The 55,419-nt window shown below is 64.1% G+C and carries 56 protein-coding genes (2 of these 56 only partly in view); 19 read left to right on the top strand and 37 right to left on the bottom strand.

Annotated elements, in window-relative coordinates:
* Positions 1 to 114, bottom strand: partial view of a tagatose-bisphosphate aldolase gene (locus FJ867_RS06520; protein ID WP_140624447.1) — the 5' end (the start) only. The gene continues 795 nt to the left of window position 1, outside the view; 114 of the gene's 909 nt are visible here — the first part of the coding sequence; it begins with the start codon at positions 112 to 114; its stop codon lies off the left edge, out of view.
* A gap of 285 nt (positions 115 to 399) precedes the next feature.
* Here FJ867_RS06520 and FJ867_RS06515 point away from each other — a divergent pair, with 285 nt between their 5' ends.
* From FJ867_RS06515 to FJ867_RS06500, 4 genes are all read left to right on the top strand, one after another.
* On the top strand, positions 400 to 1,305 hold the full coding sequence (locus FJ867_RS06515) for a sugar-binding domain-containing protein (RefSeq protein ID WP_140624446.1): 906 nt from the start codon (positions 400 to 402) through the stop codon (positions 1,303 to 1,305).
* Positions 1,306 to 1,732: 427 nt separating this feature from the next.
* On the top strand, positions 1,733 to 2,710 hold the full coding sequence (locus tag FJ867_RS06510; protein WP_140500438.1) for an ABC transporter substrate-binding protein: 978 nt from the start codon (positions 1,733 to 1,735) through the stop codon (positions 2,708 to 2,710).
* Between the two features lie 99 nt (positions 2,711 to 2,809).
* On the top strand, positions 2,810 to 3,871 hold the full coding sequence (locus FJ867_RS06505) for a ribose ABC transporter (RefSeq protein ID WP_140500436.1): 1,062 nt from the start codon (positions 2,810 to 2,812) through the stop codon (positions 3,869 to 3,871).
* A complete protein-coding gene (locus tag FJ867_RS06500) occupies positions 3,864 to 4,610 on the top strand; it encodes an ATP-binding cassette domain-containing protein (RefSeq protein WP_140500435.1) in 747 nt (248 codons plus the stop codon). Before FJ867_RS06505 ends, FJ867_RS06500 begins: the two co-directional genes overlap by 8 nt.
* Positions 4,611 to 4,622: 12 nt before the next feature.
* Here the strand turns inward: FJ867_RS06500 and FJ867_RS06495 are convergent, their stop codons facing one another.
* The 6 genes from FJ867_RS06495 to FJ867_RS06465 form a co-directional block, all read right to left on the bottom strand.
* Complete coding sequence (locus FJ867_RS06495; protein WP_140513819.1) at positions 4,623 to 5,129, bottom strand: L-2-amino-thiazoline-4-carboxylic acid hydrolase; 507 nt, start codon at positions 5,127 to 5,129, stop codon at positions 4,623 to 4,625.
* Complete coding sequence (locus FJ867_RS06490) at positions 5,126 to 5,917, bottom strand: ATP-binding cassette domain-containing protein (protein ID WP_140685835.1); 792 nt, start codon at positions 5,915 to 5,917, stop codon at positions 5,126 to 5,128. The genes FJ867_RS06495 and FJ867_RS06490 overlap by 4 nt, the downstream gene beginning before the upstream one ends.
* Positions 5,914 to 6,915, bottom strand: coding sequence for an ABC transporter ATP-binding protein (locus FJ867_RS06485; protein WP_181168323.1), 1,002 nt, complete (start codon positions 6,913 to 6,915; stop codon positions 5,914 to 5,916). The genes FJ867_RS06490 and FJ867_RS06485 overlap by 4 nt, the downstream gene beginning before the upstream one ends.
* Complete coding sequence (locus FJ867_RS06480) at positions 6,912 to 7,742, bottom strand: ABC transporter permease (protein ID WP_140816830.1); 831 nt, start codon at positions 7,740 to 7,742, stop codon at positions 6,912 to 6,914. Before FJ867_RS06480 ends, FJ867_RS06485 begins: the two co-directional genes overlap by 4 nt.
* Positions 7,739 to 8,725 carry an ABC transporter permease gene (locus tag FJ867_RS06475; protein ID WP_140685834.1) on the bottom strand — a complete coding sequence of 329 codons (987 nt, stop codon included), beginning with the start codon at positions 8,723 to 8,725 and terminating at the stop codon, positions 7,739 to 7,741. Before FJ867_RS06475 ends, FJ867_RS06480 begins: the two co-directional genes overlap by 4 nt.
* A 258-nt stretch (positions 8,726 to 8,983) precedes the next feature.
* On the bottom strand, positions 8,984 to 10,594 hold the full coding sequence (locus FJ867_RS06465) for an ABC transporter substrate-binding protein (protein ID WP_140685833.1): 1,611 nt from the start codon (positions 10,592 to 10,594) through the stop codon (positions 8,984 to 8,986).
* 367 nt (positions 10,595 to 10,961) lie between these two features.
* Here FJ867_RS06465 and FJ867_RS06460 point away from each other — a divergent pair, with 367 nt between their 5' ends.
* Positions 10,962 to 12,149 (top strand): Xaa-Pro peptidase family protein, encoded by a 1,188-nt coding sequence (locus FJ867_RS06460; RefSeq protein ID WP_140632862.1) that lies wholly within the window; start codon positions 10,962 to 10,964, stop codon positions 12,147 to 12,149.
* Positions 12,150 to 12,272: 123 nt separating this feature from the next.
* Here the strand turns inward: FJ867_RS06460 and FJ867_RS06455 are convergent, their stop codons facing one another.
* Genes FJ867_RS06455 through FJ867_RS06440 form a run of 4 tightly spaced genes read right to left on the bottom strand, consistent with a single transcriptional unit; the run spans position 12,273 to position 15,311 of the window.
* Positions 12,273 to 12,746, bottom strand: a complete 474-nt coding sequence (locus FJ867_RS06455) for a hypothetical protein (RefSeq protein ID WP_140500419.1) — start codon at positions 12,744 to 12,746, stop codon at positions 12,273 to 12,275.
* A gap of 51 nt (positions 12,747 to 12,797) precedes the next feature.
* A complete protein-coding gene (locus FJ867_RS06450) occupies positions 12,798 to 13,232 on the bottom strand; it encodes a cupin domain-containing protein (RefSeq protein ID WP_140500417.1) in 435 nt (144 codons plus the stop codon).
* Positions 13,233 to 13,234: 2 nt separating this feature from the next.
* Positions 13,235 to 14,104, bottom strand: a complete 870-nt coding sequence (locus FJ867_RS06445) for a phosphoenolpyruvate hydrolase family protein (protein ID WP_140500416.1) — start codon at positions 14,102 to 14,104, stop codon at positions 13,235 to 13,237.
* Between the two features lie 10 nt (positions 14,105 to 14,114).
* Complete coding sequence (locus tag FJ867_RS06440; protein WP_140816829.1) at positions 14,115 to 15,311, bottom strand: Tm-1-like ATP-binding domain-containing protein; 1,197 nt, start codon at positions 15,309 to 15,311, stop codon at positions 14,115 to 14,117.
* Positions 15,312 to 15,432: 121 nt separating this feature from the next.
* On the opposite strand from FJ867_RS06440, the gene FJ867_RS06435 reads away from it, so the two are divergent.
* The 7 genes from FJ867_RS06435 (at position 15,433) to FJ867_RS06405 (ending at position 22,141) form a co-directional block, all read left to right on the top strand.
* Positions 15,433 to 16,116, top strand: a complete 684-nt coding sequence (locus FJ867_RS06435; protein ID WP_140565998.1) for a TetR/AcrR family transcriptional regulator — start codon at positions 15,433 to 15,435, stop codon at positions 16,114 to 16,116.
* 357 nt (positions 16,117 to 16,473) lie between these two features.
* The gene (locus FJ867_RS06430; protein WP_140500410.1) at positions 16,474 to 17,790 is read left to right on the top strand and encodes an ABC transporter substrate-binding protein; all 1,317 of its coding nucleotides are present in this window, start codon (positions 16,474 to 16,476) and stop codon (positions 17,788 to 17,790) included.
* Positions 17,791 to 17,859: 69 nt separating this feature from the next.
* Positions 17,860 to 18,765 (top strand): sugar ABC transporter permease, encoded by a 906-nt coding sequence (locus FJ867_RS06425; RefSeq protein ID WP_140500408.1) that lies wholly within the window; start codon positions 17,860 to 17,862, stop codon positions 18,763 to 18,765.
* A gap of 1 nt (position 18,766) precedes the next feature.
* Positions 18,767 to 19,726 carry a carbohydrate ABC transporter permease gene (locus FJ867_RS06420; protein ID WP_140500406.1) on the top strand — a complete coding sequence of 320 codons (960 nt, stop codon included), beginning with the start codon at positions 18,767 to 18,769 and terminating at the stop codon, positions 19,724 to 19,726.
* Positions 19,723 to 19,956, top strand: coding sequence for a hypothetical protein (locus tag FJ867_RS06415; protein ID WP_140513808.1), 234 nt, complete (start codon positions 19,723 to 19,725; stop codon positions 19,954 to 19,956). The genes FJ867_RS06420 and FJ867_RS06415 overlap by 4 nt, the downstream gene beginning before the upstream one ends.
* Entirely contained in the window at positions 19,953 to 21,056 is a 1,104-nt protein-coding gene (locus FJ867_RS06410) for an ABC transporter ATP-binding protein (protein WP_140558332.1), read from the top strand. The genes FJ867_RS06415 and FJ867_RS06410 overlap by 4 nt, the downstream gene beginning before the upstream one ends.
* The gene (locus FJ867_RS06405; protein ID WP_140513807.1) at positions 21,056 to 22,141 is read left to right on the top strand and encodes an ABC transporter ATP-binding protein; all 1,086 of its coding nucleotides are present in this window, start codon (positions 21,056 to 21,058) and stop codon (positions 22,139 to 22,141) included. Before FJ867_RS06410 ends, FJ867_RS06405 begins: the two co-directional genes overlap by 1 nt.
* A 328-nt stretch (positions 22,142 to 22,469) precedes the next feature.
* Here FJ867_RS06405 and FJ867_RS06400 read toward each other — a convergent pair whose 3' ends face one another.
* The 3 genes from FJ867_RS06400 to FJ867_RS06390 all read right to left on the bottom strand — a co-directional run bounded on the left by FJ867_RS06400 (position 22,470) and on the right by FJ867_RS06390 (position 25,109).
* Entirely contained in the window at positions 22,470 to 22,901 is a 432-nt protein-coding gene (locus tag FJ867_RS06400) for a DUF4437 domain-containing protein (RefSeq protein WP_140816827.1), read from the bottom strand.
* Positions 22,902 to 23,047: 146 nt separating this feature from the next.
* Positions 23,048 to 24,019: an AraC family transcriptional regulator gene (locus FJ867_RS06395; protein ID WP_140816825.1), complete on the bottom strand. Its 972-nt coding sequence runs from the start codon at positions 24,017 to 24,019 to the stop codon at positions 23,048 to 23,050.
* 103 nt (positions 24,020 to 24,122) lie between these two features.
* Complete coding sequence (locus tag FJ867_RS06390; RefSeq protein ID WP_140522593.1) at positions 24,123 to 25,109, bottom strand: AraC family transcriptional regulator; 987 nt, start codon at positions 25,107 to 25,109, stop codon at positions 24,123 to 24,125.
* Positions 25,110 to 25,200: 91 nt separating this feature from the next.
* On the opposite strand from FJ867_RS06390, the gene FJ867_RS06385 reads away from it, so the two are divergent.
* Positions 25,201 to 26,415 carry an MFS transporter gene (locus FJ867_RS06385; protein WP_140816824.1) on the top strand — a complete coding sequence of 405 codons (1,215 nt, stop codon included), beginning with the start codon at positions 25,201 to 25,203 and terminating at the stop codon, positions 26,413 to 26,415.
* Positions 26,416 to 26,535: 120 nt separating this feature from the next.
* Here the strand turns inward: FJ867_RS06385 and FJ867_RS06380 are convergent, their stop codons facing one another.
* Positions 26,536 to 26,883 carry a GFA family protein gene (locus FJ867_RS06380; protein WP_140547393.1) on the bottom strand — a complete coding sequence of 116 codons (348 nt, stop codon included), beginning with the start codon at positions 26,881 to 26,883 and terminating at the stop codon, positions 26,536 to 26,538.
* Between the two features lie 120 nt (positions 26,884 to 27,003).
* Here FJ867_RS06380 and FJ867_RS06375 point away from each other — a divergent pair, with 120 nt between their 5' ends.
* The gene (locus tag FJ867_RS06375; protein WP_140816822.1) at positions 27,004 to 28,299 is read left to right on the top strand and encodes an amidase; all 1,296 of its coding nucleotides are present in this window, start codon (positions 27,004 to 27,006) and stop codon (positions 28,297 to 28,299) included.
* Positions 28,300 to 28,317: 18 nt separating this feature from the next.
* Here FJ867_RS06375 and FJ867_RS06370 read toward each other — a convergent pair whose 3' ends face one another.
* The 5 genes from FJ867_RS06370 to FJ867_RS06350 are packed head-to-tail and all read right to left on the bottom strand — an operon-like array spanning position 28,318 to position 32,567.
* Entirely contained in the window at positions 28,318 to 28,707 is a 390-nt protein-coding gene (locus FJ867_RS06370) for a hypothetical protein (protein ID WP_140522584.1), read from the bottom strand.
* Between the two features lie 41 nt (positions 28,708 to 28,748).
* The gene (locus tag FJ867_RS06365; RefSeq protein ID WP_140500385.1) at positions 28,749 to 29,729 is read right to left on the bottom strand and encodes a hydroxyacid dehydrogenase; all 981 of its coding nucleotides are present in this window, start codon (positions 29,727 to 29,729) and stop codon (positions 28,749 to 28,751) included.
* A 5-nt stretch (positions 29,730 to 29,734) separates the two neighbouring features.
* Complete coding sequence (locus FJ867_RS06360) at positions 29,735 to 30,451, bottom strand: FadR/GntR family transcriptional regulator (RefSeq protein ID WP_140513801.1); 717 nt, start codon at positions 30,449 to 30,451, stop codon at positions 29,735 to 29,737.
* Positions 30,452 to 30,453: 2 nt separating this feature from the next.
* Positions 30,454 to 31,623 (bottom strand): mandelate racemase/muconate lactonizing enzyme family protein, encoded by a 1,170-nt coding sequence (locus tag FJ867_RS06355; protein WP_140500381.1) that lies wholly within the window; start codon positions 31,621 to 31,623, stop codon positions 30,454 to 30,456.
* A gap of 56 nt (positions 31,624 to 31,679) precedes the next feature.
* Positions 31,680 to 32,567, bottom strand: coding sequence for a sugar phosphate isomerase/epimerase (locus FJ867_RS06350; protein ID WP_140500380.1), 888 nt, complete (start codon positions 32,565 to 32,567; stop codon positions 31,680 to 31,682).
* A gap of 399 nt (positions 32,568 to 32,966) precedes the next feature.
* On the opposite strand from FJ867_RS06350, the gene FJ867_RS06345 reads away from it, so the two are divergent.
* From FJ867_RS06345 to FJ867_RS06335, 3 genes are read left to right on the top strand one after another with little or no spacing between them, the layout of a single operon-like run.
* Entirely contained in the window at positions 32,967 to 34,022 is a 1,056-nt protein-coding gene (locus FJ867_RS06345; RefSeq protein WP_140522580.1) for a sugar phosphate isomerase/epimerase, read from the top strand.
* A gap of 55 nt (positions 34,023 to 34,077) precedes the next feature.
* Entirely contained in the window at positions 34,078 to 35,265 is a 1,188-nt protein-coding gene (locus FJ867_RS06340) for a Gfo/Idh/MocA family oxidoreductase (RefSeq protein ID WP_140500376.1), read from the top strand.
* Between the two features lie 38 nt (positions 35,266 to 35,303).
* On the top strand, positions 35,304 to 36,155 hold the full coding sequence (locus tag FJ867_RS06335) for a sugar phosphate isomerase/epimerase (RefSeq protein WP_140676621.1): 852 nt from the start codon (positions 35,304 to 35,306) through the stop codon (positions 36,153 to 36,155).
* 220 nt (positions 36,156 to 36,375) lie between these two features.
* Here the strand turns inward: FJ867_RS06335 and phnE (FJ867_RS06330) are convergent, their stop codons facing one another.
* The 11 genes from phnE (FJ867_RS06330) to phnG form a co-directional block, all read right to left on the bottom strand.
* The gene (phnE, locus tag FJ867_RS06330) at positions 36,376 to 37,734 is read right to left on the bottom strand and encodes a phosphonate ABC transporter, permease protein PhnE (RefSeq protein ID WP_140664938.1); all 1,359 of its coding nucleotides are present in this window, start codon (positions 37,732 to 37,734) and stop codon (positions 36,376 to 36,378) included.
* A 2-nt stretch (positions 37,735 to 37,736) separates the two neighbouring features.
* Positions 37,737 to 38,693 carry a phosphonate ABC transporter, permease protein PhnE gene (gene phnE / locus FJ867_RS06325; RefSeq protein WP_140558348.1) on the bottom strand — a complete coding sequence of 319 codons (957 nt, stop codon included), beginning with the start codon at positions 38,691 to 38,693 and terminating at the stop codon, positions 37,737 to 37,739.
* 58 nt (positions 38,694 to 38,751) lie between these two features.
* Positions 38,752 to 39,660, bottom strand: coding sequence for a phosphonate ABC transporter substrate-binding protein (gene phnD, locus FJ867_RS06320; RefSeq protein WP_140500369.1), 909 nt, complete (start codon positions 39,658 to 39,660; stop codon positions 38,752 to 38,754).
* A gap of 92 nt (positions 39,661 to 39,752) precedes the next feature.
* Positions 39,753 to 40,601, bottom strand: a complete 849-nt coding sequence (gene phnC, locus FJ867_RS06315) for a phosphonate ABC transporter ATP-binding protein (protein WP_140500368.1) — start codon at positions 40,599 to 40,601, stop codon at positions 39,753 to 39,755.
* A gap of 259 nt (positions 40,602 to 40,860) precedes the next feature.
* Entirely contained in the window at positions 40,861 to 41,478 is a 618-nt protein-coding gene (locus FJ867_RS06310) for a DapH/DapD/GlmU-related protein (protein WP_140816820.1), read from the bottom strand.
* Complete coding sequence (phnL, locus tag FJ867_RS06305) at positions 41,475 to 42,182, bottom strand: phosphonate C-P lyase system protein PhnL (protein WP_140816818.1); 708 nt, start codon at positions 42,180 to 42,182, stop codon at positions 41,475 to 41,477. Before phnL ends, FJ867_RS06310 begins: the two co-directional genes overlap by 4 nt.
* A 64-nt stretch (positions 42,183 to 42,246) precedes the next feature.
* Positions 42,247 to 43,023, bottom strand: a complete 777-nt coding sequence (gene phnK, locus FJ867_RS06300; RefSeq protein ID WP_140816816.1) for a phosphonate C-P lyase system protein PhnK — start codon at positions 43,021 to 43,023, stop codon at positions 42,247 to 42,249.
* Positions 43,020 to 43,985, bottom strand: coding sequence for an alpha-D-ribose 1-methylphosphonate 5-phosphate C-P-lyase PhnJ (locus tag FJ867_RS06295; protein WP_246675020.1), 966 nt, complete (start codon positions 43,983 to 43,985; stop codon positions 43,020 to 43,022). Before FJ867_RS06295 ends, phnK begins: the two co-directional genes overlap by 4 nt.
* Entirely contained in the window at positions 43,982 to 45,094 is a 1,113-nt protein-coding gene (locus FJ867_RS06290) for a carbon-phosphorus lyase complex subunit PhnI (protein ID WP_140816814.1), read from the bottom strand. The genes FJ867_RS06295 and FJ867_RS06290 overlap by 4 nt, the downstream gene beginning before the upstream one ends.
* Positions 45,095 to 45,096: 2 nt before the next feature.
* Complete coding sequence (gene phnH, locus FJ867_RS06285) at positions 45,097 to 45,708, bottom strand: phosphonate C-P lyase system protein PhnH (RefSeq protein WP_140816812.1); 612 nt, start codon at positions 45,706 to 45,708, stop codon at positions 45,097 to 45,099.
* On the bottom strand, positions 45,708 to 46,169 hold the full coding sequence (gene phnG / locus FJ867_RS06280; RefSeq protein ID WP_140816810.1) for a phosphonate C-P lyase system protein PhnG: 462 nt from the start codon (positions 46,167 to 46,169) through the stop codon (positions 45,708 to 45,710). The genes phnH and phnG overlap by 1 nt, the downstream gene beginning before the upstream one ends.
* Positions 46,170 to 46,285: 116 nt before the next feature.
* Between phnG and phnF the strand changes: the two genes are divergently transcribed.
* Positions 46,286 to 47,035 (top strand): phosphonate metabolism transcriptional regulator PhnF, encoded by a 750-nt coding sequence (gene phnF, locus FJ867_RS06275; protein ID WP_140513789.1) that lies wholly within the window; start codon positions 46,286 to 46,288, stop codon positions 47,033 to 47,035.
* Positions 47,036 to 47,154: 119 nt separating this feature from the next.
* On the opposite strand, the gene FJ867_RS06270 is transcribed toward phnF, so the two are convergent.
* From FJ867_RS06270 to FJ867_RS06245, 6 genes are all read right to left on the bottom strand, one after another.
* Complete coding sequence (locus FJ867_RS06270) at positions 47,155 to 48,174, bottom strand: zinc-binding alcohol dehydrogenase family protein (protein WP_140816809.1); 1,020 nt, start codon at positions 48,172 to 48,174, stop codon at positions 47,155 to 47,157.
* A 61-nt stretch (positions 48,175 to 48,235) separates the two neighbouring features.
* Positions 48,236 to 49,204: an ABC transporter permease gene (locus tag FJ867_RS06265; RefSeq protein WP_140500307.1), complete on the bottom strand. Its 969-nt coding sequence runs from the start codon at positions 49,202 to 49,204 to the stop codon at positions 48,236 to 48,238.
* Positions 49,201 to 50,754, bottom strand: a complete 1,554-nt coding sequence (locus tag FJ867_RS06260) for a sugar ABC transporter ATP-binding protein (protein ID WP_140816807.1) — start codon at positions 50,752 to 50,754, stop codon at positions 49,201 to 49,203. The genes FJ867_RS06265 and FJ867_RS06260 overlap by 4 nt, the downstream gene beginning before the upstream one ends.
* A gap of 61 nt (positions 50,755 to 50,815) precedes the next feature.
* Positions 50,816 to 51,811 (bottom strand): ABC transporter substrate-binding protein, encoded by a 996-nt coding sequence (locus tag FJ867_RS06255; protein ID WP_140513786.1) that lies wholly within the window; start codon positions 51,809 to 51,811, stop codon positions 50,816 to 50,818.
* Between the two features lie 327 nt (positions 51,812 to 52,138).
* Complete coding sequence (locus FJ867_RS06250; protein ID WP_140500301.1) at positions 52,139 to 53,137, bottom strand: aldo/keto reductase; 999 nt, start codon at positions 53,135 to 53,137, stop codon at positions 52,139 to 52,141.
* 112 nt (positions 53,138 to 53,249) lie between these two features.
* Positions 53,250 to 54,755, bottom strand: coding sequence for an altronate dehydratase family protein (locus tag FJ867_RS06245; RefSeq protein WP_140500299.1), 1,506 nt, complete (start codon positions 54,753 to 54,755; stop codon positions 53,250 to 53,252).
* Between the two features lie 251 nt (positions 54,756 to 55,006).
* Between FJ867_RS06245 and FJ867_RS06240 the strand changes: the two genes are divergently transcribed.
* A protein-coding gene (locus FJ867_RS06240) for a GntR family transcriptional regulator (protein ID WP_140500297.1) crosses the window boundary here: on the top strand, positions 55,007 to 55,419 show its 5' portion. It continues 490 nt past the right edge of the window; the window shows 413 of its 903 coding nt (coding positions 1–413); the start codon lies at positions 55,007 to 55,009; its stop codon lies off the right edge, out of view.

Raw genomic sequence — 55,419 nt, 5'->3', positions numbered from 1 at the left:
CGCCAGCAAGGTGCGCATGCCGCCGCGCTGGTCGCAGGCGATGGCCAGCATGGCCCCGTCCTTGCCGCATATCTGCTGATAGCCGCGCAGCTCCGCGGTGGTCATCTTTGTCATGGTCTCTGTCCGATGTTGGCGCTCTCTGGCCGAGGGCGCGGATCCCGTGGAAACAAGAATGTTCAGTTTTTGCCCGCCTGCCGGCAGGGGAGAATTGCCGTCTTGATGCGCCGTCCATTGCCCGGAAAAGCACACCTTGCCGGCGCCTGGGCAGGACGGCCTCAAGTTGCGAGTTCGTCGGATTTGCGCGATAACTCCCATCGGCGTATACGTGTGTAACACGTTGCTGAAAGGAATTGCAAGCTGGCTGTCCCTCCCATTCAGGATGCGACCGCATCGCGCACGATGCTGCACACGGTCGCCAAACTGCATTACGAGGCGGAGATGTCGCAGGTCGATATCGCGCGGCAGCTTGGCGTCTCCACCGCGACCATATCGCGCCTCTTGCAGCGGGCGCGGGCGGAAGGGATCGTCCGTATCGAGGTTCTCGATCTGGCGGCACCTGAGGAGATCACCGGACAGCTAATCGATAGGCTAGGCCTGCGTGACGCAGCGGTGGTCGAGACGCCGGCCGCAGGCGCGCTGACGGCGCTGGCCGGCCCGCTCGGCGGCCTTCTCAAGCAGGCGCAATTGGTGGCCGGCTCCGTGGTCGCCATCGGCTGGGGGCGCGCGGTGCGCGAGGTGATCCGCGCCGGCCTGCCGCGCATTCCGGGCGTGCTGACCGTTGCCGCCACCGGCGGCATGCAGCAGCACGCGGCGCATTTTCAGGTCAACGAATTCGTCCGCCTCGCCGCCGAGGAGTTCGGCGGGACACCGCACTTCATTCATGCGCCCTATCTGCCTTCCAGTGAATTGCGTGAAGTCTTCCTTGGTGATGCCGCCATCAGCGATGCCGTCGCGCTGTGGGACAGGACCGATGTGGCGATCGTCGGCATCGGCCTGCCGCATGCCATCAATGCACCCGAGGCGAGCGCCGCCACGCCGAGCGAGCAGGCGCTGGTCCATGCGGCCGGCGATGTCCTTCGGCATTATTTCGATGCCGATGGCGCGCTGATCGCCTGGGAAGGAGAGGGCCGGATGATCGCTATGTCGCCGGCGCAGCTCCGCGCCGTGCCGCTGGTGATCGGTGTCGCGGCGTCGCCGGAAAAGGCGACGGCCATCATCGGCGCCGCTCGCGCCCGGCTGATCAACGCCGTGATAACGGATACGAAGACGGCGCAAGCCATCCTCGCTACCCTGCCGCCGCGATAGTGCCGCCCGCCGCCCCGCCGCCGCATTCCAGTTCGCGAGGGCGATTTTACGAAATCGGTTGTGCCGCCGAGAAGTCGAGGCAATAGTTCGGCGGGACTTTGTGGAGCAGTCGGATGTTGCGTGAAAAATCCGGCGTTGCGACCCGGAAAACCGAGTTGCAATTTATTTCTGCAAAGTGTTACAAGTTTGTGAACTTGGCGTGCAATGCATGCCGGGTGCCGTGGTTCTCTGACCTCGCGGAGGCGAGGAAGTGACCGTGGCTATCGTGCCGGTCGGCTGGACCGGCTGACATATCGACTGGAGGGCGCTTGGGAGGAGCTGCCCGCGAAAAGCAAACAGGCGTTCCCGGCCGTCTTGTCCCAAGCGGACGACGGCCATTCGATGTCACTTGCAACGGCAGATCTGCCAACACAATGAGGAGGATGTCATGAAGAAGATCGTTGCCGCGCTCGCGGCTCTCGCCGTCAGCGCGACGGTGCTTATCGCGCCCGCGCAGGCGCAGGACAAGAAATACACCATCGCGCTCGTTCCGGGCCTGACCACCGACGGTTTCTACATCACCATGCGCAAGGGCGCCCAGGCCGCGGCCGACGCCCTTGGCGTGAACCTGGTCTTCCAGGGCGCTCCTGAGTTCAATCCGGTCACCCAGGTGCCGGTGCTCGACGCGGTCATCGCCAAGAAGCCGGACGCGATCCTGATCGCGCCTACCGACAAGGTCCAGCTGGTCGAGCCGCTGCGCAAGGCCAATGACGCAGGCATTCCGGTCATCACCGTGGATACGTTCATCGGCACCGGCGCCTATCAGACCGGAGCGGGTGACGCCGATTTCCCGCTGGCCTACATCGCTTCGGACAATGTGCTGGGCGGCGAAATCGCGGCGCGGGCGCTTGCCAAGGCCGTCGGCGACAAGGGCAAGGTCTACGTCTCCAACGTCAAGCCCGGCATCTCGACCACCGACCAGCGCGAGGAAGGCTTCAAGAAGGAGATGGCCAACCATCCCGGCATCACCGTTCTCGAGACCCAGTTCAATGACGACGACGCCAACAAGGCGGCCTCGCAGCTGCAGGCGGTGTTCGCGCGCAACCCCGACCTCGTCGGCGTGTTCGGCGCCAATCTGTTCTCGGCGCTGGGCGCCGCCAATGGCGTCAAGCAGGCAGGGCAGACGGGCACCGTCAAAGTGGTTGCCTTCGATGCTCCGACCAGCATCGTCGACAACATCAACACCGGCCTTGTGGATGTGGCGATCGCCCAGCATCCCGCAGAGATCGGCTATTTCGGCGTCGTCTCGGCCTATGCCCACCTGACCGGCCAATCCATCCCGGTCACGATCGGCACCGGCTTCACGATCATGGACAAGTCCAACATCGCCGATCCGAACATCTCGAAGTATCTCTACTCCGAGTAAGTCCGGACCAGCTTGGCTCTTCCCGGTGCGCCGGGAGGAGCCTGTGCCGGTCCCGCCAGGGCGGGACCTGTTTGAAGGCAGCCGCGCCGCGGAGTACTCATGACCTCGACATCACCAGCACAGCCAGCCGAGAAGCATGTCGCCCCCCAGGCTGACCACGGCGATCCCGCCAGGAGCTGGATCGCACGCATCGCCGAGGGGCGCGCCTGGCTGTTTCTCGCCGGCCTGATCATCTGTTTCGAGATCTGGTCGCGGAGCGCCTTCGGCGCCACTTTCGTGCTCAATCCGTTCAATCTGCAATCCATCGCGATTTTCGCCGTGGCGCCGCTGCTTTTGGCGACCGGGCAGACCTTCGTCATCATATCAGGCGGCATCGACCTTTCGCTCGGCTTCATCATGGGCCTTGCCGCGGTCATCGCCGCGCATGCCACCAACATGGCGGGCGCCGCCATTCCGTTGCCGTTGGCCATGCTGGCCGGCATCCTTGCCGCGGTGATCGTGGCCGGCGTGCCCGGCGTCATCAACGGCTTGCTGATCTCGCGGCTCAGGGTTCCGCCCTTCATCGGCACGCTCGGCATGTTCGGCGTCGCCCGCGGTGTCGCCTTCCTGCTTGCCGGCGGCACGACAGTGCCGGTACAGAATTCCTGGTTCGCACTGCTCGGCAACGGCAAGTTCCATGGCGTGCCCTATCTGGTGATGATCGCTGCTGTCTTCGTCGTCGTGATGCACTATCTGCTCAGCCAGACCCGTTTCGGCCAGCACAATTACGCCATCGGCGCCAATGTGCAGGCGGCGCGCCGCGCCGGCATCGACATCAGGGGCCACATCCTGCGGCTCTACGTGCTGTCGGCAATGTGCGCCGGCCTTGGCGGCGCGCTTTATGCCGCGCGCTTCACGGCGGGGGCAGCGCAGGCCGGCGAACCGCTGCTGCTCGACAGCGTCGCGGCGGTGGTGATCGGCGGCGCCAGCCTGTTCGGCGGCTCCGGCACCATCTTCGGCACCGTCGCCGGCGCGCTGGTGATCGCGGTCATCCAATACGGGCTGGTCTTCGTCAATGTGGAGCCGTTCTGGCAGTTCATCGCCGTCGGCGTCGTCATCATCATTTCCGTTCTCATCGACCAGGCGCAGCGCCGGTTCAGTGGAGCCCGTCAGGATGAATAGCACCGAGCCCCTCCTCGAAGTCCGGAACCTTTCCAAGCACTTCGGTGCGGTACGGGCGCTCAACGATTTCTCCATGGCCGTGCGGCCGGGCGAAGTGGTGGCGCTTGCCGGCGACAATGGCGCCGGCAAGACGACCCTGATCAAGGCAATATCGGGCGTGTTCCAGCCGACGGGCGGAGAAATCCTGCTCAGAGGTCAGCCGGTGGCTTTCGCCACGCCGCAGGAGGCGCGCGAAAAGGGCATCGAGACGATCTACCAGGATCTCGCGCTGGCCGACAATCTGTCGATCGGTGCCAACATCTTCCTCGGCCGCGAACCGATGCGCAAGGCGTTCGGCTTCCTGCCGGTGCTCGACCGCAAGGCCATGGCCGAGGCCGCCAGGGAGACGATGAAGCGGCTGGACTTTCACGTCAGCCGGTTGAACGCGCCGGTCAGCAATTTCTCCGGCGGCCAGCGGCAGGCCGTGGCCATCGGCCGCGCCGTCTACTGGGACGCGCAGATCCTGATCATGGATGAACCGACGGCCGCGCTCGGCGTGCCGGAGCAGCGCAAGGTGATTTCGCTCATCCATCAGCTCAAGGCGCAAGGGCGCGGCGTGATCTTCATCTCGCATAATCTCCAGGACATCTTCGCCGTTTCCGATCGCATCGTCGTGCTGCGGCGTGGGATCCAGGCCGGCGAGCGCAAGATTTCCGAGACCAACCATGACGAGGTCGTCAGGCTGATGGTCGGCGGCTAAGGCCGTCGATTGCTAGCCGGCATCGCGGTTGGTCAGCGCGATGTGGCAGCAGCCGCTGCCGTGGCCGGGCGTCCAGGTGACATTGTCGAAACGCACGCCGGTCGCCTCGAACAGGCCACGGTCGAAGGCGCCGGCGATGCGGCAGAGCGTCGCGAGTTTTTCCTCGCCGACGCCGGCCTCGACCCAAGCATCCTTGAGGGGGCAGCGTTTCACCTTGAAGGCGATGCGGTCGGGCCCGCGTTCGACATCGGTCGGATACATCCGGCCGTCATCCGGGCTGACCGACAGGAAAGCTTCGCCGATTGAGCGCGCGTCGTTGGGACCGAATCCGGCGAAGGCGGCTGCTGCCACTTCCTTGCCGCGCTGCTCGATGGTCCGGGTCATTATCGCCTCGGCTCTTTCGGCGCCCAGCTCTCCGGTCAACTCATCCAGGAACAGGCGATAGAGGTCGGCCCGGTTGCGGAATGCGGAATCGAGTTCGCGCGACAGTTTCTCGGCTCTGGCTTCGGGGTCGATCATGATGCTTCCTGCGTGGTTCTTCTGAGCTTTGGTGCGGCTGCCACGAGCGCCTTGCCGATAGCCGATCGCGGCGCATCGATGACGGCGCGGGCATCGCCGCTCTCGGCAATCCGCCCGCCGTCGAGAAGGATGACGCGGTGGGCGACGGCCCTGACGACGCCGAGATCATGCGAAATGAAGAGATAAGCGATCCGTTCCTGGCGTTGCAGGTCGAGCAAAAGATCGAGGATCTGTCCGCGCACCGAAACATCGAGTGCCGACACCGCTTCGTCGAGCACGATCAGCGAGGGTTTCGTGGCCATGGCGCGGGCAATCGCCACCCGCTGCCGCTGGCCGCCCGAGATTTCGTGGATGGCGCGAGAGGCGAGCTCCGCCGTAAGCCCGACGCGCTCCAGCAGGGCGGCGATACGGCGCGGGCGCTCGGAACGGGAGGCGACGCCGTGGATGCGCAAAGGGTCGTCAAGCACGCGCGCCACCGTGGCGCGCGGATTGAAGGCGGCAAGCGGATCCTGGAACACCATCTGCAAGCGAGCGCGACGCGCACGCAAGCCGGCGCCGCCCAGAGCCAGGAAATCATGGCCTTCAAACTCGATCCGGCCGGCATCCGGCTCGATCAGCCGCAACACCAGCCGGGCGATCGTCGACTTGCCGCTGCCGGAGGGTCCGGCCAGCGCCAGCGTCTCGCCGGGCCCGATTTCGAAAGAAACGTCGTCGGCCGCGGTAACTGTCTTGCCGCCACGGCGGTAATGCCTGGTAAGGTTGGAAACCGCCAGCACAGGGGCGCTCATGCCATCACACCGTGGTGCAGCGGTTCGGCGTCGAGGCCGATATGGGCCTCGAGCAGCGCGCGCGTGTAGGCTTCAGTTGGCGCACTGACGATCTGTTGCGTGGCGCCAAGTTCGATCAATTCGCCATGCCGGAACACCGCAATGCGGTCCGCCAGCTCGGCGGCCAGCGCAATGTCGTGACTGATGAACAGCAGCGTCATGCCGTCTTCTTCCACCAGCCGCCGGATCAGTGCGACGATCTCGGCCTGCACGATGGTGTCGAGCGCGCTGGTCGCCTCATCGGCGATCAAAAGTCTTGGGCCGGCTGCGATCGCGGCTGCAATCGCCACACGCTGCTTCTGGCCGCCGGACAGCTGATGCGGATAGGCGCGCAGGGCGGAGTCCGGGTCGGCCAGGCGGACGCGTTCGAGCAGGTCCTTCGCCCTGGCGTATGCCTGAGGCCATGTGAGACCGAGATGGGTGCGGGAGACTTCGGCGATCTGTTTGCCGACAATCATGACAGGATCGAGGCTGGCGGACGGGTCTTGAAAGATGAAGCCGATATCGCGGCCGAGGAGGGGTGTGGGGCTTGGTTTGGAAGTGGTCTTTTGGACGCTGCGTTCTATGAGGCCCCCCTCTGTCCTGCCGGACATCTCCCCCTCAAGGGGGGAGATTGCACCTTCATCTCGGCCTTCGCCAATCCCCAATGGTGTAGGGGAGCCATCGGCGAAGCTGCCAATCTCCCCCGTTGAGGGGGAGATGTCCGGCAGGACAGAGGGGGGTGCCTTCGCACCCAACGCTGGCAAAACCCAATCGATACGTCCGTCAATCCTGGCGCTCGCCGGCAACAACCCCGCAATCGCCAAAGCCAGCGTACTTTTGCCCGAACCGCTTTCGCCGATGACGGCCAGCCGCTCGCCAGCCTTGATGTCGAGGCTGATGTCCCTCAGCGCCACCACCTCGCCGTCGTCACGGCGGTAGGTCACCGCGAGGTTGCGGATCGAAGCCAGCGCGGTCACGACAGGCCTCTTCTGATCGCCGTGGTTTCAACGATGCCTTCACCGGCGAGATAGACGCCGAGCACCGTCAGGACCAGCGCTATGCCGGGCGCGATCGACAGGAAGGGCGCGGTGCGCAGCACCGCGCGGCCCTCCGCTATCATGCCGCCCCAGGTGACCCGATTGGGGTCGCCAAGGCCGAGGAAGGACAAAGCCGCCTCGGTGAGGATCGCCGCTGCCACGATCACCGAGGACAGCGCCAGCACCGGCGGCAAGGCATTGGGCAGCACCTCGCGAAAGGCGATTTCCAGCGGATGCATGCCGATGACGCGCGCGCCGGCGACGTAGTCGCGCTCGCGGATCGACAGCACTTCCGCGCGGGCCACGCGCGCGGGCCCGGTCCAGGTGCCGAGCGCTATTGCCGCCACGACGACGCCGATCGAAGGGCCGACCACGCTGACGAAGGCCAGAGCCAGCAAAAAGCCCGGCACGGTCTGGAAGGCATCGGTGACGCGCATCAGCACCTCGTCGGTGAGGCCGCCGGCAAACCCGGCCACCGTGCCCACCACGGAGCCGATGGCCAGTGCGGCGGCCGCTGCCGCAAGGCCGACGGCAAGCGACGTGCGAGCGCCGTGGAAAAGCTCGGCCAGCACGTCGCGGCCGAGGCGATCCGTGCCGAGCGGCAGCGACCAGTCCTGGAAGGGCGGCAGCAGCGCCGGGCCGGCGATGGCTTGCGGGTCGCCCGGAAACAGCAGCGGCGCCGACAGGGCCATGGCGCACAATGCCGCCAGGAGTATGGCGCCGGCGACCGCCTCCGGCGTGCGCAGAAAGCGGCGGAGCGTGCTCATGTGCCGGCCTCGCTGGCGCCGACGCGCGGGTCGAGAAAGGCATAGGCGACATCGACGAGAAGATTGATGACGATGACCAGGACGGCGCTGACGAGAATGATGCCGAGCAGCAAGGGCGTGTCGCGCGCGGCCACTGCCTCCTGCGCCAGCCGACCCAGACCGGGCACGGCAAAGACACTCTCGATGACGACGCTACCGCCCAGCATCTGCGCCGACTGCAGGCCGAGCATCGTGACCAATGGCAGCAGCGCATTGCGGGCGACATGGGCAAGCACGATGCGGGGGCGCGACAAGCCCCTGGCGCGGGCGGCCAGCACAAAATCCTGCCGCCAGACCTCGGTCATGCCGGCACGCATCATCCGCAAATAGAGCGCCAGGTAGATGAAGCCGAGGGCTGAGACCGGCAGGACGAGATGGATGGCGATGTCGGCGGCGCGGTCGAGGCCGGCCTTGCCGGAGGCGATGGTCTCGATGCCGCCGATCGGCAGCCAGCGCAGGTCGACAGCGAAGACGACGATCAGCACCAGGCCGAGCCAGAAACCCGGCACCGCGTAGAGCGCCAGCGAACCGATGGAGAGAAAACGGTCGCGAAAACTGCCCGGCCTGGCGCCGGCATAGATGCCCAGCGCCGAGCCGAGGCCGAAGGAAAGCGCGGTGGCGCTGCCCATCAACCACAGCGTGGTCGGCAGGCGCTCGAGGATCACGTCGCGGATCGGCCGCGAAAAGGTGACGGACTGGCCGAGATCGAGATGCAGCAGCGCCCAGAGATAGTTGGCGAGCCGCGTCAGCTCCGACTGGTCGAGGCCCCAGCGATGGCGCAACAGCTCGATCATGCCGGCATCGCCGCCGGTAGAGACGATATAGGCATCGACCGCGTCGCCCGGGGCGGCCTCGAGCAGCAGGAACGTGCCGATGACGACGATCAAAAGCACGAAGACGCTGCCGACGAGGCGACGGCGGAGGAGCGTGAGGGCGCGGTTCATGCGGCCCTCGATGGGTTGGCGATACGTTGGTTAGGACCGCGCCTGGGCACCCCCCTCTGTCCTGCCGGACATCTCCCCCGCAAGGGGGGAGATTGGCTGTCATTTTTGGCTTCGCCAATCCCCAACATCGGAAAATTCGCGGGACAGACAAGTTGCCAATCTCCCCCCTTGAGGGGGAGATGTCCGGCAGGACAGAGGGGGGCCTCGTAGAACTCAACGCCTACGATGATTTCGCGAACGTTCATCCGCGAAATACTGTCACGATTCCAGATATGTGTCCGCCCAGTTCGATACCGCCCAGCGCGGATTGTTGGCGATGTTGCCCACAGTGTCGCGGGCGACGCTGATGAAGCTCCATTCGGCGACGTTGATCAGCGGCAGGTCGGCGGCCACCTCTTTCTGGAACTCCTTGTAAAGATTGGTGCGGGCCGATGTATCGAGCGTCTCGGACGCCTTGGCGATGAGCGCGTCCAGCGCATCGTTCTTGTAGCCGCCCTGGTTGGAGAACGGCACGCCGTCCGGAATGCCGCTTTGCACCAGGATGGTGGTCGAGATCGCCGGGTCGCCGCGGAACACCGGCGGGCCGACGGCGAGGTCGAAAGCGTGGTCGGTGTAGACGGCCTTGATATGCGCGGCGGAATCGTTGTTGACGAGCTGGGCGTCGATGCCGATCGCGGCGAGCGCCTGGCGCAGATAGTCGCCGAACTGCTTGGTTTCGTTGAAATAGGGAGCCGGCAACAGTTTCAGCGAAAAGCGCTTGCCGTCGGCGCCCTTCTTGTAACCCGCCTCGTCGAGCAGCGCATTGGCCTTGGCGACGTCGAAGGCATAGGTCGGGACGTCGGCGGTATAGAACTGCGGGTCGTTCTTCGGCACCGGGCCGGTGGCGGTGGCGGCATAGCCGAGGAACACCGTCTTGACGACGAAATCCTTGTCGATGGCATGCGCGATCGCCTGGCGCACCTTCAGGTCGGCGAGCTCCTTGCGACGATGATTGATCTCGACGACGAGCTGGTAGGTCAGTCCCTCATAGCCCTTGGTGATCACTTTCAGGCCTGGCACTTTCGAGATGCGGTCAAGATCGGCTAGCGGCACGGCGGAGAAGGCGGCGAGCTGGATCTCTCCGGCCTCCAGTGCGCTCGCCGCCGAAGTGCGATCGGGCAGCACCTGGTAGATGATCTCGTCGAGATAGGGCTCGTCCTTGCCCCAATAATCCGTGTTCTTCGTCAGCCGATAGTATTGGCCGGCCTTGTATTCGGCGAACTTGAACGGCCCGGTGCCGATGGGCGCGTTGTTGGCCGGATTGTCCTCGATCTTGCCGACTTCGTAGATGTGCTTCGGCACCACGCTGCTCAGCGCCGGCAGAGCGTTGCGGATCAGCTGGAAGGGCGTCGGCTTGGCGAATTTGAACACGGCGGTCAATTCATCAGGGGTATCGACCGCGGCCAGATCCTTGAACACGGTGCGGCCGAGATTCTGCAGCGGCTTCCAGATCTGCAGCGCCGAGAAGGCGACGTCGGCCGAGGTGAACGGCTTGCCGTCATGCCATTTGACCCCCTCGCGCAGTTTGAAGGTCGCCGACAGCCCGTCGGCGGCACCTTCCCAACTGACCGCCAGCCGTGGCGCAAGCCCGTCCTTGCCGTCGAAGGAGGCCTCGGCCAGCGTTTCGACGATCTTGCTGGAGATGAAGAAGACGCCGTTGGAGGCGACGATGGCCGGGTTGAGGTTGCGCGGCTCGGAATCGGCCGCAAGCACCAGGCGGCCACCCTTCTTCGGCGTCTGGGCCGAGCTCAAGGCCGGCATCGCGGTGGAGGCCAGAAGCATGGCAGAGCCCGCAAGCACCGTGCGGCGTGAAATCCTGAACTCCGGCATCATCCTATTCCCCCTCTATCTCATATCTTCCATGGAGGCCTTTCGGGCGTTTCCATGCACGTTTGATTATGGGCCTTGCCGTGGCTTTCGCCAGAGACGGAATTGGCGCATCGTGGCGTGGCTTTGAAATTTTTGTTCGCTGGACCAGTTACGGGAGAGTGGTCGATAGACCTGGCTTGGTAAGACCAGGTCATCCGATGCACCTCACATTATCGGCACCGGCGACGGCCATTCAGCTGGGCGAGCCTGTTTCTGGCTGGACCAGATGGGCGAAAATGGTGCAGATTTGACCCGAAGTCGGAAGACCTAACGGGATCGGGCATCCGGCGGTCCAGCCGATCCGCGCGGACATTCAGGGAGAGAGACAATGAACATAGCTCCGGGGAAGAGTGCCGTCGGCGACATCCCATTCGACCACGCCAGGGTCGATGGCCTGATGGAAGAGGCTGATATCGACGTCCTGCTCGCGACATCCAAGCACAACACCCAATATCTGCTCGGCGGCTACAAGTTCATCTTCTTCGCCGCCATGGATGCGATCGGCCACAGCCGGTACCTGCCGATCGTGATCTACGAAAAAGGCGGACCGGACCACGCCGCCTATATCGGCAACCGCATGGAGGGTGGCGAACACCAGAACCACCCGTTCTGGACGCCGACGCTGCATGCCGCCTGCTGGGGCACGCTCGATGCCGCCAATCTCGCTGTCGAGCATGTGCGCAAGATCGGCAAGGGCGACGCTCGCATCGGCATCGAGCCGGGTTTCCTGCCGTCGGACGCCTATGCCCTGATCCGCAAAGCGCTCCCCGACGCCAAGCTGGTCGATGCCACCGGCATGCTGGAGCGCATGCGCGCCATCAAGACCGAGGCCGAGCTGGAGAAACTGCGTATCGCTTCCGAACTGATCACCGATTCCATGCTGGCCACCATCCAATGGGCGCGCGAAGGCACGACCAAGAGCGAGATGATCGAACAGCTTCGCCGCGAGGAGACCAATCGCGGCGCGCATTTCGAATATTGCCTGCTGACGCTGGGCTCCAGCCACAACCGCGCGGCGTCGCCGCAAGCGTGGAAGAAGGGCGAAGTGCTGTCGATCGATTCCGGCGGCAATTATCATGGCTATATCGGCGACCTCTGCCGCATGGGGGTTCTCGGAGACCCGGATGCCGAGTTGGAGGACCTGCTGGCCGAAGTCGAGGCGGTGCAGCAGGCGGCGTTCTCGAAGGTGAAGGCGGGCACGCTCGGCGGCGACATGATTTCCCATGCCGAAGGCGTGCTGAAAAAATCCAAGGTCGCGCCCTACACGGATTTCTTCGCTCACGGCATGGGGCTGATCACGCATGAGGCGCCGTTCCTGATGACCAACCATCCGGTGACCTATGAAGGCACCTATGCGGGCAAGCCGCTGGAGAGGAACATGGTGCTATCGGTGGAGACGACCATGCTTCACCCGACGCGCGGCTTCATCAAGCTGGAGGATACGGTGGCGGTTACCGATACCGGCTATGTGATGTTCGGGGATCGGGGTCGGGCATGGAACCGGGGTAGCATGTAACCTGCCACGTTACAAATGAGCGTGCCGGTCTCGATTGTCTCTAAGGCGCGTCGCGTCGAAACGAATTCATGCGCGGCGCTTTGCCGTTGCCGCTAAACAGAAGTCACTTTTGCGCGACAGGCACTAAACCATTCCAGTGCAGACGACTTCCAATCTTCCGTCGATCGTCTGGGTGCAGCATATGGTAAGCCCCTCGGATGCGGAGACGACGGCGCAATCGGATGCAAACGTTGACGCCCACGGACTGCCGGATTTGGCGTTGCGATGGAACCAGGAGAGTTGGCTCTGAAGCCCGGCCATGATCATAAGCAGGGCATTGATGTCACGTTGATCCGGCGAGGGCGGTGTAAAAGCGATCTTGACCAGCGGATGCTTATGGTCTTTGCAGTTGACCGTCCGTACCTGCTCGACCGTCTGGATCAAGCTCAGCGGCACGGGTATCCAGGATTCGCAGGACAAATCGGTCGAAAAGAGAAGCGTTGACGGGTCGGCGTCGTTGGCCTTGACAATACCGCCAACCGTCATGGCCGGGTTGCCGTCCGGCAGGCTGCCCGTTGCGAGCTTTTCCACGAATTCCTGGGGACTGAAACGCGTCATCGCTTCTCTCTCAAGGAGGCATGCTGGACGATAGCATATCGGAAGGGCGCCTCAAAGTCGCGAGCGAGGGGAGTTCCCGGCCGGCAGCAACCTGAAATCCGGCAGTTCGCGCAATCCCAGTTCCGGCCCTGCCGGCGAATAGACGACGAACAGCTGCATCGGCCCGTCGCCGGTGTTGAGCGTCGAGTGGAAGCGGCTCTCCGGCACGTAAATGGTGCAGCCGGGGCCGACCTTCTCGACCACCGGATTGCCTTGCTCGTCCTCGACCATCTGCTCGCCATGGCCCGAAATGACAAAGATGATTTCCTCCGCGCCCGGATGGTTATGACGGGTATGGCCCTTGCCGGAGGGCAGGTCGACGACGCCGCCGGAAAAACGGGTCGCGCCGTTCACTTCCGGAGCGACCGTCAGCGACAATTTTCCCCAGTCGAATCCGAAGGCGCTGACATCCTTCGGGTACACGAACACCTTGCTCTTGTCGGTCATTCTCATGATCCCTTCTTTTTCTTCGTGGTCGTCTTCAGGCCGCCAAGCGTGACGGCCTTGAAATCGGCGGTCTGCCGGGCGATCGCCGCTTCCGCCGGCAGCCGCTCCATCGAACTCGCGCCATAGAAGCCGTGCAGCCCCTTGCAGCGTTCGAGGATGTAGCGGGCGTCGTCCGGCATCGAGATCGGCCCGCCATGGCAAAGCAGGATGACATCCTTGCGCACCGAACGGGCCGCTTCGGCGATCGCGTCGATGGCGACCACGCAGTCGTCGAGCGACTTGGCAGAGGTGGCGCCGATCGAGCCCCCCGTCGTCACGCCCATATGAGCCACGACGATATCGGCGCCGGCCCTGGTCATGGCGCGCGCCTCGTCCGGGTTGAAGACATAGGGCGTGGTCAGAAGATCGAGCTTGCGGGCTTCGGCGATCATGTCGACCTCGAGCCCAAAACCCATGCCGGTCTCCTCGAAGCTCTGTCGCATGCTGCCGTCGAACAGGCCGATGGTGGGGAAATTCTGCACCCCGGAAAAACCCATCGTCTTCAGCTCGGAGAGCAGCAGCGGCATGATGACGAACGGATCGGTGCCGTTGACACCAGCCAGCACCGGCGTCTTCCTGACCACCGGCAGCACCTCGTAGGCCATCTCCTTGACGATCTCATTGGCATTGCCATAGGCAAGCAGGCCCGCGGCCGAGCCGCGACCGGCCATGCGGTAGCGGCCGGAATTGTAGATGATGATGAGGTCGATGCCGCCGGCCTCTTCGGCCTTGGCCGACAGGCCGGTGCCGGCGCCGCCGCCGACGATCGGCACGCCCTTGTCGATCATCCCCCTGAATTTCTTCAGTATGTCCTTGCGCGGTATTGCCGGCATGTCTTGGATCTCACTGTCTGGCGATTTCGAGGAAAGCCGCGACCGCGGCCTTGGCGAATCGGGGATCATTGATGTGCAGCGGCAGGCGTGTCAGCCGGCGCGTCGCGTTCGGCTTGATCGTGCGCTCAATGGCTTCGAACAGGGCTGCATCGGCTTGCGGGTCGAAGAAGGCGCCGCCTTTGATGTCGAGCGCCGAGACGCCTTTCTCCGGGACAAGGAAATGCACGGGCCCCTTGCAGCGGGCGAGCCTTGTGCCGATCCATTCGCCGATCTTGCGGCATTCCTGCGCCGTCGTGCGCATCAGCGTGACGTTCGGGTTGTGCTCGTAGAACAGCCGCCCGCGATAAGGGTCCGGAATGGTCGCAGGCGCCCAGAAATTGACCATGTCGAGCGCGCCGACCGAGCCGACATAAGGCAGGTCGGTGCGGGCAACGGCACCGAAACGATCCTCCGTCGCCGGCAGCACGCCGCCGAACAGGAGATCGCAGACCTCAGTGGTGGTGATGTCGATGACGCCGGACAGCAGGCCGCTGTCGGCCAGTTTCTCCATGCTGCGGCCGCCGGTGCCGGTGGCGTGAAAGACCATGCAGTCATAGGTCGAACGGAGCTGATCCGCGATTGCCGTCACGCACGGCGTGGTGACGCCGAACATGGTGAGGCCGATCGACGGCTTGCCCTCGGGCGGCGGCGGCGGTCTGGCGGCCATGCCCGATATCGCCTGGGCCGCATTGTACAGAACGACACGCGAGAGCTGGTTCAGCCCGGCCATGTCGGTCACCGATGGCATCATGATGATGTCCGAGATGTCGACATAGGGCGCGGTGTCGCCGGAAGCGAGCGTCGAAACCATGATCTTGGGCAGGCCGAGCGGCAGCGTGCGCATGCCTGCGGTGACGATCGACGTGCCGCCGCCGCCGCCGATGCCGATCATGGCGGCAATGTCGTTTCGCGATCGGGCAAAGCGAGCGAAGGCGATGCCCATGGCGGCGACCGCAGCGCCGCGGTCGTCGCCGGCGAGCACCGCGTCTCGCCCGCCGGGATGGTGGCCTGCCACATCCCCAGCGGCAATGTCGACCGGCACGCTCGCGGCGCGCGTTCCGACGTCGACCCGGCAGACAGCGGCACCCGTGGCGGCGATCGCGTCGGCCAGGAAGGCGAGTTCCTCACCCTTGGTGTCCGCGGTGCCCACCACATAAATGCGCTTCATCGATGCCTCCCTCTGCCGGTCCAAGTCACCCAGAGGCTCGGTGCTCTACAGAGCGTCAACCTAGCCATTCCGAAAACGAGGAGGTCATTGCAATTTTTTGAGACGCGCGTATCATATTGGTATGGATGTCTCACGTCAACAAGCCGCAGCAAGCGACGACACCGCCGGGGGACCAGAGCGTGGACCCCGCGCGCGCACGAAACGGCTGATGCTGGAGACGGCGACGAGGCTGATGCAGGCAGGCGCAACACCTTCGGTCAGCGAGGTTGCCGAGGCGGCGCAGGTGTCCCGCGCCACCGCCTACCGGTATTTTCCGAGCCAGGCGGCACTGGTGCAGGCAGTGGTTAACGAGGGGCTCGGGCCGATCCTCACCTGGAAATCCACCTCTGCCGATGCCGAGCGCCGCGTTGCCGAGCTCTTCGACACGGCCATGCCGCGCATCGAGGCTTTCGAGGCGACCTTCAAGGCGGCATTGAAACTGTCGCTCGATCAGTGGGCGCGGCGCCAGGCCGGTACTTTGGGAAGCGAACCGGCCTTCAAGCGGGGCCACCGCGTCGAATTGCTTCAGGACGCGCTCGCTCCGCTCAAGGGCCGGCTGCCGCCGCGCGACCTCAAGCGGCTGGCGCAGGCGCTGTCGCTGATCTTCGGCGTCGAGGTGCTTATCGTGCTGAAGGACATTTGGGGACTGGACGGTCGCCGGACGATGTCCGTTGCCCAGTGGGCGGCGGTCGCCCTGGTGCGCGCGGCGATCGCGGAATCAGTCTCCGAAGCACAAGCGATCGAACCAACAAGGGTCACGAAATAGCAGGTATCTGGTTCTACCAGATTTGCACACTGGTTGCCGATATTAACCGCAATGCTGAAGCATGAACAAGGCCGATGTCTATCAATGAGTAGGAAAATTTAGGAAAAACAGGCAGATAAGGCTGGAATTCGAGACTTCGAGCTGTCACCATTGCTCAAGAAAGGGCTTGACGGAGCTTCAAAATTGGTAATACCAGATCAAAGGAGAAAAGCGGATCGAAAGTGAGGGCTGCGATCCATTTCCGGACGGGCGAGGAGGCTCCAAACCGGAAGGCGCGACCAAGGGAGGAACTACCAGGGCCGGCCCCGTTTGCCGGCTCGCTTGATACGGTAGAATGCGCACAAGGGAGGAAACATCATGCGCAAGATAGTGACCAGCTTGCTTGCTGGTATCGGCTTGACACTTGCCTGCGGAACATCCGTCTACGCCCAGGACAAATCGCTCACCATCTTCTGGGCGGAATGGGATCCGGCCAACTACCTCCAGGAACTCGGCAACGAGTACGAGAAGGAAACCGGCGTCAAGATCACGGTGGAAACCACGCCCTGGGCCGACTTCCAGACCAAGGCCTTCACCGAGTTCAACGCTCATGGCGATGCCTACGACCTGGTCGTCGGCGACTCGCAGTGGCTCGGCGCCGGCTCGACCGGTGGCCACTATGTCGACCTCACCGACTTCTTCAACAAGCACAAGCTCGGCGAGGTGATGGCGCCGGCGACGGTGAAGTACTACGCCGAATATCCCGGCAACAGCGGCAAGTACTGGGCCATCCCGCTCGAAGGCGACGCCGTCGGCTGGTCCTATCGCAAGGACTGGTTCGAGGATCCGAAGGAGAAGGAAGCCTTCAAGGCCAAATACGGCTACGACCTCGACGTGCCGAAGGATTTCAAGGCGCTGCGCGACATCGCCGAATTCTTCCACCGGCCGGACCAGAAGAGATACGGCATCGCCATCTACACCGACAATTCCTATGACGCGATGGCGATGGGCTTCGAGAACGCGCTGTTCTCCTATGGCGGCGAACTGGGTGACTATTCGACCTACAAGGTCGACGGTTTCATCAACTCCGACAAGGCTGTCGCCGCGCTCGACGCCTATAAGGAGCTCTACAAGTTCACGCCTCCGGGCTGGGCCAAGTCGTTCTTCGTCGAGGACAACCAGGCGATCACCGAAAACCTGGCCGCGATGAGCATGAACTACTTCGCGTTCTTCCCCTCGCTGATCAACGAGGCGTCGAACCCGAACGCCAAGAACACCGGCTTCTTCGCCAATCCTCCCGGGCCGAACGGCGACCAGTTCGCCGCACTCGGTGGCCAGGGCATCTCCGTCGTCTCCTACTCGCAGAAGCAGGACGAGGCGATGAAGTTCCTCGAATGGTTCATCAAGGACGAGACCCAGAAGAAGTGGGCGGCACTCGGCGGCTACACCTGCAGCGCAGCCGTGCTCAAGTCCGAAGAGTTCCAGAATGCGACGCCCTACAACAAGGCCTTCTACGAGACCATGTTCAAGGTGAAGGATTTCTGGGCGGTGCCGGAATATGCCGAACTGCTCCAGCAGCTCAACCAGCGCGTCTATCCCTACATGATCGGCGGCGAAGGCACCGCCAAGGAAACGCTCGACGCACTGGCCGCCGACTGGAACGCGACCTTCAAGAAATACGGCCGCGGCCAATAATCGTTCATGTCCCACGGAGGGGGCGCTCATGCCTCCTCCGTTTCTTTTTCTTCAAGCGGGAGCAGGGTCTTGGCGACCACGATGATCACCACGCTGGACAGATCTTCACGCGCGGCCGCGCGTGGCCTTAGCGATATTTCGATCCGCAATCTTTTCATCATCCCGACGATCCTGTTCCTGATCGTCTTCAACATCTTTCCGCTGATCTATTCGCTCGGCTATTCCTTCACCGATTTCCGCGCCTCGACCAACGCGCCGGCGAATTTCGTCGGGTTGCAGAACTACCGCGACCTGCTCAGCGATCCTTATGTCTGGTCCAACTTCGCGATCACCGCCAAATACGTGATCATCTCGGTCGCCGGACAGTTGCTGGTCGGTTTCGGCGTGGCGATGCTGCTCAACCGCGATATTCCGCTGAAGGGGCTGCTGACGACCCTGCTGCTGCTGCCGATGATGCTGTCGATGGCCGTCGTCGGCCTGTTCTGGAAACTGCTCTACGATCCGTCATGGGGCGTCATCAACTATGCGCTTGGGCTTGGCAATTTCGAGTGGCTGGCCGACCCCAAGATGGCACTCTACGCGGTGGCGCTGACCGACATCTGGATGTGGTCGCCCTTCGTCATGCTGCTGTCGCTGGCCGGCCTCTCGGCGGTGCCGAAGCACCTCTACGAAGCCGCCGCTATCGACCGCGCCGGTCCGTTCTACACCTTCTTCCGCATCACCTTGCCGCTGGTCGCGCCGATCCTGATGATCGCCGTCATCTTCCGCACCATGGAAGCGTTCAAGACCTTCGATCTGGCCTACATCCTGACCACCCAGCCGACGGCTGAACTGATCTCGATCCGGCTCTACAAGATGGCGTTCCAGGAATGGCAGACCGGGCGCTCCTGCGCGCTCGCCTACATCGTGCTGATCATGGTGCTGGCCATCACCAACATCTACGTCAAATATCTGAACAAAGTGAAGGAGCGCTGAGATGGCCGCCGTCCGCACTTCTTCCGAGATCGCCCTCAACCGCGTCGCAATCGTCGCCGTGCTGGTGGCGACAGTGATCTTTCTGGCACCGATCTACTGGATCGCCTCGACGGCGTTCAAGCCGCGCAACCTTGCCACCACCATCCCGCCGACGGTCGTGTTCCAGCCGGAGATATCGCCCTTCGTGAAGCTGTTCACCAAGCGCTCGCAATTGCGCAGCCCGCCTTCGCCCGAAGAATACGCGGCGGCGCCCTGGTGGGAACGCGTCGTCTTCGACGGCGGGGAAAAGATCGTGCGCGACGGCAAGGGCCAGGTGCAATGGTCGGGCTATCCGAACCGTTTCATGAATTCGCTGATCGTCGCGATCACCTCGACGGTGCTGGCGGTCGGCATGGGTACATTCACCGCCTATGGCTTCTCGCGCTTCAGGGTCAAAGGCGAGGCGGACCTTTTGTTCTTCATCCTCTCGACCCGCATGCTGCCGCCCGTGGTGGTGGCGATCCCGATGTTCCTGATGTACCGGGCGGTCGGCCTCAACGATTCCCATATCGGGCTGATCATCCTCTACACCGCCTTCAACCTGTCCTTCTCGGTTTGGCTGATGAAGGGCTTCATGGACGAGATCCCGAAGGAGTACGAGGAAGCGGCGCTCGTCGACGGCTATACGCGCATGGAAGCCTTCTTCAAGATCGTGCTGCCCGAAGCCGCCACCGGCATCGCCGCGACGGCCGTGTTCTGCTTCATCACGGCATGGAACGAATATGCCTTCGCGCTGATCATGACCAATCGCCGCGCCCAGACCGCACCGCCGTTCATCCCGAGCCAGGTCGGCTCCGGGCTGCCGGACTGGACGGTGATCGCCGCCGGCACTTTCCTGTTCCTGCTTCCTGTCGCCATCTTCACCTTCCTGCTTCGTAATCACCTGTTGCGCGGCATGTCCTTCGGAGCGATCCGCAAATGAGCTTTCGCGCCATCAACCAGAAATATCTGGAACCAGGCAGCCAGGTGCTGATGGTGCTCGGCATCGTTGCGCTCTGCCAGCCCTGGAACTTGCTGCTGCACAGCTATGGGCTGACCATCATCCTGATCGGCCTGATCGGCTTCAACATCACCTCCAAGATCGCACCGCAAGAGGAAGCCGGAACCGGCCAGTCAGGCGATCCGCAGCGAAATCCGGGAGCGCAGCATTGACCCAGATCGAGCTTCGCGGCGTCCAGAAGTTCTTCGGCGCCGTCCAGGTCATCAAGGACCTCAACCTCAGGATCGAAGACAACGAGTTCATCGTGCTGCTCGGTCAGTCGGGCTGCGGCAAGACGACGACGCTGCGCGCCATTGCCGGGCTGGAGACGATCGACGAGGGCGACATCCTCATCGACGGCAAGCCCATCCAGCATCTGAAGGCCGCCGATCGCGACATCGCCATGGTCTTCCAGTCGTTCTCGCTGTACCCGCATATGAGCGTCTACGAGAACATCGCCTTTCCCTTGCGCGCCACGCGAAAGAGCAAGAGCGAAATCGACCAGGAAGTTCGCTCGGTCGCCAAGACGCTGCAAATCACGGACCTGCTCGGCAAGAAACCGTCGGCGCTGTCGGGCGGCGACATGCAGCGCGTGGCGATCGGCCGGGCACTGGTGCGGCGGCCGAAGGCGATGCTGATGGACGAGCCGATCGGCGCGCTCGACGCCAAGCTGCGCGAGGAGATGCGGGCCGAGATCAAGCGGCTGCACATCAAGCAAGGCTCGACCACCATCTACGTCACCCATGACCAGATCGAGGCGATGAGCCTCGCCGATCGCATCGTCATCATGCATGAGGGGGTTCTCCAGCAGGTCGGCTCCCCCGACGAGGTCTATTCGCACCCGGCCAACCTCTTCGTCGCGCAATTCGTCGGCAGTCCGGTGATGAACGTGGCCGACGCGGCGGTGGCCGAAAAAGCCTCGTCGGCCTCGGTGACGGTGGGCGATGCGCCAACCGGTTTCGAATTCCCGCGCGCGCTCCTGTCGAAGCTGAACGGCCATGCGGGCGGCCGGCTGGCACTCGGCATCAGGCCGGAAGGCGTCCTCATCAGCCGTGAGGCGGCGGAGGGCTTCATGGCGGTCGAGACGCAGATCGTCGAGCCGCTCGGCTCGTTCGACATCGTCGACCTGAAAGTCGGCTCCAAGATGCTGCGCGCCCGCACCAAGAGCGGCTTCATTTCAGGTCCCGGCGAGAGGGTGTTCGCCAGGATCGATCCGACACAGGCGCATTTCTTCGACGCGGCGAGCGGCAAGTCGCTCGGAGTGAGACTCTGATGGCCCATATCCAGCTCAAGAACATCTCCAAGACGTTCGGCAATCACACGGCCCTGACCGGGCTCGACCTCGACATCGCCGATGGCGAGTTCTTCGTCCTGCTCGGCGAGACGGGCGCGGGCAAGACAACGACGCTGCGGCTGATCGCCGGACTGGAAAAGCCGAGCGAGGGCCAGGTCTTCATCGACGGCATCGACGTTGCCGACTGGGGCGCCGCCGAGCGCGACGTGGCGCTGGTGCTGCAGCAATATTCGCTCTATCCGCGTTATACGGTGCGCGAAAACCTCGAATTCCCGCTGAAGCCGAAGATCCGGCGGCTGCCCGACGCCGAAATCAAGGACCGCGTCGATCGCGCGGCGCGGACGCTCAGGATCGAGCATCTGCTCGACCGCAAGACCGACCGGCTGTCGGGCGGCGAGATGCAGCGCGTCTCGATCGGCCGGGCCATCGTGCGCAAGCCGCGCGTGTTCCTGATGGACGAGCCGCTGTCGGCGCTCGACGCCAAGCTGCGCGAGGCGCTGCGCACGGAACTGAAGAACCTGCAGATGCAGCTCGGCGCCACCTTCCTGTTCGTCACCCACGACCAGATCGAGGCGATGTCGATGGGCGACAAGGTGGGCGTGCTCAACCATGGCCGCATCGTCCAGACCGGCACGCCGCATGAGATCTACAACAATCCGCGCGACACCTATGTGGCGAGCTTCGTCGGCTCGCCGCCGATGAACCTCATCGACGGCAGGGTGGTCAACGATCGTGCGGTCATGGCGCCGCTGAATTTCGAATTGCCGCTTTCAGGGGGAGCCAAGGCGAGTGCGGCGACCGACGGTCGCCCGCTCGTCTTCGGCATCCGCCCCGAGGACGTCTATCTCGAGAGCGGTGCGCCGGTCGAGGCGCGCGTCCACGACGTCGAAAACCATGGCGTGGAAAAGATCCTGACGCTGCGCGTGGGCGAGACCACGCTGCGCGCCACGGTGCCGGCGCGGACCGATGTCGCGATCGAGCAGCCGGTGCGCTTTGCCTGGAATCCGGACAAGGTGGTGCTGTTCGACAAGGGCAGCGGCGTGAGTTTGCGGCACGCCGGATGAGGCGAATATCGCGAATGCGATGTTCCGGACAGCGCCCTAAACAAAAAGCCCGACTTGCGGCAGGGCAAGGAATCCGGGTTAACGGGTCCCTCCGGAGCCTTCGTCGGTGCGCTGTTGATGAAGCATTGAACGGAAAAACCCGCCTGTGCGGCGGGTCCCTGGCGCAACTCAGCACCATAACCAAATATCTACCATAGTTGCCTTCACCCAGTCAAGAAAAAATTCCTATCATGGGAAACTGGCACAGCGGGACTGGCTGTGGTCAGGTCTTGTGAACCCGAGTTCTGAGCCCCCGCAGCAATGCCGGCCGGACAGCCGTCCCGCACCTCTACTTCGGCAGATAGGTCTCATAGGGCTCGGTGTTGATCAGCAGGATCACGCATTCCGTCTCCGAGAGGCAGGCGTCGGCATGCATCTCATTGGCCTTCTGGGTCCAGTAGGATCCGGGAGGCAGCTCGACCTTGCTCGCCTCGCCGCCGTCCATCTGCCAGTGCGCCCATAGGCCCTGGATCACCACGGCGCGATAATCGGCGGTGTGCGCATGAACAGGGGCGTGCCAGTTGCCCGGGACTTTCAGCAAGGTACCCGCGGGGCCCTTGGCCCTTTCTCCCCATAGCGGTCCGAGACGCTGCGGTCGGTCCGGCGCCTCGGAAACATAGGGAATCTTGTTGGCCGGCAGATAGCTGTCCTCAAGGGCGAAGGCACGGCCGGGGACAGTGAGCATTGCGGCCAGCGTCAGGATTTTTAAGTGACTTGGCATCGCTTCTCCTCTTCGGGCCGACTTGCCGCCGGCGCTCGTCTGTTGGATGACAAGCTATTGCAAATGGCCAAGCCGGGAATGGCATTCTGTCCGGAACACTTGGCAATTCATCCAGGCCGGAAATCGCCACTGCAAACAGCGTTGATTTAGCCTTTTCCCGAGCCGCCGCCCGCGGCGCGCAAATGGCTGGGCGCGCTGCCGACGATGCGCTTGAAGGCCCGGCTGAACGGCGCTTCCGAATCATAGCCCAATCTGGCGGCGATCACCGACACCCGCACCCCTTCTTCCTCGAGCCATCGTCTTGCCTGATGCATGCGCACCCCGGCGACATATTTTGCCGGCGTCTCTCCGACGACGGCCGTGAAACGTTCGGCAAAAGCCGACCGTGAGGCGCCCATCTCGCGGGCCAGCGCTTCGACGGTCCAGTTCCTGTCAGGCTGCCGATGAATGGCGACCAGCACGCGGCCGATGTCCCGATCCTTGATCGCCGCGATCCAACCCGTGATGTCACCGGCGCTGTTCTCCACCCAGGAGCGGATGATGGCTGCGGCCAATACATCGGCCAGCCGCGCCAGCATCATGCCGGAGCCGGCCCGGTTCCTCGTCGCCTCGTCGGCCATGGCTTCCAGCAAATGCGGGATGCCTGGCTCGCCGGCCATCAGCTCCTTCGCGCGCAGCATATCCGGCATCATGGCCAGCAGTGGATGCGAGCCATCGTGGTTGAAGTCCATGCTGCCGCAGAACAGCAGGGTTTTTGCACCATGGCCGCCGTTCGAGACGGCGTAGACATTGTCCTGCAGGGGCTCGACGCTGTAGCTTTCGAGCGGCTCGGCTTGTACACCGGGTGCGCTGGCAAGGATATGCCCGGCGCCGCGCGGCAACAGCAATGCATCGCCGGCTTTCAGTTCCATCCATTCGCCTGGTGGCGAAAGCAGCCAGCATCCGGCACGGCCGATGAAGTGAAACCGCGCCGCCTTCTGCACCGGAAAGAGCACGGCCCAAGGCGCGCCCAGTTCGCAGCGGCCATGGTCGACGCCCTCGAGCCGCAGCGCGCGCAAGATCTCGGTCAACGCACCCCCCGGGGCCGGCACAGTGTCGTTGGGCGAGGTCAAGTCCATGCCGATTCCTACAGTTCAGCGTCCCACGGAAACGCTGAACTGCTGTACCTCTTCGGGCAATTCCGGACGGAATTGCTCCAGCCTGGAGTCACGGCCTGGCGCTTCAGCCGGCCTGGCGGATCTCTGCATGTTCCTCGGCACGCAGGTGGCTGGGAGCCGAGCCGATGACGCGCTTGAAGGCCCGGCTGAAGGCGGCGTCCGACTCATAGCCCAGGCGTGTGGCGACGACGGAAATCTTCTGGCGATCGCGCACCAGCCATTGCCGGGCCTGGTGCATGCGCACCTGGGTGACATACCTGGCCGGCGTCTCGCCGACAATGGTGGCAAAACGCTCGGCAAAGCCCGATCGCGAGGCGCCCATCATCCTGGCGAGCGCCTCGACTGTCCAGTCGCGGTCCGGTTCGAGATGGATGGCGGCCAGAACGCGCCCGATGTCCGGGTCCCTGACCGCCGCGATCCAACCGCTTGAATCGCCGCAGCCGCGCTCGACCCATGAGCGGATCACGGTGGCGGCAAGGACGTCGGCGAGCCGCGCCAGAATGCCGCCGGAGCCGACGCGCTCCATCGTCACTTCACGCGCCATCGAGTCCAGGAGATGCGGAATACCCGGCTCATAAGCTTCGAGTTCATGCGCGCGCATGACATCAGGCATCATGCCGAGCAGGGGATGCAGGCCATCGATGTTGAAGTACATGCTGCCGAAAAACAGCAGCGTGCCCGGACAGCGACCATCGGGGCACATGGCTTCATTGGACATGCAATAGACGTTCTTGCAGACTTCTTCGGCCGCGTAGCCCTGGATCGGCCAAGCCTTGGTGCCCGGTTCGCTTGCCAGCACATGCGCTGCGCCACGCGGCAGCAGTGCCGCGTCGCCCGCCTTGAGCTCGACCCACTCGCCCGAGGGCTGCATCAGCCAGCAGCCCTTGCGGCCGATGAAGTGGAATCGCGCCGCTGCCTGGGCCGGAAACTGGATGCCCCAAGGCTCCCGCATTTCGCAACGGGCGTAGTCGACGCCGTCGAGACGCAGCCCGCGCAATATGTCGGTCAGCGGATCGCCAGTGGTCGAAATTTTGGACGAACGGTCAAACATAATGGTGTTTCTAGCATGGAAACTCCAGGTCGTCACTCCCTATGTTGCAGTGCAGCCAAATGTTGCGCTGCAACTTCATCGGAGACTGCCCATGGCCGAACCCGCGACGGGCGTCGTCGACGCCGCCCTATTGAACACTGTCGATCAGGAGGAACGAACCGAGCCGGCATGGGGCGCCGTCGTCTCGCTGGCGCTTGGTGTTTTCGGTCTCGTCACGGCGGAATTCCTGCCCGCCAGCCTGTTGACGCCGATGGCGAGCGATCTCGGCGTCAGCGAAGGCGTTGCGGGACAAGCGGTCACCGCGACCGCGATCGTCGGCGCCATTGCCGCCCCCACAATGGCGATCATAACACGGCGCATGGACCGCAGGCTGGTGATGTGGATGCTGACCGCGTTTCTGATCGCCTCGAACCTTTTGGCCGCCTTTGCCTCGTCGCTGTCCATGCTTCTGCTTGCCCGCGTCGTGCTCGGCGTTGCACTCGGCGGCTTCTGGGCGATGTCGGCGGCCATGGCGTTGCGGCTGGTGCCTATGCGGCTGATGCCACGCGCCATGTCGATCATCCTGACCGGCGTTTCGCTGGCCACCGTCACCGCCGCCCCTGTCGGCGCCTATGTCGGTGATATCTGGGGCTGGCGCACGGCTTTCATGATCGCCACGGTCGTCGCCGCGCTGGCGTTGTTGGTGCAGGTGGCCACCATTCCGAAACTGCCGCCGATGGGCGTGGCAAGTTTCCGCACTTTGCTCGAGGTGCTGGAACGCCCGTCCATCAGGGTGGCGCTGCTGGTCGTGCTGCTGGTCGCTTCGGGGCACTTTGCCGGCTTCACCTATGTGCGCCCCTTCCTCGAGAAGATCCCGATGCTCGGCATCGAGACAATCTCGCTGGTGCTCCTGGCCTATGGCATAGGCGGCTTCTTCGGCAATATCGCCGGCGGCATCCTGGCCGAACGCAATCTCAAGGCCGCCGTCGCGCTGGCGCCCCTGCTGATCGCAGCGGCCGCCGCCTCGATGCTGGTCTTCGGCGCTTCGCCGGCGGTCGCCGCCGCCGCGGTCGCGGCCTGGGGCTTTGCTTTCGGCGCGGTGCCGGTCGGGCTGCAGACTTGGCTGGTGCGGGCCGCGCCCGATCAGGCCGAGAGCGCCGGCGGCCTGATGGTCGCGACCTTCCAGATGGCGATTGCGCTCGGCGCCGTCTTTGGCGGCCTGCTGGTCGATCATGCCGGCGTCGCCAGTGCCTTCGCCTATTGCGGCGCGGCGACTTTGCTGGCCGCCGTCGTGGTGTTCCTGCTCGGCCCAAAACGCGCCGGGTAGGCTCTCCCGACAACCATCCCTGACTTGCGCAACGGCCCGAGAACCATCATGGTTCTCGGGCCGTTGCCTTTGCGATGGCGGCGTCGCTGACAGGCAGACGCGGCAGGCTGCCGGCGAAATTCAGGCTGAACGCCCATCGAAGTCGAAGATCGACAAGGCGGACGGATCGACATCGGCGACACAGTTGACGTTAATGTAGGCGCTGCGTTCACTCCCCTCGCGCACATCCTCGGCGAAAGGATGGATGCCGCAGGTGCGACAGAAGCGGTGCGCGATGGCGCAGTTGCCGAATGTGTAGGTGCCGATCTCGTCGCTCCAGGCCAGCACCCGCAGCGCCTGATGCGGAACGGCGCACAGCAAGGCGCCCTTGCGCGAGCAGATCGAGCAATTGCACCGCACGGCTTCGGTCAGTTCCGCCTCGAACTCGAAAGCGACCTTGCCGCAATGACAGCTGCCTTTGTAGAGCATCGTTCTCTTCCTTGCGTCCGCCAGGGGTGCAAAACCGCCCGCGCCGGGTTAAGTCTCGGCACGCCACGCGCTGGCTGCTAAGCTTAAGACGTCCCAGAGGTCCGGAGTCCGACACCGAAGATGCAATCCGTCCGCGATCACCTGGAAACTATCCTTGCGCGTCTCGCCGCCCGTGCCGGTGAAGAACGTGTGTTCACGAAACTCTATATCGAAGCCGCGCGAGCCGCAGCCGATGCCGCCGACGCGCGGCGGAGGGCCGGCGTGAGGCTCGGACCGCTCGACGGAACGATCATTTCGATCAAGGACCTGTTCGATGTCTGCGGCGAGGCGACCACGGCCGGATCGCTGCTGCTCAAGGATGCTGCGCCGGCAATTGGCGACGCCATGATTGTGCGCCGGCTGCGGCAAGCCGGCGCGGTGATCATCGGCAAGACCAACATGACCGAGTTCGCCTTTACCGCCATCGGCGACAACCAGCACTATGGCACGCCCGGCAACGCGACCGATGCCGACCGCATTCCCGGCGGCTCTTCCTCCGGCGCCGGCGTTTCCGTCGGCGAGGGGACGAGCGAAATCTCCATCGGTTCCGACACTGGCGGATCGATCCGTATTCCGGCGGCACTCAACGGCGTCGTCGGCTTCAAGCCGACGGCGCGGCGGGTGCCGCTCACAGGCGCCTTTCCACTGTCGGCCACGCTGGACTCGGTCGGCCCGCTCGCCCGCACCGTGGCGCAATGCGCCGCAGCCGATGCGGTGATGGCGGGCGAGGACTTGGCGCTGCCGGCGCCACTCGCCCTTGCGGGGTTGCGCATCGGTCTCCCGCGCGGCGTGCTTTTCGGAGAGACTGAAGGCGCGGTGGCAGCAGCGTTCGAGCGCTGCCTCGGCAAGATCGAGCAGGCCGGCGCACGGGTCGCGGACCTGTCGATCGACGACCTGATCGCGGACCTTCGCGCGGTCACAAAACGTGGTTCGATCGCCGCGATGGAAGGGGCTGAAGTGCATGCAGACTGGTTGGCGGCAGGCGCTCCGGTGCCGGTTGACCCGCATGTGAGCGGACCCTTGTCGCGGGCGGCAATGCTGCCGACCCCGGTTTACATCAGGGCACTGCGTCGCCGTGCTGCGTTGGCCGCCGCCACGGATGAGCGGCTGACGTCGGTCGATGTGCTGGCCCTGCCAACCACGCCGGTGACGGCGCCGACCATCGTCTCCCTGGCGCAAGATGCCGGTCTGCGCGATCGCACGGAGGGCCTGCTGCTGCGCAACACGCAGGTGGCCAACCAGTTCGATCTCTGCGCGATCTCGCTGCCGATACCAGGCATGGCGCTGCCGGCCGGCTTGATGCTGGTGGCGCGCCACGGCCATGACCGCCGTCTGCTGAGCATCGCCGCTGAAGTGGAGAGATTGCTGGGCGGCTGATCGGGACTGAACCGAATGTCAGTGTGAAGAGCAGTGCTTGCGTTCGCTGTCCTTGGCGGCGCGCTCGACGGCCGTCGCGATCAGCCACGGCAGGCTGTATTGCTTGCCGGTGATGGTCTGGGTGCGTCGCTCGATCGATCCCCTGACGACAATCTTGCCGGCAGAGAGCGCATCCGACGCCTCGACCATCGCCTTGTCCTTCGTCGGCAATCCGCCGGTGTCGATCGACACGCCCTTGATGATCTTGCCGGTGGCGAGGTCGAGCACGCTGTTCGATGGGCAGGGAGCCTTGAAGCAGCGCAGCCCGTTGTCGCAATAGACATAGCTGCTTTTGGCCGCGGCGAGCGAGGGCAGCAGGCCCGCTGAAGTGGTGGCAAGGCAAAGGAATGCGAGGCGGAGAACGGACATGGCTCCAGCGTCGCGAAGAATTGGGGCGAAACGGCGATGGTCTAGCTGTCGGCGGGAAACCGTCGCCGATAGTGCCCGACCACTTCCGGGTTGCGCAGATTGACCGGCAATTTGCCTGCCAGCACCAGCAGGGCCTCGCCGGCCGCGCCAACGCCCATGCGCATCATCGATTCCTCGGTGATGCCGGCCATGTGCGGGGTGATGACGACATTGTCGAAGCTGAAATAGGGATGATCCGGTGGCAGCGGCTGCGTCGAGAACACGTCGAGCGCGGCACCGCCGATGCGGCGCTCCCGCAAGGCCTCGATCAGCGCGTCGTCATCGACGACGGGCCCGCGCGACACGTTGATCAGCAGCGCGTTGGGTTTCATGCGCGATATGCGTTCGCGGCTGATCAGGCCGCGCGTTTCCGGCGTCAGCGGACAGCACAGGACGATGATGTCGCTCTGCTCGACCAGCGCGTCGATCGACAGGAAGCCGACCTTGTCCGGCGCCGGCTGCATGCTGCGGGTCGTTGCGACCACTTTCAGGTCGAACCCATGCGCGGCGATATGGCCAACGGCCTGTCCGACGGCGCCGAGACCGACGATGCCGATCGTCTTGCCGGCGAGCTCGATGTTGGAATTGGCGTGCTCGCGACCGGCAAGCCAGCCCTTGGCGCGCAGGTCGCGGTCGACGACACGAAACTGCCGAAGCAGGGCGAGGGCTGCAAACATCACATGCTCGGCCACCGAGCGTGCGTTGACCGCCGGCACGTTGGCGACCAGCACACCTGCCGCGGTCGCTGCTTCCATCGGGATCATGTCGAGCCCGGCGCCATGGCGGATCGCTGCCCGCAACCTGGTGGCACCCTCGAACAACAGTGGCGGCAGGGGCGCGCGCACAATGACGATGTCGGCATTCCTCGCCTCGGCGGCCAGCGTGCCCGGATCGATGGCCGAGGCGACGACAAGCTCACCCGCCCCCGCCAGCATGGCCGCGGCGCGCGGATGCAGTCTGTGCGTCGACAGGATGCGCGTCATCCCCGTCAGGCCTGTTCGAGCGTCGGGTTTTGCGGCGCCGCCCCGAGGCCTTCGATCAGCCCCTTCCAGTAGCTTTCCGCGCCCTGCAGGTGGGCGCTCATCAGCGCCTGGGCGAGATTGCCGTCGCGCCGCAGCAGCGCCTCGTATATCTGGATGTGTTCGGCATGCGAGCGCACGCTGCGCTCCGGATCGTTGAAGTAGATCGGCAGGCGCTGCTCGCCCATCAAATAGTAAACGCTGCAGATGTTGTGGAAGACGCCATTCTTGGTGGCGCGCACGATCTCGAGATGGAATTCGCGGTCCTCCTTGGCGAGGCCTTCACCTGCCGCGATGCGTTCTTCCGAGGCCTTCAGGATCTCGCGCAGCCGTTCGAAATTCTCCTCGGTGGCACGCGAGCATGCAAGTTCGGCCGCCTTGATCTCATGGATCTTGCGCAATTCGACCGTCTCGTAGATCTGCAAGGGATCGAGCGGCAGGCCGGCGCGCGCGAACAGCGCCAGCGCCTCGACGCTGGCCTGCTTGGTGTCGATATAGATGCCGGACTTGGCCCTGCGCTCGACGATGCGCATGGCCTCGAGAATGGCCAGCGCCTCGCGGATCTGGCCGCGGCTGACGCCGAAATGCTCCGCCAGTTCGCGTTCCGACGGGGTTCGGCCCGTCTCCTTGTCGGAATGGGAGAACAGATAGGCGGCAAGCTCCGCGAGAAGGTTGTTTTCTTTCATCGTCAATTGCGTTGCGCGTGCGCCTCCAGGAATCGCTCCGAAATGGTGAATCCCAATCCGGGTTTTTCGGGGATCGCTATCATACCGTCCCTGGCTTCGACAGTCTCTTCGACAAGGTCGTGGATCATCGGATTGGCACCGAGCGAATATTCGACGGTGAAGCTCGACGGCGAGGCGGCGCAGACATGCAGCCCGGCGAAGAAGCAGGGCGCGCCGGCCCATAGATGCGGCGCAAAGCGCAGGTTGAAGGCGCTGGCGATGGTTCCGATCTTCATGGCCTCGCTGATGCCGCCGCAGAAGGCGGGATCGGGCTGGAAGATGTCGGCGGCCTTGAGCACGGCGAGGTCGCGGAAGGCATAGCGGGTCGCATCGCTTTCGCCGGTGGCGATCGGTATGGCGCCGGAGGCACGGACTTCGGCAAGGCCGGACTTGTCGTCGGCGATCACCGGCTCCTCGAACCAGGCAAGGTCGAGATCGCCGGCGAGATGGATGAAACGCTTGGCCTCCGCCACCGTATAGGTGCCATGGGCGTCGACCATCAACTCGACGTCGGGGCCGAGCGCCTCACGGGCGGCGCGAACGCGAGCGGCCGACACATGCGCGGCGCCATCCATGGCGCCGATGCGCATCTTCAGCGCCTTGAAGCCGCCCCTGGCGACATAGGATTTGAGCTGGTCGCCGATCGCGTCGGCGGACGCCCAGCCACCCGAGGCGTAGGCCGGCATGCGATCGAGCTTGCGCCCACCGATCAGCCGCCAGACCGGCTGCCCGAGCGATTTGCCCAGTATGTCCCAGAGCGCGATGTCGACGGCGCTGATGGCGGCCACGCTCATGCCGCGCCGCGCCAGCTGCGGCATGGCATGGCCGGCGCGCGCCGCGCTGTCGTGGCGCACGCCGTTGTAGAGCATTTCCCAGATGATGCCGATATCGGCCGGATCGCGGCCGACGAGCTGCGGCCCGACCTCGCGGTTCAGCATATGGACGAGCGCACCATAGCTGCCGGCGCTGCCGGCGGCGTTCTTGCCTTCGCCCCAGCCGACCAGCCCGTCATCGGTTTCGATGCGCAGGATGGCGGCGTCGAAGGTCGTCACCTGACCGAAATCGCTGCGGTGCTGCTTGGCCGCCTCGATCGGTATGCGAATCCACCAGGCCTGGACGCTTTTGATGCGCATGGTCTTCCCCGGCCCTGCCGCCGGATGGCGGGAGGGCTCATTCCCAATCGGATCGGCTACTTGATCAGCGGCAGCAACGTTTCGGCAGTGATCCGCATCTGGTCGGTGTAGAACTTTTCCGTCAGCACGCTGGAGCCGTGATCCTGGATGAATTTGAGCTGCTCGGGCGAGATGTCGACCGGGTGGCGTTCGACCATGTCGGGGTAGGGCGCGGCCGGGGTGCGGTCGACAGGCGCGACGAACTCGTTGGTCAGCGCCCCGTCATAGCCGACCTCCCGCAAGGTCGCGACGATCTTCGGCCAGTCGATCTGGCCAAGGCCTGCGGCGAAGCGGTTATTATCGGCGACATGGAAGTCGAACAGGCGCTTCCCGACCTTACGGATCGCGTCGTAAACGTTAAATTCCTCCATATGGAGGTGGTAGGCGTCCAGGCAGACGCCACATTCCGGGCTGACAGCGTCGGCCAATGCCAGGGCCTGGGCGCCGCGATTGAACAGGTAGGTCTCGAAACGGTTGAGTGGCTCGACCGCGATCTTGACGCCGACCTTCTTGGCGTGGGTGAAGCACTCCCTGGTGGCATCGACCACCCACTTCCATTCCTCTTCCTCGGTGCCGTCCGGCACGACCTTGCCGACGGTCGCGGGAACCAGCGTGATGATCTCGCCGTCGAGTTCGCTGACCATGGTCAACACGTCCTTGACGTATTGCACGGAGCGCTCGCGCTGGCCCTGGTCCCGGGCGGCAAGGTTGCGTTCGCCCAGCATCAAGGTCACGGCGCCCCAGCAGCGTATGCCGTGCTCCTTCAGGAGCGCGCGCGTCTCCTTGGTCTTGTATTGGTCGGGCTCGCCGGAAATCTCGATCGACTCATAGCCGAATTTCTTGATGCGCTTGAGCGTCGTCTCCAACGGTTCCGCGCGCATCCAGTTGTGCGTCGAAAGATGCATGGTCTGTCCTTCCCGGATCGTCCCTAATGGTTCGCCTGCAACATGCCGTCACCGGATGTGACGGACGGTTCCTCCCCAAGGCGTTCCAGCATTTCTTCGCAAACTGGTTCGACCAATTGGGCCCAAGACGAGGTCTACAGCAATTTCCCACGCGCGGCAAGAACTGTGCGATGGCAACTTGATGTCTGGATTACTCCATTGATTATATTGGACTATGCTGCCCTCCCGTGGCACGGTGGAGGGCTCTGAATGTGAGTGGCAAGGCTTGACCAAATCGCCACGTTTGGTAATACCAGAATGACAATGCACGCAAGTGACCGTTGAGAACAGACCAAAGTGGCTGGCTCTGTCTTCAATCGGCGCTATGCTCGGGCGCGACAACAATGAGGGAGGATGCCGATGCCGAGGACGATGAAGGGCCCTGGACTGTTCCTGGCGCAGTTCGCGGGCGATGCAGCGCCGTTCAATTCGCTTGCATCGATCACAAAATGGGCGGCCGGCCTCGGCTATAAGGGCGTGCAGATCCCGACCTGGGACGCGCGCTTGTTCGACCTCCAAAAGGCTGCGTCTTCCAAGGCCTATTGCGACGAGGTGAAGGGCATCTGTGCCGACGCCGGCGTTGAGATCACCGAACTATCGACGCATCTGCAGGGGCAATTGGTGGCGGTGCATCCGGCCTATGACGCGCAGTTCGACGGCTTTGCGCCGGCTTCGGTGCACAACAACCCCAAAGCGCGGCAACAATGGGCGGTCGAACAGATGCAGTTCGGGGCCAAGGCGTCGCGCAATCTCGGGCTCGACGTCTCGGTGAGCTTCAGCGGCGCGCTGGCTTTCCCCTACCTCTATCCCTGGCCACAGCGGCCGGCCGGATTGATCGAAGAGGCGTTCGCAGAACTAGGCAAGCGCTGGAAGCCGATCCTCGATGTCTACGAGGACAATGGCGTCGACGTCGGCTACGAAATCCATCCCGGCGAGGATGTGTTCGACGGGGCGACGTTCGAGATGTTCCTCGACGCGGTCGGCGGCCACAAGCGCTGCAACATCAATTACGATCCGTCGCACTTCCTGTTGCAGCAGCTCGACTATCTCGAATTCATCGACATCTACCACGAGCGCATCAAGGCCTTCCACGTCAAGGACGCCGAGTTCAATCCGACCGGGCGGCAAGGCGTTTATTCCGGCTACCAGAGCTGGACGAACCGCGCCGGCCGCTTCCGCTCGCTGGGCGACGGACAAGTGGATTTCGGCGGCATCTTCTCCAAGCTGACGCAGTACAATTATGATTCCTGGGCGGTGCTGGAGTGGGAGTGCTGCCTGAAGCATCCGGAAGATGGCGCGGCCGAAGGCGCGCCCTTCATCCAGCACCACATTATCCGGGTGACGGAGAAGGCGTTCGACGATTTCGCCGGCGGTGCCACGGATAAGAAGGTGCTGCGCGCCATGATGGGAATCTAGCGCGGGTTTTCCCTCTCCCTCGAGGGGGAGGTATCTCAGACACGAGGGAGACGACATGGTCGGTGCATCGAAGTCGGAAACGGGAGGCGGCCCGATCCGCTATGGCATGGTCGGTGGCGGGCAAGGCGCTTTCATCGGCGCGGTGCACCGGATCGCGGCGCGCATGGACAATGAGTTCGTGCTGGTCGCCGGCGCGCTGTCGTCCGATCCGGCGCGCGCCAAGGCCTCTGCCGCCGAGCTCGGGCTCGACCCTTCGCGCAGCTACGCGTCCTATGCCGAGATGGCCAAGGCCGAGGCAAAGCGCCCGGATGGCATCGAGGCGGTGGCCATCGTCACTCCGAACAATGTGCATGTGCCGGCGGCCAGGGCGTTTCTTGAAGCCGGCATCCATGTCATCTGCGACAAGCCGCTGGCGACGACGCTGGCCGAGGCAAAGAAGCTCGCGGCGATCGTCGAGAAGACCGGCAAGGTGTTCGTGCTGACCCACAATTACACCGCCTATCCGATGATCCGCCAGGCGCGCGAGATGGTGGCCAAGGGCGTGCTCGGCGACATCCGCATCGTGCAGTCGGAATATCCGCAGGACTGGCTGACGGAGGACCTTGCCGCCACCGGTCAAAAACAGGCGGCGTGGCGTTCCGACCCCAAGCAGGCCGGTGCCGGCGGCGCGCTCGGCGACATCGGCACGCATGCCTACAATCTTGCCCGCTTTGTCTCCGGGCTGGAACTCGACACGCTGTCGGCCGATCTCGACGCCTTCGTGCCGGGACGGCAGCTCGACGACAATGTCAACGTGATGCTGCGCTTCAAGCCGGTCGGCAAGACGCATGCGGCAAAAGGCATGATCTGGGCAAGCCAGGTGGCGCCCGGCCATGAGAACGGGCTGAAGCTGCGCATCTATGGTTCGAAGGGCGGGCTGGAATGGGTGCAGGCCGATCCGAACTATCTCTGGTATACGCCGTTCGGCCAGCCCAAGCAGCTGATCACCCGCAACGGCGCCGGCGCGCTGCCGGTGGCGGGCCGTGTCAGCCGCGTTCCCTCCGGCCATCCCGAAGGCTATCTCGAAGGCTTCGCCAACATCTACCAGGAGGCCGCACGCGCCATCCGCGCCGCGCGGCGCAAGGGCGGCAAACCTGCCAAGGACGTCGTGTTCCCGACCATTCAGGACGGCGTGGAGGGCATGGCCTTCATCGAGGCCTGCGTGAAATCGTCGAAGAAGAATGGAGCGTGGACGAAACTTTAAATTGACCTCGCGGGGGATCATTTTGGGGAGGGGCGTCGATGAAAATCGGCATGTGCATGTTCTTGTGGACGACGGCCGTATCGAAGAAGCACGAGCCATTGCTTCGCGACATCAAGGCCACCGGCTTCGACGGCGTCGAGATACCGATCTTTGCCGGCATGCCGGACGACTACAGAAAACTCGGCGAGCTGCTCGATCGCATAGGGCTTGAACGGACCGCCGTTTCAGCGATGGGCGATCCGGCGATGAACCTGATCTCGGCCGATGCGGCAACGCGCAAGGCCGGTGTCGACTACATGAAATGGGCGATCGATTGCGCAGATGCCCTCGGCGCCAGAACGCTGAGCGGCCCCTTGCATTCGACGCTCGGCGCCTTTTCCGGGTCCGGCCCGACCGCGGCCGAGAAGAAACGCTCCGTCGCCTCGCAGCGCGCCATCGGCGATCATGCCGGCAAGCGGAACGTCACCATCGGGCTCGAGGCGCTCAACCGCTTCGAATGCTATCTCCTCAACACGATGGCCGACCTGTCGGAGCATATCGATGCCATCGACCGGCCGCACATCAAGGCGATGTACGACACCTTCCACGCCAATATCGAGGAGGCAGACCCGATCGGCGCCTATACGAAGCATCGCAGGAATGTCGTGCATATCCATATATCGGAGAACGATCGCGGCGTGCCGGGGCGCGGCAACATCCCCTGGAAGGAAACATTCTCGGCCATCCGCAAGAGCGGCTACGACGACTGGCTGACGATCGAGGCGTTTGGACGTTCGCTGAAGGATCTCGCGGCGGCGACCAAGGTGTGGCGCGATTTTTCCGAGAGCCCGGAAGCGGTTTATCGGGATGGATATAAGCATATCAAGAACGGGTGGAAGAAGGCCGCCTAGGTGCCTTGGTCGGGCGATAGTGACGCGAACAAGACCTGCGTCGGCGACCTTTGGCGGATAGAAAGAAGCCTCGGCCTAGGGCGACAGGCGTCAGCCAGGACGGCCTGGCGCCATTCCTCTCCCCCGTCGATCGGGGGAGAGGTGTCGAGCGCAGCTCGACGGAGTGGGGGTCGACCCTTGGCGCGGCACCATACGATGCCCGCGCTTATGCGTCACAAGGTTAGCCCAGTTCGGCCTGCAACCTGTTGTAGTCATGAATCGTCCGGCTCAGCCTGCGGCGCAGGAAATTGGAAATGTTGTCGAAGATGAAGACCACGACCAGCGTCAGCAGCACCATGTAGAAGACGTTGGCCCAGTTGGAATTGGTGCGCATCGCTTCCCACAGTTTCAGGCCGATGCCGCCGGCACCGACGGCGCCGATGATGGTCGCGCCCCTGGTGTTGGATTCCCACTGATAGAGCGTCTGGCTGATGAACACCGGCACCACTTCCGGCAGTACGCCGTAGCGCTGCACCAGAAGACGGTTGGCGCCTGTCGACACAACACCCTCGCGCGGCTTGTCATCGATGTTCTCCAGCGCCTCGGAATAGGTTTTGCCGAGCGTGCCGATCTCGGTGAAGAAGATCGCGGCGCTGCCGGCCAGCGGACCCGGTCCGAAGGCGCGCGTGAAGAACAGTGCCCAGATCAGCATATCGATGGAGCGCATGAAGTCGAAGAAGCGCTTGAGCAGTTGGTTGACCAGCCGGTTGGGGGTGATGTTGCGGGCGGCGAAGAAGGCGAGCGGGAAGGCGACGATGCCGCCGAGCGCGGTGCCGAGAAAGGCCATGACGATGGTCTGCAACAGCTTTGTCCAGACATCGCCATGCTGCCACTGCGCATTGTTCCAGATGTTGTTGCCGGCGAGCGCCAGATTGGAGGTACCCGCTTTCAGCTCGGGGCCCGACGTGATCAGTGACACCACCTCGCCGGCGGATTTTCCGAAGAAGGGCGAGCGTGTGTCGAAGACGAAGTTCGCCCAGCCGAGAAAGCGCTTGCGGATCCTGACGCGATCGGGGGCGACGCGGACCTCGCCGGCGAAGCCCATGTCGGCGACGACCTCATCCTCATGCACGGTGACCCAGTCGGGAACAGGTCCCGAGACCAGCGGCTTGCCGCTGTCCAGCGCCACCGCCACGCTCGTCCCAGCGGCGACGATCGTTGCTCGTGCCTTGTCGAAGGTGACCGACTTCGCCGTGCCGTCGATCAGGACCGTCACCGAACCGTCGGCGTTGGTCTTGACCCAATCCGGGTGGGGATTGGGGCCGAGTACAGAAAAGCGGGGGTATTTGGCCGTTATCTGCGGCTCGTCGAGGCGGAAGATCGGCTGCACGTCGTAACTGATCCACTGGGTCAGGAACAGCGGCAGCCGCTCCCAATGCGATTCCCGCAGCACTTGCGGCAGATTGAAGAACCACAGCGCGTAGAGCAGGTAGAGCAAGATGCCGCCAAGCAGCAGCAGCGGCCCGAAGCGCTTGTGGAACGGCCGGCGGAACACTTGCGGGAAGCGTTCCTCGATCGACTGAATTTCGGCGGCGGTCATGATCAGGCGCTCATCACAAAGGCCTGTTCGCCGACCAGCTTGCGGCGCAGCCAGGCGGAGAACTGGTCGACGATGAAGATGGTCGTGAACAGGAGCAGCACCAAGGCTATCGTCTTGGCGCCGAAGCCGCGCGAGATCGACAGCTTCAGCTCCTCGCCGATACCCCCGCCGCCGACCGCGCCCATAATGGTGGAGATGCGCACGTTGATCTCGATCCTGAGCAGCGTATACGACATGAAATTGGGCAGCACCTGCGGCAGGCCGGCAAAGCGTACCCGTTCGAACCAGTTGGCGCCGACGGCCCGCAGGCCTTCCTCGGCGCGCATGTCGATATTCTCGTTGATCTCATAGAACAGCTTGCCCAACGCGCCGATCGAATGCAGACCGATGGCGATGATGGCGGCGATCGGACCTATCGAAACGATGGCCGCGAACAGGCCGGCGATGACGATCTCGGGAAAAGCCCGCAGCAGTTCCATGAAGCGCTTGACGACAAGCCGCAGCAGCGGATGCGGCGTCAGGTTGCGCGCCGCGATGAAGGAGAACGGCACGGCGAAGACGAAACCAATTGATGTCGAGACCAGCGCCACGTTAAGCGTGGTCAGCATCAGCTCGAAATATTCGGGGATGTAGAAGCCGCCCCAGACATAGGCGCGGCCGAGCGGAAAGTTGAATTCCTGCGTGCCCGTGTCATGGGGGGAGGCGATGTCGAACAGCGCCCGCCAGACATCGTTCCAGTCCTTGGGAACGAGCCAGCTCAGGAAATCCAGTATGTGCGGAAGCCGGTCGAAGAAGTGTCCGGCATTGGCATCGTCGGCGAACCACATGGTGCCGCCGAGTGCGACCAACAGCAGGCCGACGCCGATGGCGGTGTAGAGCCGGCGCAAGGAGGTCTGGCGACGCCAGGCGTCGGCCATCTGGTGCGTGGCGCCGGAAGGAGCTGTCAGGGAAAGGGTCATGGTCGGAGATGCAAGAAGGGCGGCGTTTTCTCGACGCCGCCCTTCCTGACTTCTGCCTTTAGCCGCCGATGGCTGCCTTACGGGCTTCGACGATGACGTTGTAGAAATCCGCCTTCACCGGAACGTAGCCGGTAAAATCACCGCCTTCGACGCCTTCGAAGCAAGCCTTGTCCTTCTTGGGCAGGTCGGTGAAGAAGGCCGCCAGCTTGGCCGTCATCTCGTCGCCGAGCGCCGTGCGCACGACCAGCGGACCGTTCGGGATCAGGCCCGAGCGCCAGACCTCGACGAAGTCGTTGGGGTCGACGGCGCCCTTGGCGACTTCCTTGTGGAAGGTGCCGGAGGTGTAGCCGTCCTTGAAGTCGCCGATGCCGGAGGAATCGTCCACGGCCACGTCGACCTTGCCGTCTCGCACGGCGAGCACATTGTTCTCATGGCCGCCATTGAACTGGGTCGAGGCGAAGAAGGTCTCGTTCGACGCGCCCGTGTCCTTCGGAATCTGCGTCAGCGGGATCAGATAGCCGGAGGTCGAATCCGGATCGGCGTAGCCGAGCTTCTTGCCCTTGGCCGACTTGATGTCGGTGATGCCGGAAGACTTCAGCGCCAGGCCGATCGAATAGTAGCCGGTCGCGCCGTCGGTCTGCTGGGTGGTGAGGATCGGGGTCACCGCCTTGGGATCCTTGAGGACGACGCTGGCATAGCCGGAAGCGCCGAGTTCGGCGAAGTCGAGCGTGCCGCCGAGAAGGCCCTGGATGACACCGTCATAGTCAGCGGCCGGAAACAGCGAGACCTTCTCGAAGCCGAATTCAGCCTTCAGGTGATCGGCGAGGCACTGGTAGTTGCGCAGCCGGTCGGTTTCGTTCTCGCCGCCGAGGATGCCGACGCGGAATTCCTTCATATCGGCGGCATGCGCCGCGCCGGTGGCCATTGCGAGCACCGAAACGGCGCTGAAAACCATCTTCCTGAACATCTGATTTCTCTCCTGTAGGTTCCGGCCCCGCGCCGGCGGCGTTGGTGATTTTGACGGGTGCCCTGACGCGGGCTGGCGATCCATGTCCGCTCTCAGTAACCCGGGAACGCGGGTTCGAGCGGTCCGGCAGATGCGGCGATCTTTTGCTTGAAGGCAACGCTGGTGGAGGTGATGGCCTCGGAGATTTCGCCGCCATTGCTGTCGGCGCCATAGACGAGACGGACGGCCTCGCGGTTAAGCTCCTCCGGCGGCCCGTCGAACACGACCTTGCCCGCGGCCATGCCGATGATGCGGTTGCAATAGGTACGGGCGGTGTCCAGCGTGTGCAGGTTGGTGACCACGGTGATGCCTTCGCGCAAATTGATGTCCTGCAGCGAATCCATCACCACCTTGGCGTTGAGCGGGTCGAGCGAAGCGATCGGTTCGTCGGCCAGGATCACCCGGGGCTGCTGCATCATGGCGCGGGCAATGGCGACACGCTGCTGCTGGCCGCCCGACAAGGTGCCGGCGGGCTGCAGCGCGGTACGGGCGATGTCGAGCCGCTCGAGGGCCGCGACCGCCTGCGCACATTCGGTTCGCGAGAACATGCCGAAAAGGTTCGACAGGGTCGGACGATGGTTCAGCCGGCCGAGCAGCACATTGGTCAGCACGTCGAGGCGCGGCACAAGGTTGAATTGCTGGAAGATCATGGCGCAGTCGCGCTGCCAGCGCCTGAGCGGCGAACCGCGCAATTGCGAGACCTCGGCTCCGTCGAAGAAAATCGATCCATGGCTGGGATCGATGAGGCGGTTGATCATACGCAGAAGGGTCGACTTGCCGGCGCCGGAACGGCCGATGACGCCGACCATCTGACCCTGCGGGATCGAGATGCTGACATCGTTAACGGCGGTGTTCTTGCCAAATCGTCGGGTGACGCCGCGGATTTCGAGCGTGGCTGACATGGTGCGTTCCCGTCCAGTCGCGGTTGAAGGTCCTGTTGACCCTCGCTAGCGCAGCGCCATGAACCTGCGGTGTCGGATTGATGTCAGTTTTGTTACCACCCACAGCCGTGTCGTGCGCGATCAGGCCAGGACCATCAGTTCCTCGAAATGCTCCACGTCCCTGAAGCTGCGGAAGGCAGGCGGCTTGAGAAGACAGCCCCCTGTCCGAACTCTATGTAAGGGATGCGAATGGTGAGCAGCCCTATTCCATTCACCACCGTCATCCATCGTATTTTTCCAGGAAAGCTTCGGCCTCGAGCTGACGGAAATCGTCGAGTGCGGCGCGCAGCCTTGCATGGTCCCAATCCCACCAGGCCAGCGCCTGGTAGCGCTCGGCGGTGCGGCGGTCGAAGCGCTCGCGGATCGGCTTTGCCGGCACGCCGGCGACGATGGTGTAGGGAGCGACATCCTTCGATACCACCGCACCGGCGCCGACCGCGGCACCGTCGCCAATGGTGATGCCGGGCAGGACCGTCGAGCCGTGGCCGAGCCAAGTGTCGTGACCGATGAAAATACGCCTGGCACGGCGCTCAGCGAAAAATTCGCTCTCATGTTCGGCATCGTCCCAATAGTCCGAGGCGCGGTAGGTGAAATGGTGCAGCGTCGGCCGCCAGGTCGGATGGTTGGTGGCGTTGATGCGCACACTTGCCGCAATATTGGAGAACTTGCCGATCGTAGCACACCAGACGGCGCAGTCCTGCATCATGTAGGAATAGTCGCCGAGTTCGCTTTCCGAAACCCGACAGCGATCGGCGATTTCGGTCCAGCGGCCAAGCCTCGAATTCTCCACGTCCGCCGTCGGATGAACCAGCGGCGTCTCCGACAATTTCCTGCTCATGCGGCGAGCTTTCCCGGGGCGAAGGCGGTGACGTCGATGATGCGGTCGGCCACCGCTTCGCGCACATCATGGTCGTGGAAGATGCCGAGCAGGGCGACGCCTGCCGCCTTCTTGGCGGCGATGAGTTCGATCACCACATCGCGGTTCCTTGCGTCGAGCGAAGCGGTCGGCTCGTCAAGCAGCAGGATCGGGTGCCTGGTGATGAAGCCGCGCGCGATGTTGACGCGCTGCTGCTCGCCGCCGGAGAAGGTCGCCGGCGGCAATGCCCAGAGTTTTTCCGGCAGGTTAAGCTGCGCCAGCAGGGCGCGCGCCTTGCTTCTTGCTGCTTCGCGATCCTCGCCGCGCTCTACGAGCGGCTCAGCGACGACGTCGAGCGCCGATACGCGGGGCACGGTGCGCAGGAACTGGCTGACATAGCCGATGGTCTGGCGGCGCACGGCAAGCACGGTGCGCGGGCTGGCGCTGGCAAGGTCGATCAGCCCGTCTTCGTGCCTGACGATGATCTGGCCTTCGTCGGCGGCGTAATTGCCGTAGAGCATTTTCAGGATCGAACTCTTGCCGGCCCCGGACGGTCCGCCGAGCACGGTGCATTCACCGGCGCGGATCGAGAAGGAGACGCCGGCGACGACAGGCAGTTTGATGCCGTCGCGCAGATGCATGGTGAAGCTTTTGGCGAGATCGGAGACAACGAGAGGCGTCGGCATCAGAAGGTACTCCAATCGTTACTCGTTTGCGGGCAGGCCAGAGGGGGGTGACCTGGCGCCATCGTCAGACCTGCAGAATCGAAGAAACAAGCAATTGCGTATAGGGCGCGCGCGGGTCATCGAGCACGCGGTCGGTGAGGCCGCTTTCGACGACGCGGCCGTCCTTCATCACCATCATGCGCTGCGACAAAAGCCGCGCCACCGCGAGGTCATGGGTGACGACGATGGCGGCGAGGCCGAGATCGGTGACGAGGCCGCGCAGCAGGTCGAGCAGGCGCGCCTGCACCGAGACGTCGAGGCCGCCTGTCGGTTCATCCATGAACACCAGCCGCGGGCCGGTGACGAGGTTGCGGGCAATCTGCAGGCGCTGGCGCATGCCGCCGGAAAAGGCGCGCGGCTCGTCGTCGATGCGGTCTTCCTCGATCTCGACGCGCGACAGCCAGTCAACGGCGGTGGCGCGGATCTTGCCGTAGTGGCGGTCGCCCACCGCCATCAGCCGCTCGCCGACATTGGCGCCGGCCGACACCGTCATGCGCAAGCCGTCGGCCGGATTCTGGTGGACAAAGCCCCAGTCGGTGCGCATCAGGAAGCGGCGCTCGGCCTCGCTCATGCGGTAGAGTTCGCGGAACTGGCCGTCGCGCATGCGGTAGCTGGCGGTGCCGGATGAGGGCAACAGTCGTGTCGACAGGCAGTTGAGCAAAGTCGTCTTGCCGGAGCCGGATTCGCCCACGACAGCCAAGACTTCGCCCGGCCACAGATCGAAGGTGACGTTGTCGCAGCCGACGCGCGAGCCGTAGAATTTGGAGAGCGCCGAAACGCGCAGCAAGGGTTCTTCGGTCATTGTATCTCCTTACCCTCCCCCTTGTGGGGAGGGTCGGCGCGCAGCGCCGGGGTGGGGGCTGCCGATGGGTCGCTACCCCCACCTTCGGCGCGACCTCCCCACAAGGAGGAGGTAGGGGCGCTGCGCCGCTTCTCGCAGTGGTCGGTGTCGGAGCAGACGAACATGTGGCCGCCGTGATCATCGAGGATGACCTCGTCGAGATAGACGTTCTCGGCTCCGCATAGCGCGCAGGGCTGGTCGAAGGTCTGCACCTCGAACGGATGATCCTCGAAGTCGAGGCTGACCACATCAGTGAAGGGCGGCAGCGCATAGATGCGCTTCTCGCGGCCGGCGCCGAACAGCTGCAAAGCCGGCGAGCGGTGCATCTTGGGATTGTCGAATTTCGGCGTCGGAGACGGGTCCATCACATAGCGGCCCTCGACCTTCACCGGATAGGCATAGGTGGTGGCGATGCGGCCGTGCTTGGCGATGTCCTCATAGAGCTTCACATGCATGAGGCCGTATTCCTCCAGCGCATGCATCTTGCGCGTTTCGGTCTCGCGCGGCTCGAGGAAGCGCAGGGGCTCGGGTATCGGCACCTGATAGACCAGCACCTGGCCCGCGGCGAGCGGATGTTCGGGAATGCGGTGTCGGGTCTGGATGATGGTGGCGCTGGCCGTGTCGGTCGTCACCGCGACATTGGCGACCTTCTTGAAGAAGGCGCGGATCGAGACCGCATTGGTGGTGTCGTCGGCGCCCTGGTCGATGACCTTCAGCACATCGTCGGGGCCGATGATCGAAGCGGTAACCTGGACGCCGCCGGTGCCCCAGCCATAGGGCATCGGCATTTCGCGCGAGGCGAACGGCACCTGATAGCCGGGAATGGCGATGCCCTTGAGGATCGCGCGGCGGATCATCCGCTTGGTCTGTTCGTCGAGATAAGCGAAGTTGTAGCTGGCGATGTCGGTCGGTTGCGCGTTCATTCCGCGGCCTCTTTCTTCTCTTCAATCTTGCCGGGATTTTCGCGGGCGTCGTACTCGGCGCGCATGCGGCGCACGAGGTCGAGTTCGGCCTGGAAGTCGACATAATGCGGCAGCTTCAGATGTTCGACGAAGCCGGTCGCCTGGACGTTGTCGGAATGCGAGATGACGAATTCCTCGTCCTGGGCGGCGGCGACGACGTCCTCGCCGAGTTCGCTTGCGCGAAGAGCGCGGTCGCAGAGTGCCATGGCCATCGCCTTGCGCTCGCTCTGGCCGAAGACCAGGCCATAGCCGCGGGTGAATTGCGGTGGTGCCTTTGCCGAGCCCTTGAACTGATTGACCATCTGGCATTCGGTGACGCGCACCGTGCCGAGCGGCACCGCGAAAGGCAGTTCGGGCACGTCGAGCTCCAGCTCAACCTCGCCGATGCGGATCTCGCCGACGAAGGGATGGTTGCGGGCATAACCGCGCTGCGTGGAATAGCCGAGCGCCAGCAGGAACCCCTCGTCGCCGCGCGACAGTGCCTGCAGGCGGATGTCGCGGGCCATCGGGAACTCCAGCGGCTCGCGGGTGATGTCGCCGGGGACATGGTCCTGCGGCATGTCTCCGTCCGGCTCGATCAGCCCTTCGCGAGCGAGGATCGCCGAGACGCGCGGCATCGCCTGCGCTTCCGTCTCGCGCTGCAAGGGCGCGGCGACATCGGCGCCGGCGGCAAGCTCGGGATCGAGCAGCCGGTGCGTGTAGTCGAAGGTGGGCCCAAGCAACTGGCCGCCGGGCAGGTCCTTGTAGGTCGCCGAAACGCGACGTTCGACCAGCATGGTGGCGGTGTCGATGGCATTTGTATAGCCAAAGCGCGGCAGCGTGGTGCGGTAGGCGCGCACCAGGAAGATCGCCTCGATCATGTCGCCGCGCGCCTGCACGATAGCGAGTGCGGCGAGTTCGCGATCGTAAAGCGAGCCTTCGCTCATCACCCGGTCGACGCCGAGCGCCAGCTGTTCGACGATCTGGTCGAGGCGCAGTGCCGGTACCGAGCGGTCACCGCGCCGACGGTCAGCGAGCAGGCTGTGGGCGTTGGCGATCGCGGCTTCGCCGCCTTTTACCGCAACATACATCGCTAGGCCTCCGTCGTCTTGATGCGTGTCGTACGCGGCAGGCAGGCGAGGCTGTCATGTGCCGCCAGGATGATGTCGACGCCGCGCGGAAAGCGGTTGATGTTCTGCTTCCACTGCTCGATGAAATGACGCGGCATGCGGGCCGGCGCGATCGTCGCCGTCTTCTCGATGCCAGGACCTTCGAGCAGCAGCGGCGTGCCTGACGTGAGATCGCCGACCTGCAGGATCAATGTGGTCGAGCGGTCGGGATAGTCCTGCGTGCCTTGCGAGAAACCGTCGAGCGCCATCATCTCGGCCGGCGAGGCCACAAACGCGAAATGCGCGTCGGCCGGGGTGTTGGCCAGCGGCGCACCGCTGTGAAAGCCGAGCCAGGACATGACCGCTGCCGAGGCATGCAGGGCCGGGTCGAGCCAGAGCGGCGTGTCATTGTCGCACAATGCCAGCGCAACCGCGCCCGATGTCGCCGAAAGCGGCGCCGGCGGGCGGGCCAGGGCCGGCAAGGGTTGCACGCTGCCCGGCCGCGCCATTGCGTCCGTGACGGCGCGAAACACCGTCTGGGCGTTGAACACCGGATCGGCGAACCCGCCCTCGATCGATTGCGCTGCGATATCCATCAATCTTCTCCGCGAACCATGGTGAAGAAATCCACCTTCGTTGCCGCCGTTTCGGCGCGGCGCCTTTCTCGTGCCGTGGTCAAGGCAGCCCGCAGCGGCGCGAGAAGGCCCGCTTCGACCGCCTCTCGGTGGGCGGGGTCCTGCCACAGCGCGTCGGCGATGGCCGCCAGCTTCGCCTTCTGCTTGTCGCGGCCGAGCGCATAGCAATGGCCGACCTGTCCGGACGGCAGGCGCACTGTGGCGCGGGTCACGGTGGCCTCGCCGACATTGAACGGCGCGCCGCCGCCGCCGATGCGGCCGCGCATGGTAACCAGGCCGGTCTCGGGACCGCGCAGCAGTTCGGCCTCGGCAGGCAGGCCGGATTCGTTCCAGAGGCGAACGATGTCGTCGCCGCTGGACTGCGCCAGGGTTGCCATGGCCGCCTTGCGTTCGGCCTGGTCGCGCGCTTCCTGTCCTCGCATGAGCAACATCCTTGCTTCTAATTTGTCTATTGATATAGACAACCATACGAATTATACCCATTACCTAACGCGAGTCCATGACGGGTGCGTGACAGGGGCCGGCCAGGGGCGAAACCGTGAACGGAAAACACGTGGCTGACGGTATCGAGCGGCGCAGCGGCGTCTCGTTGTGGCGCCAGATCGCCGACCGAATCCTGCAATCGATCGCTGCCGGCGATTTCGCCGAGAATGCCGCGCTGCCGCCGGAGGTGGCGCTGGCCGAGCGCTATGGCGTCAACCGTCACACGGTGCGCAGCGCCATCGCGGCGCTCGTGCAAGACGGGGTACTGCGGGCCGAGCAGGGGCGCGGCACTTTCGTGCTGTCGCGCAAGCGGCTGTCCTATCCGATCGGCGCGCGCACGCGATTTTCAACCGGCTTGCAGGGCCAGGCGTCGGAGCGGCACATCGTGCTCCTGGCCTCATCGGTCGAGCCCGCCAGCCGGCGCGTCGCCGAAGCCCTGGGCGTTGCCAGGGGATCGGATGTGATTCGCCTGGAGACGCGCGGCGAGGCCGATGGGAAGCCGGTGTCGCGCGCTTCCGGCTGGTTCGACGCCAGGCGCTTCGCCGGCATCGATGTGGCCATGGCCGAGACCGGGTCGATCACCGCATCGCTCAAGCGTTTCGGCATAGACGATTATCTCAGGCAATCGACGGTGCTGTCGGCGCGTCACGCCGATGCTTCCGACCTTGCCGACCTCGATCTGCAGCCGGGCGGCATCGTGCTGGTCACGGTGGCCGTCAACATGACGCCGGACGGCCGGCCGATCCAATTCGCCGAGGCGCGCTTCCCGGCGGAGCGGGTGGAGCTGAAACTGTCGGCGCTGTAGGGCGTGTCGGCCTTATACTAACGCTGGTACCAGACCAGCTCGGTTGTCAGCGGCTTGGCGTTTGGGGGTCGACCTGCGCGGGGCGTCGTCAACTCAGGCCGGGTTCACCGCCTGCCATCTTATGCCCCCACCTCGATCACGGCCTTGATCAGGCCGGATTTCTCATGCGCCCAGCGGGCGAGGTCACGTGGCGTGTCGGCAAGCGTGGTGCGGTGGGTGACGAGCTTGGCCAGCGGCACGGCGCCATCGCGGATCGAGGCGGCGACGTGGTCGAAATCGGCCCGCAAGGCATTGCGGCTGCCGACAAGCGTCATCTCGCGCTTGTGGAATTCGGGGTCGGAAAAGGCGATGTCGTCCTTGACGACGCTGACCAGCACCAATGTCCCGCCATGCGCGACATGAGCGAAGGCCGACTGCACCGAGCCGGTGTTGCCGGTGGCGTCGAAGACCACGTCGAAGCCTTCGCCTGATGTCGCTTCGCTGACCAGATCGGATGCCGCGCCGCGCGACCCGTCGAGGGTCTTGAAGCCGAGTTCATTGGCGGCGAAGCCGAGCCTTTCGCTGCTCATGTCGAGCAGCGTCACGTCGAGCCCGGCGATGCGGGCGAAGATGGCGGTGCCGAGCCCGATCGGTCCGGCGCCGATGACGAGCGTCCGTGCGCCGGGATCGGCACGCGAGCGCCGCACCGCATGGGCGCCGATGGCCAGGAATTCGACGGCCGCGGCATCGGCCAACGACAGGCCGTTGGCTGGATAGAGGTTTTGTTCCGGGATAAGGATCTGTTCGCACATGGCGCCGTCGCGATGCACGCCGAGCACTTCGATCCGGACACAGCAATTGGGTTTACCGTGCCGGCAGGCGATGCATTTGCCGCACGCCAGATAGGGATTGAGGATGACCGGCTCGCCCGTGGCAAGACCAACGCCTTCGCCCGCCTCGACGATGGTCCCCGACACTTCATGGCCCATGATGCGGGGGTAGGCGAGGAAGGGATGCTTGCCCTCGAAGATGTGGTAGTCGGTGCCGCAGATGCCGACATGGCTGACCGCCACCAGCGCCCAGCCGGGAGGCGGCGAGCCAGCCGCGGGACGGTCTTCCACGACAAGGTCGCCGGGCGAACGGCAGACAACGGCTTTCATGCTTCAATCCAGTCGGTTCATGGAATCGTCGGCCGATTTTCGACCCGGCCGGCGATCGATTTTACTTGCCACCTCGGCGGCGCAGGCCGTCGAAGTAGACGATGACGATGATCAACATGCCGGTGATGACGCGCTGCCAGAACGTGTTGACGTTGAGCAGGTTGGCGCCGTTGTTGATGGTGGAGAGGATGAACGAGCCGATCAGCGGCCCGTGCACCGAACCGATAGCGCCGAACAACGACGTGCCGCCGATCACCGACGAGGCGATGGCTTGCAGCTCGTAGGTGTCGCCCTGCGTCGGATTGCCGATGCCGATGCGGGACGCGAGCAGCACGCCGACGAAGGCCGCGCACAGGCCGGACAGCACATAGGCCATGTAGATCGTGCGCGGCACGTTGACGCCGGAGAGGCGCGCGGCTTCCGCGTTCGAGCCGACGGAGAAGAGATAGCGTCCCCATCGCGTGTGGTGCAGGAAGACGTAGGAGGGCAGGGCAACCACGATTACCATCCAGAACAGATAGGGGATCCCCAGCAGCGAGCCGCGCGAAAACGCCTGGAACGCGTCGCTGTTGATCGATATCGAATTGCCATTGGTCATCAGGAGACCGATGCCGCGCAGCGAGGTCATGGTCGCCAGCGTGATGATGAAGGGCGGCAGGCCCATCCTGACGATGCCGAAACCGTGGAACAGGCCGATGGCGACCCCCACCAGCAGCGTCGCCAGAACCGCGATCCAGACCGGCCAGCCGGCATTGATCAGCAGCGCGACGATGACGGTGGCGAAGCCGACGATGGCGCCGACGGAAAGGTCGATGCCGCCGGTGATGATGACGAAGGTCTGGCCGACGGCCAGGATGGCGATCAGAGAACCCTGGCGCAGCAGGTTGGTGATATTGAGCGCCGAAGCGAAGGACGGCGTGGCGACCGCCAGGATGACCCACATCAGAAGCAGCAGGCCAAGCAGCGTCAGCCCGAACAGGGCATTGTAGTTGCGCTTCGGCTTTTCGGCAGGGATCGCCTCGGTGCTCATGTCTGTCCTCCCGTCTTTTCTTGTTTCTCGGCCAGGGCCTGGCTCAGAATGTCCTCGTGATCGGCGGTGCGGAAACCATGCGTGGCCACCAGCTTGCCGCGCCTGAACACATGCAGCGTGTCAGCCAGTTCGTAGACCTCAGGCAGATAGGACGAGATCAGGATGATGCCCGCGCCCTTGGACAACAGCACACTGAACAGCCGGTAGATCTCGGCCTTGGTGCCTACATCGACGCCGACCGTCGGCTCGTCGAAGATGAACAGTTTGGCGCCGTGCGCCAGCCACTTGCCGATGACGATCTTCTGCTGGTTGCCGCCCGACAGGCTGGAGGCCAGCGCGCCGCGCGTCGGCGTCTTGATCCTGAGGTCGGCGATCTGCCGGTCCGCCTCGGCCTTCTCCTGCGCAGACGAGATCAGCAGATTTTTCGATATGCGCTTGTAGATCGGCAGGTTGAGATTCAATGCAACCGGCAGGTTGAGGCACAGGCCCTGGTCGCGGCGGCTTTCCGGTGCCAGCGCCATGCCGAGCTTGATGGCGTCGTGCTCGGAGTTGACCTGCACCTCCTTGCCTTCCCACAACACCTGGCCGGCCGATTTGCGGTGGCGGCCGTAGAGGGTGGTGACGAATTCGCTGCGGCCGGCTCCGATCAGGCCGTAGAGCCCGACGATCTCGCCCGCGCGCACCGACAGAGAGACATTCTCGAAACCCTTGCCGGACAGGTTCCGCGCCTCGGCGATGACGGCGCCCGGCGTGAAATGCTCCTTGTGATAGATCTGCTCGATCGAGCGGTTGATCATCAGCTTGACCAGCTCCGGCTCACTGGTCTCGGCGATGTTGCGGGTGCCGACCAGCGTGCCGTCACGCAGCACCGAGACGCGGTCGGCGAGCTCGAACACCTCCTCCATGCGATGGCTGATGTAGATGATGGTGACGCCTTCACCCTTCAGACGGCGGATCAGCGTGAACAGCTGGTCGGCCTCCTTGCGGGTGAGATAGGCGGTCGGCTCGTCGAAAATCAGGAATTTGGTGCCGCGCACGGTGGCTCGGGCGGCGGCGATCAGCTGCTGCTGGCCGATGGTGAGATCGCCGAGCACGACATGCGCCGGCAGGTCGAAGCCGAGACCGTCGATGATCTTCTGCGCTTCCCTGACCATGGCTCGTTGCTGGAGGATGCCGAAGCGCGAGTTCTCCTCGCCGAGGAACATGTTGGCGGCGACGGTCAGGTGGCGGCAGAGCACGACTTCCTGGTGCACGGCGTTGATGCCGAGCGCCATGGCTTCGTGCGGCGTCGCCAGGGCAGCCGGCTTGCCTTCCCACACAACCTCTCCGGAGGTGCGCGGGATGACGCCGGTCAGAAGTTTGATCAGGGTCGACTTGCCGGCACCGTTCTCGCCGACGATGGCGTGGATCTCTCCCGCCTTGAAGGCCAGGGTCACAGGCTTCAGCGCATGCGTGCCGGGATAGCGCTTTTCCAGACCCTGCAGCTCGAGGATGGTCCTACCGGGCTCCAGCACGGGGGCCGGATGCAGTTCCTGCGCGGTCGGCGTCATGGCAATCCTCCCTGTTGTTCCGGGGCGCAGAGGCCCCGGAAACAGTTGCGCGTGCCGATGCTCAGTTGAGCTTCGGGTTGAGCAGCGCGTCGATCTTGGGATCCTTCATGTTGGCCTTGGTGACCAGGTTGGCGCCGGTGTCGACATTGGTCTCGACCTTTTCGCCCTTGGAGGCGGCAAGTGCGGTCTTGATGCCGTCATAGCCCATCCGGTAGGGATCCTGGACGACGAGGGCGGAAATGACGCCGTCGTTGAGGAACTTGATCAGCTTCTCGTCGCTGTCGAAGCCGACCAGCGCCAGCTTGCCGCCGAGGCTGTTTTCGGCGACAGCCTGCCCGACGCCCTGCGCCATGATCAGGTTGGAAGCGAAAATTCCCTTGAGGTTCGGATTGGCCGTGATCAGGTCGGTGGCGATATTGAGGCCGGTGGTGGCCTGGCCGTCGGCATATTTGTCGGCGACCAGCTTCAGGCCTGGATACTTCGCCTTGAGCTGTTCGATGAAGCCCTGCTTGCGCTGTTCGAGCGAGCCGGCGCCAGGCGTGTTGGTGATCAGGGCAACGTCGCCCTCGATCTTGCCGCCATTGGCTTCGCCGATGGCCGCTGCGAGCCCGTCAGCGGCGACGCGGCCGCCCTGGACGTTGTCGGTGGTCAGGAAGGAGGTGAAGGCCTTGGAGTCGGCGCCGGAATCGATGCCGATAACCTTGACCTTGGCGGCGGCTTCGTCGATCGGCTTGCCGAGCGCCTTGAACTCGGTCGGCGAGATGACGATCGCCGCCGGATTGCTGGCGACGGCGTTTTCGAGGATCGAGATCTGGCCGTTGACGTCAGTTTCTGCCTGGGCGCCGAGCTCCGGCACGTTGACGCCGAGATCCTTGCCGGCCTTGCGGGCCCCGGCCAGGACGATCTGCCAGTAGAAGGACGTGGTGTCCTTGACGATGATCGGAATGGTCACGTCCGCCGCCGAAACCGGCGCCGAGTGCATGACGCCGGCAAGCATCGACGCGGCTGCCAGCGCCATGACTGCGCGGCGATTAAGAATGCTGGTCACGAATTTCATGGAATTCCTCCCTAAGTCGCCCGGTGAACGATACGGAAGCTCGGTTCGGATAGGCGCGGCCAAACAGAACTTTATCAATAAAAAACAGTTACACTATTTTGATAGTGCATCGATCCGGTCGATGCAAGCGGTGTTTGTGCCATCCTCTGGGCCTGGCGGTCATGACCGCACTGGCGCCTTGCTCTCTGCCCGACGCTTCCGTTTCGCGTGACTAACGTATGGAATATTAATTCCATAAATTAGTCAATATAGAATGCCCGTTCCTTCTCCGGTTCGCGGGATCGTGAAGCCCCGCGATCGCACCTTCACCCGGGCGGGCCGGCGGCTTCATGCCAATTCCTGCACCACGGTGTAAGGGCGGTACCTGGCGTAGTCCGCCTGAGGCACGTCGACATCGAGCAGTTCGAGATTGCGGGTCAGGTTCGCCAGCTTGGCGGTGCCGGTCAGCACGGTGGCGACCGAGGATTCCTGGAGGGGGAACTGGAACGCGGCGGCGGCGAGCGGGTAACCACCTTCGGCGGCGATCCGCTCCATCGCGCCGACGCGGTCGAGCACGTCACCGCTGGCGGGCTTGTAGTCGAAATGGGCGCCCTGCACCGGTCCGGTCGCCAATATGCCGGAGTTGAACACACCGCCGATGACCAGCGAAGTCTGTCGGGCGCGGCAGAGCGGCAAAAGTTCGGCTTCGGCGCTGCGATCGAGCAAGGAATAGCGGCTGGCGAGCAGGATACAATCGAGCGGCGCGCGACGCATCACGTCGAGACATATCCGGACTTCGTTGACGCCGAGCCCGTAGGCGGAAATGACGCCGGAGTCTTTCAGTTCTTCGAGCGCCTTGAGCCCACCGTCCATCAACTGGCGAAAGTGCATTTTGGTCTTCTCGACGCCATGCGTGTACACGCCGATGTCGTGCACAAACAGGATGTCTATCCTGTTTAGACCAAGCCGCGCATAGCTGAAGTCGACCGAGCGCATGATGCCGTCATAGGAATAGTCGTAGTCGAGCGCGAAGGGCAGCGGATCGACATAGGAGTGATCGGGAACCTGATCCTCCGGAACGGGCCGGAACAGGCGCCCGACCTTGGTCGACAGCACATAGGAATCGCGCGGCTTATAGCGCAGGAAGTCGCCGAAACGCCGCTCCGACAGGCCGAAACCATAGAAGGGCGCGGTGTCGAAATAGCGCAGGCCCGCCTCCCACGCGCCTTGCAACGTTTCCATCGCCGCCTCGCGCGAACAGGCGCGGTAGAGCCCGCCGATCGCGGCACCGCCAAAGCTTACTTCGGTGACCTCGAGCGCCGTCTGGCCGATGCGGCGTTTTTCCATGCACAACCTCCCCGTTGCCCGCCATTATCCGGCGCGGCAGATTCCAAGACCTCAAGCCGCAGCATTCCAGGAAAGTTCGCGGCCACTTTCCGGACTGCGCGACTTCAAAGAGTTAGAGCGTCGCGCCGAGATGCCAGGGCACGAACTCGTTGTCGCCGTAGCCGAAATCCTCGCTCTTGGTCTTGCGACCGGAGGCCGTCTCGACGATCAGTTCGAAGATCTCGCGGCCCATGCCGGCGATGGTCTTCTCGCCGGAGGCGATGACGCCGCAATTGACGTCCATGTCCTCTTCCATCTGATGATACATGGTCGAGTTGGTGGCGACCTTGATCGACGGCGTCGGCCGGCAGCCGAAGCAGGAGCCGCGGCCGGTGGTGAAGACGATGATGTTGGCGCCGCCCGCCACCTGGCCGGTGGCGGAAACCGGGTCATAGCCGGGCGTATCCATGAACACCAGCCCGCTGCCGGTGACCTTTTCGGCATAGCCGAAGACGCCGTTGAGCGGCGTCTGGCCGCCCTTGGCGACCGCGCCCAGCGATTTCTCCAGGATGGTGGTGAGGCCGCCGCGCTTGTTGCCGGGCGAGGGGTTGTTGTCGATCGAGGCGCCGTGCTTGGCGACGTGGTCCTCCCACCACTTGACGTAGCCGTCGAGTTTCTTGGCGATCTCGGGCGTCGCGGCGCGATAGGCGAGCAGATGTTCGGCGCCGTAGATTTCCGTCGTCTCGGAGAGAATACCGATGCCGCCGACGCCGGCGAGGATATCGACCGCGGCACCTAGAGCAGGATTGGCTGTGATGCCCGACATGCCGTCGGAGCCGCCGCATTGCAGGCCGACGACGATTTCGCTTACCGGGATGGGTTCGCGCTTGAGCTGGCCGACTTCCTCGGCGATCTCGGCCAGCACGCCCATCGCCTTTTCGACCGATTTGCGCGACCCGCCGGCATCCTGGATGTTGAAATGGCGTTTACCGGCGGCCGCACCCTTCTGGCCGTACAGCGTGAGCTGGTTGACCTCGCAGCCGAGCCCAACCATCAGCACGCCGCCGAAATTGGGATGGCGGGCATAGCCGGCCAATGTGCGGTGCAGCACCATCATGCCGTCGCCGGTGGCGCTCATGCCGCAGCCCTGGCCGTGGACGATCGGGACGAAGCCGTCGATGCCGGGATATTTTGGCAGCAGCGTGCGGTTGGCCGCGTCGGCGATGGCGTGGCAGACGGTCGCCGAACAGTTGACGCTGGCGATGATGCCGATGAAGTTGCGCGTGCCGGCGCGGCCGTCGGCGCGGCGATAACCCATGAAGGTGCGGGCGCGGTCGGCCTCGGTCGCATGCTCGGCCTCGCTTGGCGGCACCACCGGCAGGCGGCCGGCCTCGAACACCAGATTGTGCGAATGGACATGCTCGCCGGGCGCGATGTCCTGCGTGGCGCGGCCAATCGCCTGGGCATATTTGACCACGGCGGACCCGGCGGGAATCGGCTTGATCGCCACCTTGTGGCCGGGCTCGATGACGGCGGCGGCAAGCGCGCCGCCGGGCAGCGCGGTGCCGGTCTCGATGCGGCCGTTGGCGACCGCGACATTGTCGGCTGGGGACAGAAGAATTGAGTTGGAGGCGTTCACGGGCGTTTCCTGGGGTGATCCTGGGAGGCGCGGATTGACACGCGCTTGTTAAGAGTTAATGTCTTTTATCGTGAAAAAACAGTTTTGCGTCAATTGTTTTTTCCGGCAGTTCCTGTGCGGCTGGATGAGTAGCGGCGCTGCAACCGGTAAGCGAGCCCTCGGCAAAGCGATTCCGCTTTCGAAGGTGATAGGAACGTCATATTGCGCTTCAAGCCGGCCGCCGCAAGCGCCGGCCAGCGATGGGTCAGGGCATGTCGAAGAGCAACAACGTCTACAAGGATGCCTATAACAGGTGCCTCAGGCTGCTCGACGAGACGCGCAGCCTGCCTTCGGAACCGGAACTGGGTACGCTGCTCGGCGTCAGCCGCACCACGGTGCGCAGCATCCTTGCGCGCATGGAAGAAACCGGACTGATCGCCTGGAACAAGCGCGCCAAGACGGTGCTGCGTGAAACGCGCCCCGATGATTTCTTTCCCGAGGAAGAGACCGACACACTGGCCGAGATCATCGAGCGGTCGTTCATGCGCAGGCTGCTCGCCGGCGGCGCCGAGGCCGGCATGCAGATCAACGAGCTCGAACTGGCGCGCGAGATCGGCGTCGGCACCACCAGCGTGCGCGAGTTCCTGATCCGCTTCTCCCGCTTCGGCCTGATCGAGAAGCGCCG

The sequence above is a fragment of the Mesorhizobium sp. B2-5-3 genome, from assembly GCF_006441005.1.
Taxonomy (GTDB): Bacteria; Pseudomonadota; Alphaproteobacteria; order Rhizobiales; family Rhizobiaceae; genus Mesorhizobium.
Note: the sequence above shows the minus strand (reverse complement) of the source record. Positions and strands in the feature narration are given on the sequence as shown.

Bases quoted from the DNA above. Each gene is read 5' to 3' on its own strand.
- FJ867_RS06515 (WP_140624446.1), top strand. From the start codon at position 400: ATGCTGCACACGGTCGCCAAACTGCATTACGAGGCGGAGATGTCGCAG.
- FJ867_RS06510 (WP_140500438.1), top strand. From the start codon at position 1,733: ATGAAGAAGATCGTTGCCGCGCTCGCGGCTCTCGCCGTCAGCGCGACG.
- FJ867_RS06505 (WP_140500436.1), top strand. From the start codon at position 2,810: ATGACCTCGACATCACCAGCACAGCCAGCCGAGAAGCATGTCGCCCCC.
- FJ867_RS06500 (WP_140500435.1), top strand. From the start codon at position 3,864: ATGAATAGCACCGAGCCCCTCCTCGAAGTCCGGAACCTTTCCAAGCAC.
- FJ867_RS06495 (WP_140513819.1), bottom strand. From the start codon at position 5,129: ATGATCGACCCCGAAGCCAGAGCCGAGAAACTGTCGCGCGAACTCGAT.
- FJ867_RS06490 (WP_140685835.1), bottom strand. From the start codon at position 5,917: ATGAGCGCCCCTGTGCTGGCGGTTTCCAACCTTACCAGGCATTACCGC.
- FJ867_RS06480 (WP_140816830.1), bottom strand. From the start codon at position 7,742: ATGAGCACGCTCCGCCGCTTTCTGCGCACGCCGGAGGCGGTCGCCGGC.
- FJ867_RS06475 (WP_140685834.1), bottom strand. From the start codon at position 8,725: ATGAACCGCGCCCTCACGCTCCTCCGCCGTCGCCTCGTCGGCAGCGTC.
- FJ867_RS06465 (WP_140685833.1), bottom strand. From the start codon at position 10,594: ATGCCGGAGTTCAGGATTTCACGCCGCACGGTGCTTGCGGGCTCTGCC.
- FJ867_RS06460 (WP_140632862.1), top strand. From the start codon at position 10,962: ATGAACATAGCTCCGGGGAAGAGTGCCGTCGGCGACATCCCATTCGAC.
- FJ867_RS06455 (WP_140500419.1), bottom strand. From the start codon at position 12,746: ATGACGCGTTTCAGTCCCCAGGAATTCGTGGAAAAGCTCGCAACGGGC.
- FJ867_RS06450 (WP_140500417.1), bottom strand. From the start codon at position 13,232: ATGACCGACAAGAGCAAGGTGTTCGTGTACCCGAAGGATGTCAGCGCC.
- FJ867_RS06445 (WP_140500416.1), bottom strand. From the start codon at position 14,104: ATGCCGGCAATACCGCGCAAGGACATACTGAAGAAATTCAGGGGGATG.
- FJ867_RS06440 (WP_140816829.1), bottom strand. From the start codon at position 15,311: ATGAAGCGCATTTATGTGGTGGGCACCGCGGACACCAAGGGTGAGGAA.
- FJ867_RS06435 (WP_140565998.1), top strand. From the start codon at position 15,433: ATGGATGTCTCACGTCAACAAGCCGCAGCAAGCGACGACACCGCCGGG.
- FJ867_RS06430 (WP_140500410.1), top strand. From the start codon at position 16,474: ATGCGCAAGATAGTGACCAGCTTGCTTGCTGGTATCGGCTTGACACTT.
- FJ867_RS06420 (WP_140500406.1), top strand. From the start codon at position 18,767: ATGGCCGCCGTCCGCACTTCTTCCGAGATCGCCCTCAACCGCGTCGCA.
- FJ867_RS06415 (WP_140513808.1), top strand. From the start codon at position 19,723: ATGAGCTTTCGCGCCATCAACCAGAAATATCTGGAACCAGGCAGCCAG.
- FJ867_RS06405 (WP_140513807.1), top strand. From the start codon at position 21,056: ATGGCCCATATCCAGCTCAAGAACATCTCCAAGACGTTCGGCAATCAC.
- FJ867_RS06400 (WP_140816827.1), bottom strand. From the start codon at position 22,901: ATGCCAAGTCACTTAAAAATCCTGACGCTGGCCGCAATGCTCACTGTC.
- FJ867_RS06395 (WP_140816825.1), bottom strand. From the start codon at position 24,019: ATGGACTTGACCTCGCCCAACGACACTGTGCCGGCCCCGGGGGGTGCG.
- FJ867_RS06390 (WP_140522593.1), bottom strand. From the start codon at position 25,109: ATGTTTGACCGTTCGTCCAAAATTTCGACCACTGGCGATCCGCTGACC.
- FJ867_RS06385 (WP_140816824.1), top strand. From the start codon at position 25,201: ATGGCCGAACCCGCGACGGGCGTCGTCGACGCCGCCCTATTGAACACT.
- FJ867_RS06380 (WP_140547393.1), bottom strand. From the start codon at position 26,883: ATGCTCTACAAAGGCAGCTGTCATTGCGGCAAGGTCGCTTTCGAGTTC.
- FJ867_RS06375 (WP_140816822.1), top strand. From the start codon at position 27,004: ATGCAATCCGTCCGCGATCACCTGGAAACTATCCTTGCGCGTCTCGCC.
- FJ867_RS06370 (WP_140522584.1), bottom strand. From the start codon at position 28,707: ATGTCCGTTCTCCGCCTCGCATTCCTTTGCCTTGCCACCACTTCAGCG.
- FJ867_RS06365 (WP_140500385.1), bottom strand. From the start codon at position 29,729: ATGACGCGCATCCTGTCGACGCACAGACTGCATCCGCGCGCCGCGGCC.
- FJ867_RS06360 (WP_140513801.1), bottom strand. From the start codon at position 30,451: ATGAAAGAAAACAACCTTCTCGCGGAGCTTGCCGCCTATCTGTTCTCC.
- FJ867_RS06355 (WP_140500381.1), bottom strand. From the start codon at position 31,623: ATGCGCATCAAAAGCGTCCAGGCCTGGTGGATTCGCATACCGATCGAG.
- FJ867_RS06350 (WP_140500380.1), bottom strand. From the start codon at position 32,567: ATGCATCTTTCGACGCACAACTGGATGCGCGCGGAACCGTTGGAGACG.
- FJ867_RS06345 (WP_140522580.1), top strand. From the start codon at position 32,967: ATGCCGAGGACGATGAAGGGCCCTGGACTGTTCCTGGCGCAGTTCGCG.
- FJ867_RS06340 (WP_140500376.1), top strand. From the start codon at position 34,078: ATGGTCGGTGCATCGAAGTCGGAAACGGGAGGCGGCCCGATCCGCTAT.
- FJ867_RS06335 (WP_140676621.1), top strand. From the start codon at position 35,304: ATGAAAATCGGCATGTGCATGTTCTTGTGGACGACGGCCGTATCGAAG.
- phnE (WP_140664938.1), bottom strand. From the start codon at position 37,734: ATGACCGCCGCCGAAATTCAGTCGATCGAGGAACGCTTCCCGCAAGTG.
- phnE (WP_140558348.1), bottom strand. From the start codon at position 38,693: ATGACCCTTTCCCTGACAGCTCCTTCCGGCGCCACGCACCAGATGGCC.
- phnD (WP_140500369.1), bottom strand. From the start codon at position 39,660: ATGTTCAGGAAGATGGTTTTCAGCGCCGTTTCGGTGCTCGCAATGGCC.
- phnC (WP_140500368.1), bottom strand. From the start codon at position 40,601: ATGTCAGCCACGCTCGAAATCCGCGGCGTCACCCGACGATTTGGCAAG.
- FJ867_RS06310 (WP_140816820.1), bottom strand. From the start codon at position 41,478: ATGAGCAGGAAATTGTCGGAGACGCCGCTGGTTCATCCGACGGCGGAC.
- phnL (WP_140816818.1), bottom strand. From the start codon at position 42,182: ATGCCGACGCCTCTCGTTGTCTCCGATCTCGCCAAAAGCTTCACCATG.
- phnK (WP_140816816.1), bottom strand. From the start codon at position 43,023: ATGACCGAAGAACCCTTGCTGCGCGTTTCGGCGCTCTCCAAATTCTAC.
- FJ867_RS06295 (WP_246675020.1), bottom strand. From the start codon at position 43,985: ATGAACGCGCAACCGACCGACATCGCCAGCTACAACTTCGCTTATCTC.
- FJ867_RS06290 (WP_140816814.1), bottom strand. From the start codon at position 45,094: ATGTATGTTGCGGTAAAAGGCGGCGAAGCCGCGATCGCCAACGCCCAC.
- phnH (WP_140816812.1), bottom strand. From the start codon at position 45,708: ATGGATATCGCAGCGCAATCGATCGAGGGCGGGTTCGCCGATCCGGTG.
- phnG (WP_140816810.1), bottom strand. From the start codon at position 46,169: ATGCGAGGACAGGAAGCGCGCGACCAGGCCGAACGCAAGGCGGCCATG.
- FJ867_RS06270 (WP_140816809.1), bottom strand. From the start codon at position 48,174: ATGAAAGCCGTTGTCTGCCGTTCGCCCGGCGACCTTGTCGTGGAAGAC.
- FJ867_RS06265 (WP_140500307.1), bottom strand. From the start codon at position 49,204: ATGAGCACCGAGGCGATCCCTGCCGAAAAGCCGAAGCGCAACTACAAT.
- FJ867_RS06260 (WP_140816807.1), bottom strand. From the start codon at position 50,754: ATGACGCCGACCGCGCAGGAACTGCATCCGGCCCCCGTGCTGGAGCCC.
- FJ867_RS06255 (WP_140513786.1), bottom strand. From the start codon at position 51,811: ATGAAATTCGTGACCAGCATTCTTAATCGCCGCGCAGTCATGGCGCTG.
- FJ867_RS06250 (WP_140500301.1), bottom strand. From the start codon at position 53,137: ATGGAAAAACGCCGCATCGGCCAGACGGCGCTCGAGGTCACCGAAGTA.